Source organism: Sinomonas terricola (genome assembly GCF_034931225.1).
GTDB classification, from domain to species: domain Bacteria; phylum Actinomycetota; class Actinomycetes; order Actinomycetales; family Micrococcaceae; genus Sinomonas; species Sinomonas terricola.
In genome coordinates this window covers 57074-101870 of record NZ_JAYGGQ010000018.1, presented here as the reverse complement: position 1 = coordinate 101870, position 44797 = coordinate 57074, and the positions used below count along the sequence as shown (strand labels likewise).

The window sequence follows — 44797 nt, the reverse complement described above, 5'->3', positions numbered from 1 at the left end:
GGGGGGCGCCCCGCTGCCGGCCGCACCCCACCAACCCCCCCACCCGTCCGCCCCCCCCCCCCCCCCCCCCCGGCCCGCCCCCCCCCCCGGGGGGGGCGCCCGCGGCCGTTCTGCTGCTACTCGGAGAGGCTTTCCACCTGCTCCGAGCGGAGCAGGGCGATCGCAGCCTCGAAGTCCTCGAGCGACTCGAAGGACTGATACACGCTCGCGAACCGCAGATAGGCCACGTGGTCGAGCTTCCGGAGCGGCCCGAGGATCGCGAGGCCGACCTCGTGCGCCTTGATCTCGGCGGCACCGCTCGCGCGCACGGCCTCTTCGACTTCCTGCGCGAGGAGCGCGAGGTCATCCTCGGTCACTGGGCGGCCTTGGCACGCCTTGCGCACGCCGTTGATGACCTTCGAACGGCTGAACGGCTCGCCGACCCCCGAGCGTTTGATGACCGTGAGGCTCGTCGTCTCGATGGTCGTGAACCGTCGCCCGCATTGGGGGCACTGCCTGCGCCGGCGGATTGCGGCGCCGTCGTCCTGAATCCGGCTGTCGACGACGCGTGAGTCCGGATTGCGGCAGAAAGGGCAGTACATCCTCTGATTCTATGGGGTACGCCTGAGGTCACCAACGCTCGATCACCAGATGTAGTGGTCTCCCCCACTAGGTGAGGTGGTTGGCGGTCAGCGAAAGCGCCGGTCCACGGCGTCGCCGTGGGCGGGAAGGTCTTCTGCGTCCGCGAGGCTCCGGATGTGCCCGGCGACTTCGGCGAGGGCCCCCTCGCTGTAGTCGATCACCTGGACGGCCTTGAGGAAGGTCGTGACATTGAGCCCGGACGAGAAGACGGCTGTTCCGCTCGTGGGAAGCACGTGGTTGGAACCCGCCGAATAGTCGCCCAGGCTCACGGGGCTGTAGGCGCCCACGAAGATGGCGCCCGCGTTCTGGATGCGGGCAGCCACCGCGCCGGGGGCGGCCGTCATGATCTCGAGGTGCTCGGCAGCATAGGCGTCGCATACGGCGATGCCGGCGTCGACGTCGTCCACGAGCACCGCGCCGGACTGGCGCCCCGAGAGCGCGGCGAGCACGCGCTCTCGATGCTTCGTCCCCTCCACCTGGGCCGCGAGGTGCTCTCGCACGGCCTCGACGAGCTCGGGCGAGTCCGTCACGAGCACCGACCCCGCCCTCGTGTCGTGCTCGGCCTGGCTGATGAGGTCGGCCGCCACGAGCTCGGGCCGCGCGGTCGCATCAGCGAGGATGGCGATCTCGGTTGGCCCCGCCTCCGCGTCGATGCCGACAACGCCCTTGACCAGGCGCTTCGCCGTCGCGACGAAGATGTTCCCCGGACCGGTCACGACGTCCACCGGCTCGATCGCCGGAAGGGCCCCCATGGCGTCCTCTCGTGCCGGAATCCCGTAGGCGAAGGAGATGACAGCCTGCGCGCCGCCGATCGCGTAGACCTCGTCGATGCCGAGCAGGGCCGCCGCGGCAAGGATCGTGGGGTGCGGCAGGCCTCCGTTGTCCTTCTGGGGCGGGGACGCGAGCGCGATCGAGCCGACGCCCGCGGCCTGCGCCGGGACGACGTTCATGACGACCGACGACGGGTAGACGGCAAGCCCGCCCGGAACGTACAACCCGACGCGCCGCACGGGAACCCACCGCTGGGTGACGGTCGCCCCATCGCCGGGCCGCACGGTCACGTCGCCGGGGCGCTGCGCCTCGGCGAAGACGCGTGCCCGGCGGATCGACTCCTCGAGGGCCGTCCGGACCCCCGCATCGAGCGAAGCGAGCGCGTCGGCGATCGCCGGGGCCGGGACGCGCGGGTGGCGCTGGACGACGCCGTCGAACTTCTCGGCGAGGAGCGAGAGGGCCGCGAAGCCACCCGAGCGGACGTCGGCGATGATGCCGCGCACGGTGTCCTCGACGGCACTGCCCTGATCGGCCTCGAGACGCGGCACGATGGCCCGAAGCTCGGCGAGGCTGAAGCTGCCGCCCCTCAGGTCGATCGTGCGGAAGTCGAGGGCGGGGGCTGGCGATGTCACCAGCCCAGTCTACGGTCCCGCGAGCCCTGATGCCGCGTCGGAGACGGGGGCGGCGAGCCCAGCCCGAGGGGTGGGCTAGGGGCGGGTGGGCGGGGACCAGAGAATGCTCGCGAGGCCGAGGACGACGACGGCGACAATCGCTGGCCAGAGCGCGAGGGCGCTGAGCGCCTGGAGCCCAAACGCGGAGCCGTCGACGCTCGGATCAGACCTGAGCGAGCCCCACACCCGGGCCAGCCCCGCACCGGTGAGCCACATGAGCAGGCTTCCCGCGCCCGAGCCGACGAGCGCCGCGAGGGACCGTCCGGCGAAGCCGAAGCGGTCGTGCGCCCGGACGACGAAGACTACGACGCAGACCGCCGCGAGCGCAGCAAGCCCCGCAAAGGCGAAGTCGCGAGCAAGCCACGCGGCGTAGTCGGAGCCGTCGCCGTAAAGGCGGCCGCCCGGCGCCGCGAGCCACCAGACGAACCCCAGGACGGGTCCTGCCAGCGTGGGGGCGAGGAGCCAACGGAGCATCGTTCCGGGACGCGGCCAGACCGGGTGGGCGGCTTCGCGAGACTCAGACATCGAGGCACGCGGGCCCGAGGAGGACCTTGAGGTCTCCGAACAGGGCAGGATTCGGGTTCACCCGCAGGTGCACGCCGAGCTTCATGACCTCGATGCTCCGGGTTCCATGGAGGCGCAGCTGGACCTCGCTGTGGCCGGGGTGCGTCTTGAGCACCTCGCCGAGCCTGGTCACGACGCGTTCGGTCGCCTTGTGCGTCGGCATCGAGATGACGACGGGGCCTGTGCCCGCCTGGCTCAGATCCGGCACGGTAAGTTCCATGCAGCTCAGGGTCACCGCGCCGTCGTCTCTGCGCTGGAGGCGACCCTTGACCACGACGATGAGGTCTTCGGCGAGGATCGACGAAATCGGCCCGTAGACCTGGCCGAAGAACATGACCTCCATGGAAGCGCCGAGGTCCTCGATCTCAGCCCTCGCATACGCGTTCCCGCTCGCCTTCGCGATGCGCCGGCTGAGCGACGTGATCATGCCGGCGATCGTGACGATGGCGCCGTCCTGCGGCCCCTCGTCGGAGATGAGGTGGGAGATCGCGTGGTCGGCGTGGCCCTCGAGCACGCCTTCGAGGCCCTGGAGCGGGTGGTCGGAGACGTAGAGGCCGAGCATGTCGCGCTCGAACGCGAGGCGGTCCTTCTTCTCCCACTCCGGCAGGGCCGGGATCTCGACGGCGAGCCCCGCCGAGAGCTCGCCGTCTCCCCCGCCGTCGAACGCGCTGAAGAGGTCGAACTGGTTCGCCGCCTCGTTGCGCTTCAAGGTGATGACGGCGTCGACCGCCTCCTCGTGGATCATCGCGAGGGCCCGCCGGGGATGGCCGAGGGAGTCGAACGCCCCCGCCTTGATGAGCGATTCAATCGTGCGCTTGTTGCAGACGACGGCGGGAACCTTCTGGAGGAAGTCGCTGAAGCCGGCGAACGCCCCCTTCTCCTCGCGGGCCTCAACCATCGAGTGGACGACGTTCGCGCCGACGTTGCGGATCGCGCCCATGCCGAAGCGGATGTCGTTCCCGACCGGGGTGAAGTTGAGTGCAGACTCGTTGACGTCCGGCGGCAGAACGGTGATGCCCATGCGCCGGCACTCGTTGAGGTACATCGCGCACTTGTCCTTGTCGTCGCCCACGGACGTCAGGAGGGCCGCCATGTATTCGGCGGGATAGTGGGCCTTGAGATACGCCGTCCAGTACGAGACGACACCGTAGGCGGCCGAGTGGGCCTTGTTGAACGCGTAGTCGGAGAACGGCAGCAGGATGTCCCACAGCGTCTTGACCGCTTCGCCCGAATAGCCGCGCTCGCGCATGCCTGCGGAGAAGCCCTCGAACTGCTTGTCGAGCTCGGACTTCTTCTTCTTGCCCATGGCGCGCCGGAGGATGTCGGCCTGGCCCAGTGAGTAGCCCGCGAGCTTCTGCGCAATGGCCATGACCTGTTCCTGGTACACGATCAGGCCGAACGTTCCGCCCAGGATGTCCTCGAGCGGCTCGGCCAGCTCGGGGTGAATCGGCGTGATCTCCTGCTGGCCGTTCTTGCGCAGGGCATAGTTCGTGTGGGCGTTCGCCCCCATGGGGCCTGGACGGTAGAGGGCGAGGACGGCGGAGATGTCCTCGAAGTTGTCGGGGCGCATGAGCTTGAGCAGCGACCGCATGGGCCCGCCGTCGAGCTGGAACACGCCAAGCGTGTCACCTCTCGCGAGCAGCTCGTAGGACGCGGCGTCGTCGAGCTCGAGCCGCTCGAGGTCGAGCTCGTGCCCGCGGTTGAGCTTGATGTTGTCGAGCGCGTCCGTGATGATCGTGAGGTTCCTCAGGCCGAGGAAGTCCATCTTGATCAGGCCGAGGCCCTCGCAGGTCGGGTAGTCGAACTGCGTGATGACCTGGCCGTCCTGCTCGCGGCGCATGATCGGGATGATGTCGATGAGCGGATGCGAGGACATGATGACGCCGGCCGCGTGGACGCCCCACTGGCGCTTGAGGCCCTCGAGCCCGAGCGCCGTCTCGAAGACCCGCTGCGCGTCCGCGTCCGAGCGCAGCAGCTCGCGCATCTCCTCGGCCTCGCCATAGCGCTTCGCCTCGGGGTTGTGGATGTCCACGAGCGGCATGCCCTTGCCCATGACGTCCGGCGGCATCGCCTTTGTGAGTCGCTCGCCCACCGAGAACGGGTAGCCGAGTACTCGGGACGAGTCCTTGAGGGCCTGCTTGGCCTTGATCGTGCCGTAGGTGACGATCATCGCCACGCGGTCGTCGCCATACTTCTCCGTGACGTACTTGATGACCTCGGGGCGGCGGCGATCATCGAAGTCGACGTCGAAGTCGGGCATCGAGACGCGGTCCGGGTTGAGGAAGCGTTCGAAGATGAGGCCGTGCGCGAGCGGGTTGAGGTCGGTGATGCGCATCGCATATGCGGCCATGGACCCAGCGCCCGAGCCACGGCCCGGGCCGACGCGGATCCCGTGGTCCTTGGCCCAGTTGATGAAGTCGGCGACGACGAGGAAGTAGCCCGGGAAGCCCATCTGCGTGATGATGCCGATCTCGTACTCGGCCTGCTTGCGGACTTCGTCCGGAATCCCGCCCGGGAAGCGGTAGTGGAGGCCGCGTTCGACTTCCTTGACGAACCACGACTCCTCGTTCTCCCCCTCCGGGCAGGGGTACCGGGGCATGTAGCTCGCCTTGGTGTTGAACTCGACGTCGCAGCGCTCGGCGATGAGCAGCGTGTTGTCGCATGCCTCGGGATGCTCGCTGAAGATCGCACGCATCTCAGCCGGAGACTTGAGGTAGAACTCGTCGGCGTCGAACTTGAAGCGCTTGGGGTCGGCGAGGTTCGAGCCGGACTGGACGCAGAGGAGGGCCGCGTGGCTCGACGCATCCTCCGCGTGAGTGTAGTGGAGGTCGTTCGTCGCGACGAGCGGAAGGCCGAGGTCTTTCGCGAGCTTGATGAGATCGGCCTGGACGCCTCGTTCGATCTCAAGCCCGTGGTCCATGAGCTCGCAGTAGAAGTTGTCGTGGCCGAAGATGTCGCGGAACTCCGCCGCCGCCTCCCGCGCTTCCCGGTACAGGCCGAGGCGCAGCTTCGTCTGGACCTCGCCGGACGGGCACCCCGTCGTTGCGATGAGGCCCTTGCCGTACGTCTGGAGGAGCTCGCGGTCCATGCGCGGCTTGTACAGGTACCCTTCGAGGGACGCGAGCGAGGACATCCGGAAGAGGTTGTGCATGCCCTGGGTGTTCTCGGCCCACATGGTCATGTGGGTGTAGGCGCCGGCACCCGAGACGTCGTCTCGCCCGCCGTCGCCCCAGCGCACACGGGTCTTGTCCTGCCGCGCCGTCCCCGGGGTGAGATAGGCTTCGACCCCCACGATGGGCTTGATCCCGGCGTCGTTCGCCTTCCTCCAGAAGTCGAACGCTCCGAAGACGAAGCCGTGGTCCGTCGTCGCAAGGGCGTTCATGCCCAGTTCTGCAGCGTGGCCGAACAAGTCGCCGAGCCGTGCTGCGCCGTCGAGCATCGAGTACTCGGTGTGGTTGTGGAGGTGGACGAACGAACCTGCGGAGCTCACCGCACCAGTCTAGGCTCGAGCCCCGACAGCTCAGTGTCGGCCACTCCGGAGGGCCTCGATCGCGTATTGGAGATCAGCCGGGTACGGGCTCGTTGCCTCAACCCATTCGCCAGTACGGGGATGCGCGAAGCCGAGCCGACGCGCGTGCAGCCACTGCCGCGTAAGGCCGAGCTCTGCTGCGAGGCGGGGATCGGCTCCGTACGTGAGGTCGCCCGCACACGGGTGATGCAGCGCGGAGAAATGCACGCGGATCTGATGCGTGCGCCCGGTTTCGAGGTGGACCTCGACGAGGCTCGCGCGTCCGAAGGCCTCGAGCACCTCGTAATGAGTCACGGAGGCCCGCCCGTCCTCGACGACCGCGAAGCGCCAATCGTAGCCGGGGTGGCGGCCGATGGGGGCGTCGATGGTGCCCTCGAGCGGGTCCGGGAGGCCTTGGACGACGGCGTGGTACACCTTGTCGACGGTGCGCTCCTTGAAGGCGCGCTTGAGGACCGTGTACGCGTGCTCGGTCTTCGCGACGACCATCGCGCCCGACGTTCCGACGTCGAGGCGATGCACGATCCCCGCCCGCTCGGGCGCACCGGAGGTCGAGATGCGGAAGCCGTCCGCCGCGAGGCCTCCCACGACCGTCGGCCCGACCCACCCGGGCGAGGGATGCGCGGCGACGCCCACGGGCTTGTCCACGACGACGAAGTCATCGTCGTCGAGGAGGATGTCCAGGCCGTCCACGTGCTCCACCACCACTTCCAGGGGATCGCGCCGCTCGGGCGCGTCGATGACAATCTCGTCGCCGGCAGCGAGCCGATCCGACTTGGCGAGGGCCCGTCCGCCGCAGCTCGCATGCCCGCCCGCGAGGAGCTGTGCGGCGGCGGACCGCGAAACCCCGAGCAGGGCGGCCAGGCCGGCGTCCGCGCGCAGCCCGGCCAGCTCCTCGGGAACGATGTGCTGCTCAGACACCCGGATCCTCGCCCGCGGCCCCGTGCTCCGCCGAGCGGGACTTCCCGTGCCGGCTTCCATCGGCCCCGATGCCCAGAAGGGTCAGGAGGCAGATGAGAGCAACCCCGGTGACAACGCACGAATCCGCGACGTTGAAGATCGCGAAATTGGGCAGCTGGATGAAGTCCACCACGTGCCCCATGCCGAACGACGGCTCGCGGAACAGGCGGTCCGTCAGGTTGCCGAGCGCCCCGCCGAGCACGAGCCCCAGGGCGGCGGCCCAGCCGAGCGACCGCACCCTGCGCGCATACAGGATGATGGCCACGGAGACGACCGTCATGATGATGCTGAAAACCCACGTGACGTTCTCGCCGATGGAGAAGGCCGCACCTGAGTTGCGGATGTAATACCAGTGCAGAAGCGGGGGGAGGACGGCGATCCGCTCCCCTTCCGCCATCGCGCTCGTGACCCAGAGCTTGGTGAGCTGGTCGAACGCGTACGCGACGACGGCGAGGGCTGCGAGGAGCGCGATGGCGCGTCCCGAAACGCGGCGATGGCCGCTCGACGACCGCGCGCGCCCCTGTGACGGGGTCACCGAAGAGTTTTCCATACTGCTTTCCGTTGGCATGCCGAAGCCGGCGGCCGCTTATGCGCGGCCGCCGGCCAGAAGGCTCGGGGTCTCAGACCTCGGCGTTGTCGGGGATCTCGCTCGACACCACGGAGCCGCGGGCGTCGAGATCGCGGAGCTGGCCCTCGATGTAGGCCTTGAGGCGAGCACGGTAGTCGCGCTCGAAGCCGCGGAGCTGCTCGACCTTGCGCTCAAGGACGGAACGCTGCTGCTCGAGGGCGCCGAGCGTCTTGCGCGACTTCTCCTGCGCCTCGCTCACGAGGCTGCTTGCCTCGATCTGGGCCTCGGCGATGATCTTGTCGCGCTGGTCCACGCCGTCCTGGACGTGCTTGTCGTGCATCTGCTGGGCCATCGCGAGGAGGCCCGCGGCAGACTCGGCGGTCTGGGCGTGCACGGCGGGCGCCGCCGCAGGAGCCGGAGCGGCCGCAGCAACGACCGGCGCGGGCTCGGGCTTGGCGACCTCGACCGGCTTGGCCTCTTCCGCGGCGGGCTTCTCGGGCGCAGCGACGGGCGCTCCGCCCTTCGAGGTGAGCTCGGCGACCTTCTTGCGAAGCTCGTCGTTCTCCTGGTTCAGGCGGCGAAGCTCGATGACGATCTCGTCAAGGAAGTCATCAACCTCGTCCTGGTCGTAGCCCTCGCGGAACTTGGTCGGCTGGAAACGCTTGTTGACGACATCTTCTGGCGTCAGAGCCATCTGCTCACCTCTTTGGTCTAGTCAGTCAGGGGCTTGCGCCACCGTGACTACGGTAACTGACGTGCGCCCGGTAGCTCCACTTGGGCCGCCCGCACACGCGGGCTTCCTGAGGTGTCCCCGGAACATTTGCTAAGAACCTACGCGAGATTCCGAACGATAGCCATAGCGATATACACCGCGATCACGAGGATCAGAAAAGCGATATCGAGACTTATCGCACCGAGATGAATCGGTTTGAAGATCCTTCTCGAGAGCCGCATGGGAGGGTCCGTCACCGCGTAGACCGCACTCGCCGCGACGAGCGAAACGCCCCGTGGCCGCCACGAACGGGCAAACGACTGGACCCAGTCGAAGACCAGCCTCGCGATGAGAGCCACCAGGAACAGCTCTAGCACGAGGAAGACCACGGCCCACAGAATGCCCATTCCGGAACTCAGCTCTGGTTGAAGAAGCTCGCCTGGCTCTCGCTGACGTTCTTGTCCTCGCCGAGAACCTCAATCGTCGACGGCGTCAGCAGGAAGACCTTGTTCGTCACACGCTCAATGCTCCCGTGCAGACCGAAGACAAGTCCAGCGGAGAAGTCGACGAGGCGCTTGGCATCCGCCTCGCCCATGTCGGTGACGTTCATGATGACGGGGATGCCGTCGCGGAAGCTCTCGCCGATGACCTTGGCATCGTTGTACGAGCGTGGGTGGACGGTGGTGATCTGGCGCAGCCCGGCGTCTTCGCGCACGGCCGCGGCACGCTTGATGGGGGTCACGGGGGCCCGATACTCCTCAACCTCGGATGACGCGGGTTCGCGGGTGGAAAACGCCTGGCGGCGTTCGTCGCGCTCGGTGTGCACCGGCTTGTCCTCTTCCGTACGTGTAGCTTCCGTGCGGACGTGCTGGGGCTCGGCCTCGAACTGCTCATCGCTGTCTGCGAGGCCGAGGTAAACCATCGTCTTCCGCATAACTCCGGCCATGCTCGACTCCTGTACTCGGGCCGCGCGGTCCTCATGCACCGGGTCCCGGCCCTGAAGGTCCCGACTCTTCGACGCTACAGCACACGTGGCCGGGGACCGAGCACATCCGTGCCGATCCGAACGTGTGTCGCGCCTGCCTCGATTGCCTCCTCGAGGTCCTGGCTCATGCCCGCCGAGACCATCGTCGCCTCCGGATGTTCCCCGCGCAGGAGGGCCGAGCATTCGGCCAGCCGGGCGAACGCGCGCCGCGGCTCCCCGCCGCGCGGAGCGACGGCCATGACCCCCGCAAGCCGGAGGCCCTCGGACGATCCGATGAGGTCCGCGAGGCCGAGAACCTCCCCCGGCAGCGCGCCTCCACGGCCCGATTCGGCCTGCGGATCGAGATTGACCTGGACGAGGCACGCAAGCGGAGGGCGCCCGGCCCGCGACGGCTCGCCGGCCACGGCCTTGGCGAGCGCGGCGACGAGCGACGCGCGGTCCACCGAGTGGACAACATCGGCATAGCGGATGACGCTTTTGGCCTTGTTGGTCTGGAGCTGGCCGATGAAGTGCCACGTGAGGCCGAGGCTTGCGAGCTCGGCCGCCTTGATCGAGGCCTCCTGATCGCGGCTCTCGCCGACGTCCGTGACGTCGAGTTCGGCGAGGACCCGCACGTCGTCGGCCGGGTGGAACTTCGTCACGACGATGAGCTCAGGCTGATCGGATCGGCCGGCGGCGCGCGCCGCCTCCAGGATGCGGGCTCGGATCCGGGCAAGATTCGACGCGAGCTGCTCACGCCGGGCAGCGCTGTGGTCCGGTTGTCCGGCATTCTCAGCCATGCGCCCACACCACCCCCGCGAAGCGTCCCTCGCCGGGCGCACGCCGGTGCGAGAAGAGCCGGGGCTCCTGGAACGTGCAGGCCATCGCGTCCTTGTGGACCGGGACGCCGAGCCCGTCGAGCTGGGCCTCGACTCCTGCGGAAAGGTCGAGGGCAGGCGTTCCCCATGACGTGGTCGACGCCGTTCCAGGGACCTTCCCCTCGATCTCGTCGCGGAGCGCCGCGGGCACCTCGTAGCAGCGCCCGCAGATGCTTGGCCCGATCCACGCCTCAATGCCTTGCGCGCCCGCCTCGCGGAGGGCGTCGACGGCGGAGGCTACGATGCCGGCCGCGAGCCCCGCACGGCCCGCATGGACGGCCCCGAGCGCGGGCCGGCCGTCCGGGAACTCCCCCGCGAGGAGGATCGGCACGCAGTCGGCCACCATGACGGCGACGGGAAGCCCCCGGGAAAGGAGCGCGTCGGCCACCGGCAGGTCGCCCGAGCCTTCGGCCCATACGGATCGATCCCCGTGCTCCTGCTCCATGTAGCGGACCCTGTCGACGCCCGCCGCGACCGCGAGGGCCGCGCGGTGGCGACGGACGCCGTCGTCGTCCGTTCCCACGTGGAAGGCGAGATTCCCCGCCGAAACCTGGGTGAACGCGGCAGTGACGCCGGGACGGATGTCCCGGCGCCACCAGAAGATGTGCTCTGCCCCGGCGCTGCCGAGGCCGCTCGCATCCGCGCCGAACGTCACTTGAGGAAGTCGGGCACGTCGAGGTCGTCTCGCGAGCCGGTGAGGTCGTGCTCGACGACGGCCGGGAGCTCGACGTCGAAACCCGAGTCGGCGTGCGACCCCGCGGAAGACTGGCTCCACTGGCTCAGTCCCGCGTGCACGGGCGTAGGCTGCGCCACCGGGCGCGGCGCGGCAGGAGCCACCGGCGCCGGCTGGGCAGCGGCAGCAGCCGCAGCCTGGGCGGCGGCCTTGGCCTGAGTGTCCTCGAGCGACGGCGAGGTGGCCTTGACGTCGTCGAAGCCGGCCGCGATGACGGTCACGCGGGCCTCGTCGCCGAGCGCGTCGTCGATGACCGCACCGAAGATGATGTTCGCCTCGGGGTGAGCAACCTCCTGGACAAGGCGCGCGGCCTCGTTGATCTCGAAGAGGCCGAGGTCGCTGCCGCCCTGGATCGAGAGGAGCACGCCGTGGGCCCCATCGATCGACGCCTCGAGCAGAGGGGAGGCGATCGCGAGCTCGGCAGCCTTGACGGCGCGATCCTCGCCGCGCGCCGAGCCGATTCCCATGAGGGCCGAGCCCGCGCCCTGCATGACGGACTTGACGTCCGCGAAGTCGAGGTTGATGAGGCCCGGGGTCGTGATGAGGTCGGTGATGCCCTGGACACCCGAGAGGAGCACCTGGTCGGCCGAGCGGAACGCGTCGAGGACGGAGACGTTGCGGTCGCTGATCGAGAGCAGGCGGTCGTTGGGGATGACGATGAGCGTGTCGACCTCGTCGCGGAGCGCCTCGATGCCGTTCTCGGCCGACGTCGCGCGGCGGCGGCCCTCGAACGTGAACGGGCGCGTGACGACACCGATCGTGAGGGCGCCGAGCGAGCGCGCGATCCGGGCCACGACCGGAGCGCCGCCCGTTCCCGTGCCGCCGCCCTCGCCCGCCGTGACGAAGACCATGTCTGCCCCACGGAGCACCTCTTCGATCTCGTCCGCGTGGTCCTCCGCCGCCTGGCGTCCGACCTCGGGGTTGGCGCCCGCGCCGAGCCCGCGGGTGAGCTCCCGGCCGACGTCGAGCTTGACGTCCGCGTCGCTCATGAGCAGCGCCTGGGCGTCCGTGTTGATGGCGATGAATTCGACTCCTCGCAGACCGACTTCGATCATGCGGTTGACTGCGTTCACGCCACCGCCGCCGATGCCGACGACCTTGATGACGGCCAAGTAGTTCTGCGGTGCTGCCACGTTGAGTGTCCCTTGTTCGAAAGCCTGCTGATCTGCAAGAGGTTTGAATCCCACAACCTTAACCCTCAAGTCGAAGGTTATAGTTATGTCAACTAGCTCTTGGTGAAGACGGTATTTCCCGCACTTCCCGCGTGCAACGACCGCCTAGGCGTGTCGCGCGCATTGGCGCGACGGACGCGGATCCGCCCTAGCGGGTCACGGGATGCCGCGGAACGCTCACGTCGTAGACATTGACGGGCGTCTGCCCCTTGACGGGGTTCTCCGTGGCCTTCATGAGCGCCTCGAGCACCTTCGCCTTGAGATCGCGATCCTCGGAGTTGCCCCAGATCACGGTCTTCCCGTTTGCGAGCTTGAGCTGCACCGAGTCGACCGAATCGGCCTTGGCCGTCGCGAGCTGGGAGAGGACATCCGTGGGAAGCGCGCCGAGCACGCCGGTGACGGCGAGGAACGTCCCGTGTGGGAGGGCGCTTCCGCCCGAGTCGATGACCGGCACGGCAAATGCGCCGCGATCTGCCGTCTGCGCGATTTCGACCCCGTCCCCATCGACCACTGAGAAGCCCTTGTCCTGCTTGACGAGGGCCACGGGAACCCGCTCGACGATCGTGACGAGGAGCGTGTTCGGCGGAACGGCGCGGCTCTGCGACGACTTGACCTGGACAATGGGCCGCAGAAGCCGCGAGACGTCGTCCGGCCCGACGAGCGTGAGGGACCGGCCCTCGAGCGGCTTGAGGGCCGAGGCAACCTGGGCCGGCGCGAGCATCTTCGTTCCCTGCACGGTGACCGTGCGCACGGCGAGCACGGGCGTGAAGATGACAAGGGCCATGAGCGCCGCGACAAGCGCGACCGCCGTCGTCGCGACGAGCAGTACGCGCCGCCGGATGCGTTTCGCTCGAGGCACGGGAAACGCGAGGACGTCACCCGAGGCGTGCCGGGATACGGCCGACGGCGGGGCCTTGCGGGCGCGCCCAAGCCCGCGCCGGGCGCGCTTGGCGGAATGGTCGGCGTCAGGGGCGCCCGTCGCTCCGGGCGCCGGCTCTTCCGCGTCCTCGGGAAGCCGAGCCTCGCCGTCGTCGTGCACCGGCCGGAGGACCGTGACCTTGGACGTCGCGCCGAAGGACACCCGACGGGCCTCTCCCCCGCGAGGCTCACGCGGTTCGCGCGGTTCGGCCGAAGCAGACTCGGGCTCGGCCGGCGCACCCGTCCGGGGCACCCTGGGCTTGCGCGGGCTAGGTGCCATGCGGGAGGCCTCCCTGTGCCCGCGCAGCAAGCGCCTCGACGAGCACGGGCCCATAGGCCGTCACATCGCCCGCGCCAACAGTCAAGACGATGTCCCCGGGGGCAGCCGCAGCCACGAGATCTTCAACGGCCGCCGCAGCCGACGGCGCGTACGAACCGCCGGGAAGCGACGCCGTGACCAGCTCGCTCGTGACTCCCGGGATCGGATCCTCGCGCGCGGGGTAGATGTCGAGGACGCGCACGGTGTCCGCGAGGGAGAGCGCCGCGGCGAACTCTCCCGCGAACTCGCGCGTGCGGGAGAACAGGTGCGGCTGGAAGAGCACGTGCACTCCCCCGCTTCCGGCCACGCTGCGCGCCGCGGCGAGGGCGGCCCGCACCTCGGTCGGATGGTGCGCGTAGTCGTCGTAGACGCGGATGCCGTTGGCCTCGCCCTTGAGCTCGAAGCGCCGCGCGGCACCGCTGAACGTCGCGAGCGCCGCCGCGCTCGCTTCGGCATCCGCGCCGAGTCCGACGACGACGGCGCCGAACGCCGCCGCCGCATTGAGGGCATTGTGGACGCCCGGAACGCCGAGCGGGAGAGCGACCTCGCCGCCGTCCCAGGCAAGCGTCGTGCCGTCGGGCTTGAGCACGAGCCTCAGGTCCGCGTCCGGAGAGGTTCCGTAGAGCAGGACGCGCGGGCCGCCGTCGCCCGCTGCCCCGGCTCGCGCGCGCACGGCCACACCACGGGCGCCCGGATCGTCCGCACACGCGACCAGCAGGCCATCCGAGGGAAGGAGCGCGGCAAACGCATCGAAGGACGCGTGGACCGCCTCAGCCGTGCCGTAGTGGTCGAGGTGGTCTGCCTCGACGTTGGTGATGATCTCGACGAGCGGGCGGTAGTTGAGGAACGACGCGTCGGACTCATCGGCCTCCGCCACGAAGATGTCTGTCGAGCCCTGGGCCGCGTTGACGCCGAGCGCCGGGACGTTGGCGCCGATGGCGAAGCTCGGATCGAGGCCGGCACCGCGCAGCATCCACGTGGCCATGGACGTGGTCGTCGTCTTCCCGTGCGTGCCGGCGACCGCGAGCACGCGGCTGCCCGACATCGCGGCGGCGAGGCCTTCGGAGCGGTGGAGGATGCGGAGTCCACGGGCGCGAGCCTCGGCGAGCTCGGGGTTGTCCTGCCGGATCGCCGATCCCGCGACGACCGTCTGGGCGTCCCCGAGGTTCGCCGCGTCGTAGCCGACGGCGATGCGCGCGCCGAGCGCCGCGAGCTCCCTCATGACCGGGAGGTCCTTCGCGTCGGAGCCGCTCAGGGGCACGCCGCGCGCGACCATGACACGCGCAACGGCGGACATCCCGACGCCGCCGACCCCGACGAAATGCACGCGGCCGAGCTCGGCGAGCGGGCCGAGCCGACGAGTGGCCTGATCGTTCACGAGCTTGCTGCCTCCATCACCATCGTCGCCATCGCCTCGTCCGCGTCCCGGATCCCGAGTGCCCGGGCGCGCTGAGACATGCGGGCGAGCGCCGCGGGATCGGCCAGGAGCGGGATGATCTCGCGCTCAAGCCATCGCGGCGTGAAGTCCGCATCCCGCACGAGCTTCGCGGCACCCGCCTCGACGAGGCCGCGCGCGTTGAGCGCCTGCTCCCCGTTCCCGATGGGCAGCGGGACGAACACGGCGGGGACGCCTGCGGCCGCGACCTCGCAGACCGTGCCCGCGCCCGAGCGGCACACGAGAAGGTCCGCGGCGGCGTATGCCGTCTCCATCCCGTCCACATACTCGACCTGGCGGTAGCCCTCGGCGGCGAGGGGCGCGCCGTCGTCCGCTGCGACGGCCTTGCCGCGGCCCGTGATGTGCAGCGTCTGGACTCCGGCGGACGCGAGCGCGGCGAGGGACCCCGCGATCGTGCGGTTGATGCTCAGGGCCCCTGAGGAGCCGCCCGTGACCACGAGCGTGGGGCGGTCGACGGCGAGGCCGAGCGATCGGCGCGCCGCGTCGCGCGCGGCGTCACGGTCGAGACCCGAGACCTCGCGCCGCATGGGCATGCCGACGAGCCGGGCGTGCTTGAGCCGCGTCTCGCCGAAGGCCTTGCCGACCCGCTGGGTGAAGAGTGCGCCGACGCGGTTGGCAAGGCCAGCGCGCGTGTTCGCCTCGTGGATGACGATGGGAGTGCCGCGACGGCGTGCGGCGAGGTACAGGGGCGTGCAGACGTAGCCGCCGACCCCGACGAGGACGTCGGCCTCCGCGTCGACGAGGATGCGTTCCGCCTGCCTCACGGCGCCGGCGAGACGGCGAGGAAGTCTAACGAGGTCGAGGCTCGGCTTGCGCGGGAGGGGCACCCTGTCGATCGTCGCGAGATCGAACCCTGCTTCAGGAACCAGGCGCGTCTCCATGCCCGACGCGGTTCCGACGGCGAGGATCCTCGCGGACGGGTCGCGGCGTTCGACGGCGCGCGCGATCGCGAGGAGGGGGCTGATGTGACCGGCGGTCCCCCCGCCGGCGAGGACGACGGACGGGCCGGACGCGGCCGGTTGCCCGGCGGTCCGGGAGGGGTCCTGATCGGGCATTGCTACGTGGTGGCCTTCCGCTTCGTCGCCTTCTGCGCGTTCTTCGCCGTCCGCTTCGAGCGTGCGGCACCGGCGGGCCGCATGTCCTCGCGGGCCAGAGACAAGACTACGCCGATGCCGCACAGACAGCTCACGAGGGCTGAGCCGCCAGAGGAGATGAACGGGAGCGGGACGCCGATGACGGGGAGGAGCCCCGTGACCATCGCCATATTGAGGGCAGCCTGGCCGAGCAGCCAGGCCATGATGGTGCCCGCGAGGACGCGGGGGAAGAGCTCGCGCTGCCGCACCACGACGCGGAAGATCGCGACGGCGAGCACGGCGAAGAGGGAGAGGACGAGGAGCGTCCCGAAGAGGCCGAGTTCTTCCCCCAGGACGGAGAAGATGAAGTCGTTCTGCGCTTCGGGGATCCAGTTGTACTTCTGTCGGCTCTGGCCGAGGCCGACGCCGAGCCAGCCGCCGGAGGCGAGCCCCTGGAGGCCGTTCTGCACCTGATAGCCGAAATCGGCGCCGTCCTGTTGGCAGACCGCCGGGTTCTGGCCGAGCCACTCGTAGATGCGGCACATGCGGTTGGGGCTCGTCACGGCGAAGCCGATCGCGCCCGCCGTCATGATCGCGCCGCACACGAGGAAGATCCGCGTCGGGATGCCGCCGAAGAAGAGGCCCGCCGCGACCACGAGCAGGATGACGAGCGTCGTGCCGAGGTCGTGGCCCCAGATGACGAGCGCCGCGACCGCGAGCCCCATCGGGACCACGGGCACGAGGGCGTGGAGCCAGCTGTGCGTCAGGTTGGCCTTCTTGCTGAGCACCGTGGCCATCCAGAGGGCGAGCAGGAGCTTCGCGAACTCGGACGGCTGGAGGCTGAACCCTGCCACGTCGATCCAGTTCTTGTTGCCGAGCACCCGCTTGCCGATGATCTGGACGAGCAGCAGCAGCACGAGCGTCGCGCCGATGCCCGGCCATGCGAGGCGCTTGAGCCAGCGCACGTTGATGCGGGAGATGATGAGCATCCCGGCGACGCCCACGGCACCGAACGCGGCCTGCTTGAGGGCCGAGGTATAGGGGCTGTCGCCGAGCGAGATGCTCTCGACGCTCGACGCCGAGAGCACCATCATGATGCCGATGGCCGTGAGCGCGAGCGTCGATCCCAGGATGAGGTAATAGCCCGCACCCGCGCCGAGCGGACCGGGCCCCTCGAGGCGCCGCCACAGCGATTGCGCAGTCTTGGCCGGCCGCTCCTGCTGCGCTGTGGCCATCCTCTACTCCTTGCTGTGAGCCTGCCCCTCGACGAGCCGACGGACCGCGTCGATAAACGCCGTGCCCCGCTGGGCGTACGACGTGAACTGATCCATCGAGGCCGCAGCCGGTGCCATGAGCACCGTGTCGCCGGGAGCGGCAACCTCTGCGGCGCGTGCGACGGCGTCGTCCATGATCGATGCCCCTTCTGGCTGATCCCCTCCAGTCTCGCCCGGCTCCACGGGGATCACGGGGACATTCGGCGCGTGTCGCGCGAGCGCGGCCGCGAGCTCGCTGCTGTCGACGCCGATGAGGACGACGGCCTTCAGGCGGGACGCGTGGCGCCCCACCAGCTCGTCATAGGTCACGCCCTTCGAGAGCCCTCCCGCGATCCAGACGACGGAGTCGAAGGCCGCGAGGGACGCCGCAGCCGCGTGCGGGTTCGTCGCCTTCGAATCGTTGACCCATTCGATCCCGCCCACGGACGCAATCGGCTGGATCCGGTGATCGCCGGGCAGATAGCGGCGCAGGCCCTCGCGCACGGCGACCGGCTCGACGCCGTACGCCCGGACGAGCGCTGCCGCAGCGAGCGCATTCGCCACCGTGTGACGCGGTGCGATCTTTCCGAGGTCCTTGACCGAGGCGAGCTCGGCCGCCTGGTCGCGGCGCTCCTCGATATAGGCCCGGTCCACGAGGAGGCCCTCGACGACGCCGAGCATGCTGAGCCCGGGCAAGCCGGTCGTGAAGCCGATCGCGCGGCACCCCTCGACCACGTCGGCGTCCTCGACCATGCGCTCAGTCTCCACCTGCTCCACGTTGTACACGGCGGCCTTCTGCGTGTTCCGGTACACCTTGGCCTTGTCGGCGAGATAGCTCTCGTACGAGCCGTGCCAGTCCACGTGGTCCTCGGCGACGTTGAGCACAACGGAGGCGAGCGGAGAGAGCGACTCCGCCCAGTGGAGCTGGAAGCTCGAGAGCTCGACGACGAAGGCGTCGTACTCGACCGGTTCGCGGATCGCGTCAAGGATCGGGGTCCCGACATTCCCGACGGCGATCGCCTTCACGCCCGCGGCGCGGAGCATGGACTCGGCCATCCCGACCGTCGTCGTCTTGCCGTTCGTTCCGGTGACGGCGAGCCATTCCGCGGTCTTCTTGCCCCGGCGGGAGCGCACGCGCCATGCAAGCTCGACGTCGCCCCACACGGGGATGTGCCTGCGCGCGGCCGCCGCGAGGACGGCCTGGTCCGGCCGCCAGCCGGGCGACGTGACGATGAGGTCCGGGAGCGCGCCTTCGACGCGGGGCAGCGACTGGACGGCGTCGGGCCCGAGGAGGACGTCGACCGCACCGACGATCCGCAGCGTCTCGGCCTGCGCCTCGGTGCGCTCGCTCACCGACGCGTCGACGACGACGACGCTCGCCCCGAGCTCGATCAGCGTGTCCGCGGCGGCGAAGCCCGAGACCCCGATGCCCGTCACGACGACCCGCAGCCCAGACCAGTCCGCGTCCCACGAGGTGAGCCCCTCGAGGCGCGACTCGACCGCGCTTCCATGGCCCTTGTCCCAGCTACCCGTCACAGTCCAGCCTCCGTCACAGTCCAGCCTCCGTCACAGCCCAGCTACCCACTCCGCGTAGAACACCGCCAGCGCCACGGCCACGAAGAGCCCAGCGAGAACCCAGAATCGCACGACGACGGTCACCTCGGCCCAGCCCTTGAGCTCGAAATGGTGCTGGAGGGGCGCCATCTTGAAGAGCCGCTTGCCCTTCGTGGCCTTGAAGTAGCCCACCTGGAGGATGACCGAGAGCGTGATGAGCACGAAGAGGCCGCCCATGATCCCGAGCAGGAGCTCGGTGCGGGTCAGGATCGCGAATCCCGCAATGGCCGCCCCGATGGCGAGCGATCCCGTGTCCCCCATGAAGATCTTCGCGGGCGACGTATTCCACCACAGGAATCCGACGAGCGCCGCGCTCATGATGGCCGCGAGGAGCGCGAGGTCGAGCGGATCGCGGACCTCGTAGCACACGGTTCCCGGCACGCGCGCGGAGCCGCAGCGCTGGTTGCTCTGCCAGATGCCCATGAGCGTGTACGCCCCGAACACCATGATGGAGGCCCCCGCGGCGAGGCCGTCGAGGCCATCGGTGAGGTTGACTCCGTTGCTCGCGGCCGTGACGAGGAAGTTCGCCCACACGACGAAGAGGATTGAGCCTACGACGGTCCCCGCGAACGCGAGGTTGAGCCATGGGATGTCGCGCAGGAACGAGATCGTCATCGATGCCGGCGTGCGCTCGTTCCCGTCTGGGAACTGGAGCACGAGGAGCGCGAACGCGATGCCCACGGCACCCTGGCCGATGAGCTTCGCACGGGCGCTCAGGCCGAGGCTACGCTGCTTCGAGATCTTGATGAAGTCGTCGAGGAAGCCCACGAATCCCATGCCGACCATGAGGAAGAGCAGGAGCAGCGCCGAGGCTGTGGGCCCGCCGCTTCCGGGGTGCATGAGCCACACGATGAAGTGGGCGAGGAAGTACGCCAGGACGGTCGCGAGGACGAAGACCGTTCCGCCCATCGTCGGCGTCCCGCGCTTCGTGTGGTGGCTCGTGGGCCCGTCGTCGCGGATGAACTGCCCATAGCCACGGTGGACGAGCAGCCTGATGAACAACGGCGTGCCGACGAATGCGAGCACGAGCGCGAGCGCGGCCCCGATCAGCAGTGCGATCACATGAGCTCCGTTCCCGCGGGGTCAGTGGTCTGAGCCTGCGCGGCCCATGCTATCCGATCGCCGAGGTGCCGAAGGCCCACGCCGTTCGATGACTTGACGAGGACGAGATCGCCGGGGGCGAGCTCGCGCTCAAGTAGTGCGAAGGCCTCCTCCGCGTCCTCGACGAAGAGGCATTCGTCGCCCCACGATCCTTCGTTGACGGCCGAGACGTAGAGAGCTCGCGCTTCGCGTCCGACGACGACGAGGCGGTCGATATTGAGCCGCACCACGAGCGTGCCGACGGCCGTGTGGGCCGCGATCGACTCGTCGCCGAGCTCGAGCATCGCGCCAAGGACAGCCCATGTGCGGCGGCTGCGACCGAGGTCGGCGAGGGTCTGGAGGGCCGCGCGCATCGATTCGGGGTTCGCGTTGTAGGCGTCGTTGATGACCGTCACGCCGTCAGGGCGGTCGGTGCGCTCCATGCGCCACCGGCTTGCGGGCCCCTGCTCGGCGAGCGACGCCGCGATCGCCTGGGTGGGCACGCCCGCCGCATGGGCTGCTGCGGCGGCCGCGAGCAGGTTGGCCGTGTGGTGCGCGCCGATGAGCCTGCTCCGGACGGCGATCGGCTCCTCGCCGTCGATCCGCAGATCGAACGCGGGGCACCCGTCTGCCCCCACGTGGGCGTCGAGCGCGACGACGACGCTCCCCCGGGCCGAGGCCTCGGCCGCAGCGTCGGGATCCGACGTGAAGAACGTCTTGCGGGCAGCGGTCCGCGGTTCCATCGCGCGGACCCGTGGATCGTCGAGATTGATGACGGCGGTGCCGGCGGGCGAGAGGGCTTCGAGGAGCTCCCCCTTGGCCTGGGCGATGTTCTCGACTCCGCCGAACTCCCCGGCGTGAGCCGAGCCGACCGCGAGGACGACGCCGATATCCGGCACGACCATATCGGCGAGATAGGCGATGTGGCCGATGCCTGTCGCGCCCATCTCGATCACGAGGTACCGCGTCGACTCGTCGGCCTGGAAGACCGTGAGCGGGACGCCGACCTCGCCGTTGTAGGACCCCTGCGGCGCGACGACCGAAAGCGGCGCGGCGACACCCTCCGGGGTGGACCGGAAGATCCCCGCGAGAAGGTCCTTCGTCGTCGTCTTGCCCGCCGAGCCCGTGATCCCGACGACCGTGAAGGCCTCTCCCCTCGCCGCCCGGAACTCGCGGATGCGGCGTACGGCTTCCTTCGCGAGCGTCCCCATGGCGAGCACGGCGTCCGGCACGATGACCGCCGGGAAGGGCGCGCCGTCGTCGTCCGCGACCTCACGCTCGCATAGCGCCAGGACGGCGCCTGCAGCAAAGGCCGCGCCCACGAAGCTGTGGCCGTCGGCATGCTCGCCGGGCTTGGCGACGTAGAGCGAGCCTTGCTCGGCCTCGCGGGAATCGGTGGTCACGTGGACGGGGACGACGCCGGGATCGCCGACGAGGCGCCCCCCTGTGATGCGTGCGATGTCCGCGGCGCTGAACTCAATCATCGGTTGTGGACTCTATCTGCTCGGCCCCCACGGTGCTGAATCCGCGGGCTTCGAGGGCCGCGCGGAGCTCGACGCGATCGTCGAGCTCGAGGTCGACGCCTTTGACCTCCTGGAACACTTCATGACCGCGGCCCGCGACCAGGATGACGTCCTCAGCCGAGGCCAAGTCGACGGCCCGCCGAATCGCGGCCGCGCGGGGCGCGACCTCCTCGATGATGCGGCCGAGGCCAAGCGCTTCGTCTTCGGCCCGCGCGCCCGCGAGCACGTCCGCCCGGATCGCGGCGGGGTCTTCGTCGTGGGGGTCGTCGTCGGTGATGACGACGACGTCGGCGCCCCTCACCGCGACGGCGCCCATGATGGGCCGCTTCCCCTGATCGCGCTGGCCCGTGGCGCCGAACACGACAACGAGCCTGCCCTCGCCGGGCGGCCGCACCGCCTCGAGGGCGCGTTCGAGGGCGTCGGGGTTGTGGGCGAAGTCGACGACGGCGGCGGGCCGCGTGCCGACGAGCTGCATGCGTCCCGGCACCTCGACGCTGAAGGGATCCGCGGCATCCGCGGCCCGCTGGATCTCCTCGAGGGGAACGCCTGCCGCGTGGACAAGGAGCGCCGCGAGGGCGGCGTTGGCCACGTTGAACGCCCCGGGCAGGCCGGTGTGGAGCCGCAGCGCCTGGCCGTCCGGGCCGCGGAGCTCGAACGCGGTTCCGAGGCCGCTGCGCCGAACCGACGCGAGGGCCCAGTCGGCCCCTGGGGCCGGCTCGGCCGCGAGCGAGACGGTCGTGACGGGAATCGCGGCCTCGCGCGCGAGCCGCCGCCCCCACTCGTCGTCCACGACGACGACGCCGCGCGCGGCACGGTCGGGGGCGAAGAGCCTGGCCTTCGCCGCGAAGTACTCGTCCATCGTGAGGTGGAGGTCGAGGTGGTCCTGCGTGAGGTTCGTGAAGCCGACCGCGTCGTATCTCACGCCGTCGACCCGTCGGTATTCGACCGCGTGGGAGGAGACCTCCATCGACGCTGCGGTGAGCCCGCGCTCGCGCATGAGCGCCAAGAGGGCGTGGACGTCGGTGGACTCGGGCGTCGTGAGCCTGCTCGGGATGGCATCTCCCCCTGCGAGGATCTCGATCGTCCCGATGAGTCCCGTGCGGTGGCCGAGGCCGGCAAGGAGCGCGTTCGCGAAGTACGTCGTCGTCGTCTTGCCGTTCGTGCCTGTCACGCCGAGCAGGAGCAGGTGCGGCTCGGCCTCTCCTCCCGTCTGGCTGCGGTAGACGAATGCGGCAACGGGCCCGACGGCGGCGCGCACGTCCTCCACGACGAGGACAGGGACACTCGCGAGCGTGTCGTCGATCGCGACGAGGCGGGCGCCGGCCTCGTCGGTCAGAACAGCCGCAGCGCCCCTCTCGACGGCCTGTGCCGCGAACGAGGCGCCGTGGCGGCCCGTTCCCGGAACGGCAACATAGAGGTCACCGGACTCGACACTCCGCGAATCGAGCGAGACGCCCGTGACGGCTCCGCCGCCCACCGCCGCCTCGGGCAGGCCCAGCAGGGCAGCCACGGAAGCCAGGGGCACGGGATCGACGTGCTGGGGTCGGAAAGGCGACCGGGCCGGCGCATCCGCTTGCGCGATGGACGGCCGGTCCTGGGGACTCGGGTGCTCGCTCACAAATTACCTTCGCTGCTCTTCGTCAGGTTCCAACTCTAGCCGTTCGGCCCGGGCCGCCTCCTCCGCGAACGCGGGCCCAAGGGGCCACGGCGGGCGGGTCGCACCACCGCTCGCGCGGGCTCCGAGTCATTCAGTCGGCCGGGCTACTGGACGTATTGGGGGAACGCGGCTGGGGTGCCTGCCGACGGTTGGATGTTGTACGTGTGCAGCGTCTGGGACATCACGGAGCGGAACACGTCGGCGTTTCCGATGCCGAAAATGTCCCCCTTGGGGCGCTGGATCACCACAGCAACAATGAATCTGGGGTTGTCCATGGGCGCCATGCCGATGAGCGAGGACGTCACGCCGTCGAAGCCGGGCACACCGTCCTCGCGGGGGGCCTCCGAGGTTCCCGTCTTGGCGCCGACACGGTAGCCGTCGATCGCCGCAGGCTTCACTTCGCCCTTGGTCACGGCACTCTCAAGCATGTCCCTGACCTGCTGGGCGGTTTCCTTGCTGACCACCTGGTTCGTGGCCTGATCCGCTGCCTTGCGTGCAACGCCGTCTGCACCGACGTAGCCGTCGATGAGGCGCGGCTGAATCATCTGGCCGCTGTTCGCGATGGCCTGGTACGCGCGCACCGTCTGGAGCGTGGATTGTGTCACGCCCTGGCCGAAGAGCACGGTGTTCTGCTGCCGCGCGTCCCATTCGTCTGGCTTGTGGAGGATACCCGTGGCCTCGCCGGGCAGGCCGATGTCCGGCGCCTGGCCGATTCCGAACTTGGTGAGCCAGTCGTAGCGTTCCTGCCTGTTGAGGGCCTGCCCTGCCAGAACGGTTCCGGTGTTCATCGAATAGCCGAGAATGCCGGCGAGAGTGCGCTTCTCGGTGCCGTGCGTAAAGGCGTCGGCGAACGTCTGGCCGTCGATCGTCACGGTAGGCGGCACCGTGTATTCGCTCAAAGGGTTCGCCTTGCCCTCTTGGATGAGCGCAGACATCGTGAGGGTCTTCTCCACCGACCCAGGCTCATAAGCCGCCGTCACGGCACGCACACCGCGGTCCTTTGCGGCAGATTTGCCGGGGTCGTTGGGGTCCATCGCGTTCGAGTCCGCCATCGCGAGGATGTTGCCGTTCGTGGCATCCTCGACGATCGCAATGCCCCATTCGGCGCTGTATTTCTCGGTCTGGGTCTGAATGGCCTGCTGCGTGAAGTACTGGAGGTCTGAGTTGATCGTGAGCTTGATCGTCTGGCCGTTCTGCGCGGGCGTGAGCTCGTCCGTCGCGACGGGAATCCGAAGGCCGTCGGCGCCGATCTCGTACACACGACTCCCGTCCTTGCCGGAGAGCTGGCCGTCCTGCGTCTGCTCGATGCCGGCAAGCCCGGTCCCATCGCTGCCGACGAACCCGACGAGGTTGCCCGCGACCGCCCCCTGGGGATAGACCCGCTGGGACGAGCCCTCCGAGTAGATGCCCGGGATCTCGAGGTCGGTGACCCTCGCCTCGACGTCAGGAGTGACGTTGCGGGCCACGTAGTTGAATTTCTTGTCGCCCGTGATGGCCGACGTGACCTGGTCGACGGGCATCGCGAGCGCGCCGGCGAGTTCCGAAATCGCCTGGCCGCGGGTCACGGTCGTCTCGTTGCCGTCCTTGTCCCGCCGCTTGAACGTGTCGATTTTCGTCTTCGTCTGATCGACGGTGATGTTGTAGCGGATGACGCTCTGGGCCAGCACTTTCCCCGACGCGTCGACGATCTCGCCGCGCTCGGCGGGAAGCACCGTCGTCTGGAGCCTCTTGTCGAGCGCTGCCTGCGCGTAGCCTCCTACGCCGAGCCCCTGGACGAGGACGAGGCGCCCGCCGATCACGAGGAGGAGCGCGAGCATCGCGCCGACGCCGAGACGGAGTCTGCCCGTCGCGCCCCCGGCGCGCGAAAGGGCGGTCCGGCCTGAGCGAGCGGCCCTCCCCGAACGGTCCGCGATCCCGTGCCCTGCAGGAGTCCGCTTCGTCGATGTCGCCACTACTCGTCCCTTGCTCGATCCTGGCGTCGGCCGGCATCCCGCCTCACGGGTCTACTGGCCTGGAGTCTTCTGCTGCGGGGCCGGCACCGATCCGCCGTTGAGCTGCGGCGCAGGGGTCGCCTTGGCCGGGGCTGGGGCCGCCGGCGCGGGTGCCGGCTGACCCGCGACTGTCTTGGCCTGATCCGGCTTGAGCACGTCCGAACCTCCTTGCGCCGCCGGAGCGGCCGCCACGATCCCCGGAACCTCGGGTGCCGCGATGACTGCCCCGGCCGAAGCGCCCTTGTCCGCTGGCTTGGGCTTCCCGGTGACGAGGAGCGTCTTGAGGTCGATCTGCCCCTTGGACGTCGATGCCACCATGCCCAATTGTGCGGCCCTGGCCGCCAGATTCTGGGGAGCCTCGTAGTTCTGGACACGCTGCGCCAGATCCTGGTTCTGCTTCTCAAGCCCGAGCTGCTCGCTCCGAAGCTGGACGAGCTGGTACTGGCCCGTCGAGACGGCGATGTTGAGCACGAGGACGGTGACGAGCGCGACGCCCAGCACACCGAGGCAGAAGATCGCGAACGGCGCGCGTCGACGCGCCGGAAGAGAGCGGACGACGGAGAGCGGAGTGCGCCGGGGTGCGCCCGCAGGGGCGAGGCTCCCCGCGACGGCAGACGTGCCGGCGGGGACGGCCTTCCTCTGGGCGGCTGCGCTCATCGTGTGCTCCTGACCTTAATCCGTTCGGCTGCTCGCAGGCGGGCCGAGGCGGCCCGGGGGTTCTCTTCGATCTCCTGCGCGGTCGGGGTCTCCGTTCCGCGGGTGATGACCTTCAGCTCCGGTTTGTGCTCTTCGAGCTCGACCGGGAAGCCGGGCGGGGCCGACGAGCGCGCCCGCGACTGGAACGCGCTCTTGACGACCTTGTCCTCGAGCGAGTGGTACGACATCACGACAATGCGGCCGCCCAGCCGCAGCGAATCCACGGCCGCGGGCACCGCGCGCTCGAGCACGTCGAGCTCCTCGTTGACCTCGATCCGAAGGGCCTGGAACGTGCGCTTCGCCGGATGGCCGCCCGTCTTCGCCGCGCTGGCGGGGACGACGGCGCGAATCGCCTCGACGAGCTGGCCGGTCGTCTCGAACGGGCGGCTCGCACGCTCCTCGACGATCCGGCGGGCGATGCGGCCCGCGAACTTCTCCTCGCCCCACGTGCGAATGATGCGGACAAGGTCCTCGAGGCTGTACGTGTTGACGACGTCGGCGGCCGTCTGGCCCCGGCTGGTGTCCATGCGCATGTCGAGCGGAGCGTCATAGGAGTACGCGAAGCCCCGCTCCCGCTCGTCGAGCTGGAGCGAGGAGACCCCGAGGTCCATGAGGACGCCGTCCGCGCCGTCGAGGCCGAGCTCGTCGAGCACCTCTCGGATCTCGTCGTACACGGCGTGGACGAGCCGTGCCCGCGCCCCGAAGGGTGCCAGCCGCTCCCCCGCGAGGGCGAGCGCCTGCTCGTCGCGGTCGATGCCGACGAGCGTCACATCGGGGAAGCGCTCGAGGATGGCTTCGCTGTGCCCGCCCATGCCGAGCGTGGTGTCGACGACGACGGGGCTCCGGCCCGCCGCCCGCGCCGCCTCGACGCCGGGCGCAAGCAGGCTGACGCAGCGTTCCCTGAGGACGGGGACGTGCCGCTCCGAGGTCGGGCGGTTCTCGTCCTGCTGCGGCATGTCCCCTCCTTGGTGCCGTGTGGTCCATTGGGTGCCCCACCTGTCCCGTGGGGCGTTCCCGCCGTCGGCTGATCGTGATCCCCCTCCGCACCGTGGGTTCCAGCCTGGCACCGGGGAAGGTGAGCCAGGACGGAGCCGCGGGCGGCTGGAGATCGCGGCCAGCCGGCCATTCCGTCAGAAGAGCCCTGGAAGGGCGTCCTCGTCCGTGTCCGAGAAGGAGGCTTCCTTCTCGGCGAGGTAGTCCTCCCAGGCTTGGGCGTCCCAGATCTCCGCGCGGGTCCCTACGCCGATGACGGCGAGGTCCCTTTCGAGACCCGCGTACTTCCGCAGGTTCAGCGGGATCGTGACGCGCCCTTGCTTGTCGGGCACCTCATCAGAGGCTCCAGACAGGAAGACCCGGAGGTAATCCCGTGACTGACGCGAGGAGATAGGGGCTTCTCGCATCTGCTCGTGGATCCGCTCGAACTCTTTCTGGCTGAAGACGTAGAGGCAGCGTTCCTGGCCCCGGGTCAGAACCAGCCCGTCGGCCAGCTCGTCGCGGTATTTGGCCGGGAGGATGAGCCGCCCTTTCTCGTCCAGACGCGGCGAATGCGTACCGAGCAACATCGGCACCACCACCCGTCTGATCCGAGGAGCTGCACGTCCCTATCCGCCACTTCCCTCTTACAGCCACCACTTTACTCCACTCTCCCCCACCGTCAACGCGACACGGCAGGCTTCCTCGCGAGTTGTGCAAAGAAAAACCCCGGAATCTCGCGAGAGATCCGAGGTGGAGGATTGTGGAGGAAAAGTGGAGGAGTCGCGCTTAAACGCCGCGGGACCCGCTTGATGCGGGTCCCTCATGTCGGGGCCGGATCATCCGGCCGGGGTATCGGGGAGGAAAGTGGAGTGGAACCGGTCAGGCTCCCCCGCCCTGTTCCTTGCGCCGTTCTTCCCAGCGCGATTCCAGCTTCGAGAGGAATCCTCCCCCAGGCTTGTGGCCGGAACGCGGGGTACGCATATGGCCTGCCCTGCGCAGCGTGCCGTAGTAGACGCTTGCGCCCATGATCAGGAAGCCGACGACACCGACGAAGATGTTCGAGAACTGGACGCCGCCCAGGAGGAGGACTAGAAGTCCCACGATGACACCGAGCACGCCGAGCACGATGTGGCGCGTCGAGAAGCGGCGCAAGGCATCGGCGCCCATAGAGTCTGCGAACTTGGGGTCTTCCTCGTGCAGTTGCTTCTCGAGCTGCTCGAGCATCTTCTGTTCGTGCTCGGAGAGAGGCATCGCGACTCCTTCATGCTTGCCGCAGCGGGTGATGAACCGCTACCAGCACAACGCATCGAACCGACGTTCGGTTCCGCGAGCCCGACCGTAAGACCTCCGGCAGTTGCCGCTTCGTCTTCGCCGATCCGAGCCCGCTGTTGAGGCCCCGCCGAAACGATGCTTCTCGATATTCAAGGTGTTTTAAGGATAGGCCCCCGCCCGGTCAACCAAAAGGGGACGAAGGTCACAGCGATGGGCCTGGGGACTCGTCCGCAGACGACGGGCGACGGCGGTCCGAGCCTTCCCCGAGCAGGCTCGCGGGGCGCACGGACGAGTGCCCGAAACGGGCGGCAACGGCGTCAATCGTCTTCTCGGCGGTGCGCCAATTGTCCTCGCCGCGCTCAAGGCTCAGCTGGACGGCGCCGCCGCCCCGCGACAGCCGCTCCCCGCGCAGCCCGACGAGGCGGACGCTCTGCGGCCGCGGCCCGATGCCTTCGAGGAGGCGAACTCCCTCGCGGTAGAGGACATGGGCGGAATCCGAGGGAACCGTGAGGGCCCGTGACCGCGAGAGGGTCGAGAAGTCCGCGTACCTGAGCTTGAGGGCGACGGTCCCCGCTTCGAGGCCAGCCGATCGGAGCCGCGCCGCCACGCGGTGGGAGAGCCGCAGAAGCTCACGCTTGAGCACTTCGTCCTCGACGACGTCCGACGCGAAGGTCTCCTCCGCTCCCACGCTCTTTTCCTCGCGCTGTGGAGTGACCCGGCGCGGATCGATCCCCCAGCTGAGCGACTTGGCATGCAGGCCCGAGGCGCCCAGCATGCGCCGCAGAGTCGAATCGGGCGTGTGGGCAAGGTCTTCGACCGTGTGGATCCCAAGCCTCGCGAGGACCTCTGCCGTCTTCCCTCCGATGCCCCACAGTGCCTCGACGGGCAGCGCATGAAGATAGGGGACCGTGTCCTCGGGCCGGATGACGAGGAGCCCATCCGGCTTGCTCCTCGCCGACGCGATCTTGGCGACGAACTTCGTCGCGGCGACCCCGACGGAGGCCGTCAGGCCGAGCCGCGAGCGCACCTCTGCCTTGATGGCGGCCGCGATGTGCTCGGGCGCCCCGAGGCGGCGGACCGCGCCCGAGACGTCGAGGAACGCTTCGTCGACGCTCAGGGGCTCGACGAGGTCGGTGAACTCGCGGAAGAGGGCCATGAGCTCGCGCGAGACCTCGTAGTACAGCGCGTGCCGGGGCTCGACCACGATCGCCCGAGGGCACAGGCGCAGCGCCGACGCCATGGGCATGGCGCTCCGCACGCCATAGGCGCGGGCCTCGTAGCTCGCGGAGAGCACCACGGACCGCTCGGAGGGGAAGCCCACGATGACCATCTGCCCGCGCAGCTCTGGGCGCTCGCGCTGCTCGACGCCCACGAAGAACGCGTCCATGTCCACGTGCAGGATTCCGCGCCGCCGCAGCGAATCGAGCGGCTCCGAGTCCCCCTCGCCGACCGCCCGCCCGCCACGCTCCTCCACTCCTCCATCGTAGGCGGCGGACCGGCCGCGAAGGGCCTGCCCCACGCGGCCACTTAGACTTGACCGGGGGCTCGGCCCAGACCGCTGGGCACGCGACACACGACGGAACGGACGTACGGAGAATGCGCATGGGTCAGCAGCTGGGCAATCGTCAGGGAGGCTTCGTTGCCGTCGTCGTCTTCGCAGCCCTCGCCGTCGCGGGATGCTCGCCGGCCGCAAACGGGAACGGCTCGTCGCCCTCCCCCTCGGCCGCGCCGTCGTCCGCTTCCTCGATCGCCTCGGCGAGCGCTTCGGCCACGCCGTCGGGCTCGTCCTCTGCGACCGTCAACGCGATGGTGCCGGGCTTCCCGACCCAGCTCATCCCCATCATGCCCGGCGCGACCCCGCTCTCGACCAGCTACGACGCGAGCGCCAACCCCCAGGCCGCGTCGCTCGTGGCCTCGACATCCTCCACGTCGGATCAGATCCTCGACTTCTACTCGAAGGCGTTCACGGCCCAGGGCTTCACGGCCGTCGCGAAGACCAAGGTCGGCACGACCGATAGCCAGGACTTCGTCCGCTCGGGAGGCAAGGAGACCATCAACGTCGCCGTCGTCGTCGTGAACGGGAGGACGACGTTCACCGTGGGCGCCTCGGTGGCGCCCGGAACCATCAAGTAGCCATGACCGCCGATCGCACCCAGCCCGAAGCCGGCAGCGCCCGCCTCGACGAGGAACAGGACGCCTACCGGGACGCGCTCGCCGAAAGGCTCGCGGGCTTCCTCGATGACCAGAGCGCCGCGATGGCCCGCATCTCGGACGATGTCGCCCCGCTCATGGGGGCCATCACGGGCCTCGTGACAGGCGGAAAGCGACTGCGCGCACTCCTGTGCTACTGGGGCTGGCGCGGCGCCGGAGGGCGCCAACTCGGCGCAGAGGCGGTTCAGGCGGGCGCGGCCCTCGAGCTCTTCCAGGCCGCGGCGCTCATCCACGATGACATCATCGACCGGTCCGACATCCGCCGTGGCGGCCCAAGCGTCCACCGCCGCTTCGGGACGCTCCACCGGGAGCGGGGCTGGGCGCTCGACGAGGAGCGGTTCGGCACGGCGGCCGCGATTCTCACCGGGGACCTGTGCCTCTCATTCTCGGAAGAGGCGTTCACCGCGATCGGGCCCGCCGCGGCGGCGGGAACCTCGGCTCGTCGGATCTTCAACACGATGCGCGCCGAGGTCATGGCCGGGCAGTATCTCGACATCCTCGAGGAGGTCGCGGGCCCGAGCCGTTCCCGGAGCGAGGCGGTCAACGCAGCGGCCAACGTCATCAGGTACAAGTCGGCCAAATACTCGACCGAGCATCCGCTCGGAATCGGCGGTGCCCTCGCGGGCGCCGACGAGAGCCTTCTCGCCGCCTACTCGCGGTTCTCGCTCCCGCTCGGCGAGGCCTTCCAGCTGCGCGACGACGTGCTCGGCGTCTTCGGCGATCCGCAGACCACGGGAAAGCCGGCGGGGGACGACCTGCGCGAGGGGAAGCGCACCGTGCTTGTGGCGTTCGCACTCGAACGGGCGACGTCGGAAGGCGCGGCCCTGCTCGAACGGAGCCTTGGGCAGCAGGAGCTTGGCGACGACGACGTCGAGCGGCTCCGCGACGTCATCAGCAGCAGCGGGGCGCTCGACGCCACGGAGAACCTCATCGACGGCCTCTCGGAACGCGCCTTCGAGGCCCTCGACGCCCTTCGCCTTCCGGACGACATCCGGGGGGCTCTCCGCAGCCTCGGCCTCTCGGCCGTCCAGCGCGCCGCCTGACGCCCGCGCGCCACACCAGACTCAGACCGCCAGTCGGACGACGCTGCCCTCCAGGCGACGTCGCCTACCAGGCGAGGATTTGGGCCCTTCGGCGGATCTCGGTCTTGCGCCCCGCTCGGAGGGCGTCGATGGGACGGCCGCCGAGCGAATCGTCGGGGGTGAAGAGCCACGACACGAGTTCCTCGTCCGAGAATCCGGCATCCGCGAGAACCGCGATCGTGCCCTTGAGGCTGTCGACCACGTGATCGCCATCAAGGAACAGCGCGGGAACGGAACGGATGGCCCGCTCGCCGACGCGCAGCGCAATGAGCGCGCGCTCATCCAAGAGCCCGTGGACCTTCGTGATCTTGCAGCCCAGCCGCTCGGCAACATCCGGCAGGGGAAGCCACTCTGACACCAGCTCGTCTATCTCACTCACGCGACAAGCGTGCCACGGACTCTGCCGCCGCTCATAGTCGGGGCTCGCACAAGGTGGCGAGGGGGATCCGCGCACCCGCGCCTTGTGCTTGTGAGGGATCCATGAGAGATTCACTCCAGTCACATATGTATCGCAAGTGTTATGCGATCACCTGAATAACATCAGCCACACGCGTCACACGGAGGACTTCTTATGTCGACCAACCGCCCGGCTCAACCCGCGGCAAAGGCCAAGCTGCCCGCCGTCGCTGTCACGACGGCCACGCTTCCGGCGGTCGTCCTCTCGTCGCTCGCGCTTGCCCAGCCTGCCGCTGCGGCCCCTGCACCCGAACATGTCCAGGAGGCCTTCACGGCGGCCCGTTCGGCTCGTCAGGCCGAGATCGTGCCCGCTTCTGAAATCGCCGCCATGGTTCCCTCGCGGCTCGCCCCCAGCTTGGTGCCCGCAGCGCCGCCGGCCCCTGCCGACTACACCGTGGTGAATGGCGACACAGTCATCGGCATCGCATCGAGGTATGGCCTCGACTGGCAGCAGGTCCTCAAGCTCAACGGCCTCGAGGCGTCGTCCCTCATCTTCCCGGGCCAGAAGCTCCGGCTCACGGGCGACCCAGTGCCCTCCATCTCGCCCGCGTCCGCCGCCCCCGCAGACTCGGCCCCGGCACCGAGCGGCGGGAGCTATCAGATCAAGCCGGGCGACACGCTCTACGGCATCGCGTCCAAGCTGCACGTGCCGCTTGGCGACCTCCTTGCGGCCAACGGACTGAGCCTTACTTCGGTCATCTACGCCGGGCGTTCGCTCAAGCTCCCGGCGCCGGCCATCGCTCCGGCCTCCTCCGTGACGCCAAGCTCCGCGGCACCCGCGAAGCCCCTCGTCGGGAGCAGCTTCCTCGGCTTCACGTACCCGGACGCCGTCGTGGCCTCGGCCAACGAGAACAAGCGGATCCTCAATGCCTCGCCCGTGCCCGATCGCGAACAGGCCAAGCAGATCGTGGCCGACACGGCGCGACGCATGGGCGTCGATCCCGCCCTCGCCCTCGCCCTCGCGTACCACGAGTCGGGATTCAGCCAGCGCGCGGTCTCCCCCGCCAACGCGATTGGCCTCATGCAGATCGTCCCGTCCTCCGCGCAGTGGGCCTCGGACCTCGTGGGGCGCAAGCTCAATCCGCTCGACCCGCGCGACAACGCGACGGCCGGCATCGCGATCCTCCGTGCCCTGCTCGCCTCGAGTCCGAGCCAGGACCTTGCCATCGCGGGCTACTACCAGGGCCAGTCGTCCGTGGCGAAGCGCGGGATGTTCGACGACACGAAGGACTACGTCGCGGCCATCAACGCGAACATGAATCTGTTTCGCTGACCGGGCACGTCCGCGCCCTCGGGGCCTCTCTCGGTAGGATCGTAGGGTGAACGGACAGCATACGGACGGCCTTGTCGGGAGCGCCGTCGGCGGGCGCTACGAGGTCCTTTCGCTGCTCGGCACGGGAGGCATGGCAACCGTCTATCTCGCGATGGACACGACGCTCCGCCGCCGCGTCGCGCTCAAGGTCCTGCATCCCCACCTCAGCCGCGACCGGAGCTTCGCCGAGCGGTTCGAGCGCGAGGCCATCGCGGCGGCCCAGCTCTCCCATCCCCACGTCGTCTCGATGCTCGACCGCGGCGAAGACGGCGGCTTGCTGTACCTCGTCATGGAACATGTACCTGGCCATACGCTCCGCGACCTCCTCGACGAGCAGGGCCCTCTCGCCCCCAAGCAGGCGCTTGCGCTCATCGACGCCGTCGTGGACGGGCTCGCCGCCGCCCACGCTGCCGGGATCATCCACCGCGACGTCAAGCCCGCCAACGTCCTGCTCGCCGACGACGGGCGTGTCAAGGTCGGCGACTTCGGCCTCGCCAGGAGCCTCTCGGCGACGTCGATCACCGACAGCCTCTTCGGCACGGCCGAGTACATCTCGCCCGAGATGCTCATGGGGCGCCCCGTCGATGCGCGGAGCGATCTCTACGCGACGGGCATCATGCTCTTCGAGATGCTCACGGGCCGGCTTCCCTTCATGGGCGAGGACCGCAGCCATGTGGCGTTCCAGCACGTCAACGACGACGTGCCGCCGCCGTCCGCCATCGCCCCCGGGCTCGCGCCCGAACTCGACGAGCTCGTGGGCTGGATGACCCGCAAGGACCCCGACGGCCGCCCGCCGACCGCCCTCGCCCTCCTGGGGGAGGTGCGCGACATCCGCCGATCGCTCACCGATGCCCAGCTCGACTACCGCGCGCCCGGCACCGCGGACAGGGCCGCCGTCGACCGCGATGCCCGCACGGGTGCGCTCGATCACCACGAGTCGCTCACGGAGCGCCTCTCGGGCGATCGCACCGAGGCGCTGTCGCGGGGAACCGAGGTCATCACCGCCGTCGCGTCCGGACAGACCGCAGTCATGCCGCGGCCCGCTCCTTCCGAGGCTCCGGCGCCACTGAGCGCGCGCGAACAGCGACGGCAGGCAAGAGAGGCCGATCGGGCGGCCAAGGCCGCCGCCGCGCGGCCGACTCACCAGCTCGGGCGGGGAAACCCGAGGCGACGCGGGGCGATCTGGATCGTCGTCGTCGTCGTCCTCGCCCTCCTCGCCGCGGCGATCGGGTGGTTCTTCGGCTTCGGCCCCGGGGCCCTCGCGACGGTCCCGCCCGTCAAGAACCTCACGGTGGCGCAGGCCCAGGCCCTCATTCAGGGGGCCGGCCTCGGCTTCACGACGCACGACGTGTTCGACGACAGCGTTTCGTCCGGCCTCATCGTCGCGAGCGAGCCCGGCGCAGGCGCCCAGGTGCGCAAGTTCGAGGGCGTGCAGCTCATGGTCTCGAAGGGGCCCGAGCTGTTCCCGCTCGCAGATCTCACCTCGAAGACCCTCGACGCCGCGAAGGCCTCGCTCGCGGACGCCAAGCTGCGCCTCGGCACGGTCTCCGACTCGTACAGCGACACCGTCCCCGCCGGCTCGGTCATGGCGCAGGATCCGACGGCCGGCACGCCCGTCAAGCACGGAACCCCGGTCGCGCTCACAGTGTCGAAGGGGCCGCAGCCCATCCCGGTGCCCAAGGTCGTCGGGATGAAGCAGGCCGACGCCGTCGCAGCGCTCACCGCGGCCGGCTTCAAGCCTGCCGTCGCGGACGCCCCGGTCTTCGACCGCAACGTCCCGGCGGGATCGGTCTCGGCCCAGTCGCCCGCGGCCGGCCAGAACCTCGTCAAGGGCGATACCGTCACGATCACGCTCTCCAAGGGGCCGCGCATGGTGCACGTTCCCAACTTCGTGGGACAGCAGGTGAGCACCGCGCAGGACGCGCTCCAGAAGCTCGGCTTCACGGTCAAGATCCAGAACGTGCTAGGCGGCTTCTTCGGCACCGTCCGTGCTCAGGACCCCGTGGACCAGGACGTCCCCGAGGGGTCCACCATCACGCTCACCGTCGTATGACGCGAACGCCCGCCGCCCTCCCCTGGGGGACGACGGCGGGCGCGGCGGCGGACTGCAGCTCAGCGGCGGGTCAGCGCCTCCGAGACGAGGAACGCCATCTCGAGCGACTGCATGTGGTTGAGGCGCGGATCGCATACCGACTCATAGCGGTCCTCGAAGGCCGCCTCGTCGATCGGGTCGGAGCCGCCCAGGCATTCGGCGACGTCGTCGCCGGTCATCTCCATGTGCAGGCCGCCCGGGACGGTCCCGAGACCGTGGTGGACCTCGAAGAAGCCGCGGACCTCATCCACGACGTCGTCGAAGCGCCGCGTCTTGTAGCCGTTGCGCGACGTCACCGTGTTGCCGTGCATCGGATCCGTGACCCACAGGACTTGCGCGCCGGACGCGGTGACCTTCTCGACGACGGGAGGGAGCTTCTCGCGGATGTTCTTGGCGCCCATCCGCGTGATGAACGTGAGGCGGCCGGGTTCGCGATCGGGGTCGAGCCGATCGATGAGGCGCAGCGCGTCGTCGCCCGAAACCCCGGGGCCGAGCTTGACACCGATCGGGTTGCGGACACGGGAGAGGAAGTCGACGTGCGCGTGGTCGAGCTCGCGCGTGCGCTCGCCGATCCAGAGGAAGTGCGCCGACGTATCGTACGGGAGCCCCGTGCGCGAGTCGATGCGCGTGAGCGCCCGCTCGTAGTCGAGCAGAAGGGCCTCGTGGCTCGCGAAGAACTCGACACGCTTGAGCGCCTCGAAGTCTGCGCCGCACGAATCCATGAACGTGATCGCGCGATCGATCTCGCGGGCGAGCGACTCGTAGCGCGCGTGCGCCGGGTTCTTCGTGAAGCCCTGATTCCACGCGTGGACGAGGCGCAGATCGGCGAACCCGCCCTGCGTGAAGGCGCGGATGAGGTTGAGGGTCGCCGCCGACGTGTTGTACGCCTGCAGCATGCGGCGCGGATCGTGCGCGCGGGATTCGGGCGTGAACTCGTAGCCGTTGACGATGTCGCCTCGATAGGCCGGGAGGGTGACGCCCTCGCGCGTCTCGGTGTCCGACGAGCGCGGCTTCGCGAACTGCCCCGCCATACGGCCCATCTTGATGACGGGCATCGCGGCGCCGTACGTGAGCACGACGGCCATCTGGAGGATCGTCCGCACGCGAGCGCTGATGCGGTCCGCGGTCGCGGCCTCGAACGTCTCGGCGCAATCCCCGCCCTGGAGCAGGAACGCCCGGCCCTGCGCCGCGTCGGCGAGGCGGTGGCGGAGCAGGTCCACTTCCCCCGCGAACACGAGCGGCGGGAGGACGGAAAGCTCCGCGACGGAGTCGGCGAACGCCTTCGGATCGGCCCACGAGGGCTGCTGCGACACCGGAAGGCCGCGCCAGTCGTCGAGCCCCGGATAGTCGGCCGCACCGCTCTGCGAGGTGCTCGTGAAAGGGGCCGGCGGGGGCGTGGAGAGTTGAGTCACGGAACAAGGCTAGCTTAGGCCCGAGCGCACGTGCCGCGGCCGCCGGCAGAGCGGACGACGGCGGTCACGCGCCCGCCGCAGTCGCCTCGCCGCCCGCGCCGCCTCCGGGACGTCCCTTCGACTCCCCACCGTGCTCGGCGGCGCGCTCCGCAGCGAGGCGGGCCTTGACCGTCGCGGCGTACATGTCCACGTATTCCTGGCCCGAGAGGCGCTGGAGCTCTTGCATGATTCGGTCCGTCACGACGCGCTGCACGGCGCGGTCTGCGGCGCCCTCGTAATACTCCGAGAAATCGATCGGGCGGCCGAAGATCACGCCCACACGGCGGATCGTCGGAAACCGCTGGCCGATCGGCTGAACCTTGTCGGTGCCGATCATCGCGACCGGAACCACCGGCACTCGTGTCTCGAGCGCAAGGCGCGCCACGCCGACCTTGCCCCGGTACAGGCGTGCGTCCGGCGAGCGCGTGCCCTCGGGGTAGATCCCGAGGAGCCCTCCGTTGCGGAGTACGTCGGCGCCCGCGACGAGCGACTGAGCCGAGGCCTCGCCGCCCGACCTGTCCATGGGCAGCTGGTTCGTGAGGCGGAAGAACATCGCCGTGAGCCACCCCTTGATGCCGACCCCCGTGAAGTACTCCTGTTTCGCCAGGAACACGACGGGCCGCTTGACCATGAGCGGCATGAAGATCGAATCGGAGAAAGAGAGGTGGTTCGAGGCGAGGATGGCCGCGCCGGTGTCCGGCACGTTGTCACGCCCCTTGACCCAGGGCCTGAACAGGAGCTTGACGATCGGTCCGATGAAAATCAGTTTGAGAGCCCTGTAGATCAACGCTTGCCTTCCGTCGACGTGCGTCCAGGAGCATGCTGCTGCCTTCACTCTAGTGACGCCGGGGCCCCGCGGGTGGGAATCGGCGTGCACTGTTCGCTCGGGAATGCCACGATAAGTGAATGGTCGTGCATGCCGAGACGCCGGGACCGCGCTGGGGCGTCGCCATGTGCCATGGCTTCTCCGGCACCCCCTCCTCCGTCGCACCGTGGGCCGAAGGGCTCGCGGCACGGGGCTTCGACGTCGAGGTGCCGCTCCTCCCGGGCCACGGGACGGACTGGGAGGATCTGGAGAGCCGGCGGTGGCGCGAGTGGGCCGACTGCTTCGAGGCGGCGTGCGAGCGTGTTGCCGCGCGGACCGATTTCCTCTTCGTCGCGGGGCTTTCGATGGGCGGCGCGATCGCGCTCCGGGCCGCCTCGCGCCTCCCGGTTGCGGGAGTCGCCGTCGTCAATCCGGGCCTCGGCTTCTACGACTGGCGCGTGCGCTACATCCGCGCCATCCGCCTCGTACAGCGCACGACCGACCCGATCGACGAGCCGGACGCGCCCGCACCGGTCGGCGACGAAGGCGACTACACACGCACTCCTCTGGCCGCGGTCCACGAGCTCAAGCTCCTCTTCGCCGCCGCCGAGCGATCACTCCCGAGGGTCAAGGCGCCGCTCATCGCGTTCAAGTCTGACGTCGACCCGGTGGTCCCGCCGTCGTCGATCCGCCGGATCCTCGCGCGCGCGGGAAGCCACGAAATCGACTTTGTGCCGCTCCACGCGAGCGCGCACGTCGCGACGCGCGACGTCGAGGCCCCGCTGATCGTCGAGCGCACGGCAGAATTCTTCGAGAGATGCGCCGCCCAATCCACGGAGCGTGCTGTCGGGGCATAATGCATGACATGAAGAGCGTCACGGCGCCGGTCGGCGTCGCCCTGAGCCACGGTTTCACGGGCAGCCTCCCGAGCGTGGTCCCATGGGCCGAAGCCCTGCGCCACGAAGGCTTCCGGGTCGTGACACCGCTCCTCCCGGGGCACGGCACCACATGGGAGGATCTCGCGACGCGCACGTGGCACGAGTGGTACGACGCCTACGAGGCGGCATACCTCGAGCTTGCGCGGGAGTGCTCGACCGTCGTCGCGGCGGGACTCTCGATGGGCGGCGCGCTCGCCCTCCGACTTGCGGCGCTTCACCCGGTGGCCGGCGTCTCGGTCGTCAACCCCGGGCTCGTCATCGACGACCCCCGCTCCCACGTTTCCGCAATCATCCGCTACGCCATGCGCTCTGTGCCCGCGCTCGGCAACGACATCAAGCGGCCTGGCCAGGACGAGCACGCCTACAACCGGGTTCCCGTCGCCGCGGCCCACGAACTGAAGCTCCTCTTCCGCGACACCGTGGCGCTGCTCCCGCGGGCGACGGCCCCTCTGCAGGTGTTCCGCTCGACCGTCGACCACACGGTGACGAGCGAGCGGAGCGTCGCGGCGATCGCGCGCCACTACGGCGGCGGGGACATCCGCCTCATCCGGCTGCGCGACAGCTACCACGTGGCGACGCTCGACAACGACGCCGAGACGATCTTCTCGCGCTCGGCCGCCTTCTTCCACGAAGTCACGGGAACCGATTCGGACAGCGAGCCCGTCACCGCCCCCGTCCGCACGGAGGAGCCCGCATGAACAGCAGGCCGGACCCCGATCGCGCCGACCACGAGGCCGACGACGACGTCTGGCGGGATCTCGTTGCGAGGCTCCGTGCGGGCGATCCGCACGGCGGACCGGGCTGGGACGACGAGGAGTTCGGCCCCGCCCCGCTCGAGCCCTCGGCCGCCGAGCGCGCCGCCGCGACTCCTCCCGCCGAGAGGGCCGACGCCGCCGACCGCCCGCGCGCCTTCGGGGAGTTCGACCCGCTCGGGCTGAGCACGCCGCAGCAGGGCCCGCGGGACTATGAGGAGGCCGAGGGCGACGGCGAGTTCGTTCCCGAGGAGCCCGAGCCCGTTCTCGCGGGTGCCGACCCGGCGTCGGTCATCGCGTGGGTGGGGGCACTGGGCGCGCCCGTCGCGCTGCTCCTCTCGGCGCTCTTCTGGCGCGGCATTCCCGGCTACGCGATCGCCGGCCTCGTCGCCGCGTTCATCGCCTCGGTGGGCTTCCTCATCATGCGGCTCCCGCGGGACAAGGACGAGGACGACGACGGAGCGCGGCTCTAGCGCCCTGCCCGTCCGCGCTCGTCGCACCCACCGCTCTCATCGCCCCCACCCGGCCACCCGATTCACGCGCGAGAGATCTGCCGCGCCGATGAGTCCCGCGCGGGGCCCGAGCGCGGCCCGCTCGATACGCGCCGCGGGACGGAACCCGCGGCCCGTGAGGTTGCGCGCGAACGCACGCCGCGCGGGATCGAGCAGGAGCTCGCCCGCGTCGCAGAGCCCTCCGCCCACCACAAAGGTTCCCGGGTCGAGCGCCGCCGCGAGGTTCGCGAGCCCGAGGCCAAGCCACTCCCCCACGTCCTCGAGAAGCTCTCGCGAGGTCGGGTCGCCGTCGCGCGCGAGCTCGGTGACCACCGCACCCGTGATCGCTTCGATATCCCCCTCGACGGCCTTGATGAGCTCCTGGGCGACGGGAGAATTGGCCCTCGCGAGCTCGCGTGCCTCCCGCCCCAGCGCGTTGCCCGACGCGTACTGCTCCCAGCAGCCGCGGTTGCCGCACTCGCACCGGTGGCCGCCCGGCATGATGATCTGGTGCCCGAACTCGCCCGCGACGCCGTAGCGTCCCCGCTCGAGGCGGCCTCCCAGGACCATCGCGCCGCCGATGCCCGTGCCGAGCGTGATGCACACGAGGCGCGGCTCCCCACGCCCTGCGCCGAACCGCCATTCGGCCCACGCGGCCGCGTCGGCGTCGTTCGTGAGGAGCACCCGCCGGCGCAGGAGGCGCTCGAGGTTGTCGCGGAGCGGCTCGTTGCGCCACGCGAGATGCGGGCTGAAGAGCACAGTTCCGCCCTCGAGGTCCATCCAGCCCGCAGCCCCGATGCCGACAGAGGAGATGCGGTAGTCGGAGCTCAGCTCGTCGACGAGTTCGACGATGACCCGCTCGACCTCGCGCGGCTGGGATCCGGGCGTGGCCCGGCGGGCCTCGCGGAGGATATGCCCCTCTGCATCGACGACGCCGGCAGCGACCTTCGTGCCGCCGATGTCGATCCCGATCGCGAGCCCGCGGCGGCGGAGCCGAGGTCCAGCAGGGCGGCGGGGCGGGAAGTGGCGTCGAGGCGTGGGCACCGCCCCAGTCTAGGCAGCGCCGGTGGCGAAGCCGCCGCCGTTCGCGTAAAGTTACTCGCCAGTAGCTTTCGCAACGTGGCGCAGGCCACAGCACCGCGCGCTTGGCTATGGTTGAGGTACGCACCCTCGAAGGCACCGCCGAACGAGGGCACAGCAAAGGAGTCATCGTGCGCGAGAAGATCGTCCCGCCCCTCGTCCCCCACGCCGTCGCACAGAACATCACCGACTTCGTCGTCGAGCAGGCCGAGAAGCCGTCAAACCCCGCCCTCTTCGCGCGCCGCGACGCCGCGGGCGCGTGGCAGGACATCCGCGCGAAGGAGTTCCGCGCCGACGTCGAGCGGATCGCCAAGGGCCTCATCGCGAGCGGCATCGGCGCGGGCGACCGGATCGGGATCATGGCACGCACGTGCTACGAGTGGGCGCTCGTCGACTTCGCGATCTGGTTCGCGGGCGGTGTCTCCGTACCGATCTACGAGACCTCCTCGCCCTCCCAGATCGCGTGGAACCTCGGCAACTCGGGTGCGATTGCGGCGTTCGGCGAGACCGCCCAGCACGAAGACGCGATCCGCGTCGCGGTCGATTCCGAAGGCCTCGGCGTCACGAACGTGTGGCAGATGACGCCCGCGGGCCTCGACGTCCTGCGCACCGCCGGCACCGCCGTGGGCGACGACGAGCTCGAGGCCCGCCGCTCGGCCGCCACCCTCGACTCCCTCGCCACGATCATCTACACCTCGGGCACCCTCGGCCGGCCCAAGGGATGCGAGCTCACGCACGGCAACTTCGTGGGGCTCTCCGAGAACGCGATCGCCGCAGTGAGCGAGGTCTTCGCCACGGGTGCGAAGACGATCATGTTCCTCCCCCTCGCGCACGTGTTCGCGCGATTCATCTCCGTGCTCGCCGTCGCCGCGGGCGTCCAGGTGGGCCACACCCCGGACATCAAGAACCTCCTGCCGGATCTCCAGAGCTTCCAGCCGACGTTCATTCTCGCCGTGCCGCGCGTGTTCGAGAAGGTCTACAACTCGGCCTCGACCAAGGCCGAGAACGAGGGCAAGGGCAAGATCTTCCACGCGGCCGCAGAGACGGCCATCGCCTGGTCGGCGGCCCATGACGACGGCGGGCGGCCCGGCGCGGCGCTCCGACTCCGGCACCTGCTCTTCGACGCCCTCGTGTACCGCAAGCTCCGCGCAGCCATGGGAGGGCACATCCGCTACGCCGTCTCGGGCGGCGGGCCCCTCGGGAAGCGCCTCGGCCACTTCTTCCACGGGATCGGCCTCCTCGTGCTCGAAGGCTATGGGCTCACAGAGACCACGGCGCCGATCAGCGTCAACACGCCGTCGCTCGTCAAGATCGGAACCGTCGGCGCACCGCTGCCCGGCAACGCCGTGCGCATCGCGGACGACGGCGAGATCCTCGCCAAGGGCGTGTGCGTCATGCGCGGCTACTACAACCTCCCCGAGCTCCAGGCGGAGACCTTCACGGACGGCTGGTTCCACACGGGCGACATCGGCGAACTCGACGCGGACGGCTTCATCGCCATCACGGGCCGCAAGAAGGAGATCATCGTCACGGCCGGAGGCAAGAACGTGGCGCCCGCGCAGCTCGAGGATCAGATCCGCGCGGACGCCCTCGTCTCCCAGGTTGTCGTCGTCGGCGAAGGGCGGCCGTTCATCGCGGCGCTCGTGACGCTCGACGAGGAGGCGCTTCCGGGCTGGCTCGACCGGCACGGCCAACCGCCGATGAGCCTCGCCGAGGCCGCGGCCAACGGACTCGTCCTCGAGCACGTCCAATCGGTGGTCGACCGCGCCAACAGCTCGGTGTCCAAGGCCGAGGCCATCAAGGCCTTCCGCGTCGTCCCCACGGACTTCACGGAGGAGTCCGGGCACCTCACGCCGTCCCTCAAGGTCAAGCGCGCGAAGGTCATGGCCGATTTCGGCAGCGTCGTCGAAGAGATCTACGCGGCGCCGAAGCCTTCAGTCGTCTGACCGGAGTCAGCCGACGAGCTCGTCGACCACGAGGGCGGCGAGCTCGTCGGCCGCCTGGCGCGTCGCGGGGCGCAGCTTGCGGAACTCGATCTGAGAGCCCTCGGCGAGATGGCGATCGTGCGGTATGCGGAGCACGTGCGCCACGCGGGTGCGGAAGTGCTCCTCGATCTCGTCGACATCCACCCGCGTCCCGTCCCCCGCGGCCATGTTGATGACGACGATCGCCTTCCTCACGAGATCGTCCCGGCCATGCGCCTCGAGCCACGAGAGCGTCTCAGAGGCGAGCCTCGCCTCGTCGACGCTTCCGCCGGAGACGAGGACGACCGCGTCGGCCTTGTCGAGCGTTCCCCTCATGACGGAGTGGACCATGCCCGTGCCTGAGTCCGTGAGCACAATCGAGTAGTAGCGGCCCAGGACCTCCGTCACGGCGCGGTAGTCGCCGTCGTCGAACGCGTCCGCCACCATGGGGTCCGCATCGGAGGCGAGGACATCGAGCCGCGAACCCTCGCGGGCCGTGTACGCGGAGAGCTGCGCGAAGGAATCGACGTTGAAGCGCTCCTTGACGAGGTTGCGCGCCGTGAAGTTCGCGCGGCCCGGGTTCCGGTCCGACAGCGTGCCGCGGTCGGGATTCGCGTCGAGCGCAATGACACGGTCCTCGCGCAGGCCTGCGAGGGCCATGCCGAGAAGCGTCGTGACGGTCGTCTTGCCGACTCCGCCCTTGCGCGACAGGACCGGCACGAAGCGCGTCCGATCGCCGAGACGCGTGGCGATGCGGTGTTCGAGGGCCCTCTGGATCCGCACCGCGTCGGAGTCGCCCACGTTGACGTAGCCGAACGTGAGCTTGTAGAGCCACAGCCGCCACCCGCCGACGGGAGGCGCGGCGGTCTTCTCGATGAGGCGGTCGGAGGTGAGGGACGACGCCGGCTCAGGCCCGGCAGGACGGACGCGCCGCTCGCTCACGGCCTCGTCGCGGTGTTCGTCTGCGGCGAGGTGCTCGGCCGCATCATCAGGGTCCGCCGGGGCACCCCCGACGTCGAAGGCGGGCCGATCGCCGACGGTCGCCTGGCCGTCTGCGGGAACCTCGGCGGCTGTGAGGGGCGCCCGGAGCACGTAGCCCGTCGGCGGGCGGACCGGCTCCGGCGGCACGATGGGAGCGAGGACGGGCTGCGGCATCGTGAGGGCAGCCAGCGAGCCGGCGGACGAGCGATCCTGCGCGTCGCTCACGGTGACCACCTCGACCGGAGCGCTGGGCTCGTCGGCCGGAACGTCGCCGTCGTGCGTGGGCTCGCCGTCGTGCACCGGCTCTCCATCGTCGTTCGAAGGGTCGGCAGAGTCAGCGTCCGCAACGTCGACGGCGGGCTCTCCCCCGGAGTCCTGCGGCTCCTCCTCGTGCTCCGAGGGGGCGACGCGTGCCTCATCCTCTGCGTCGGCCACGGCCTCGACGCCGGCGCCGGACTCGGCGTCGTGCTGCTGGATCTTGTCCTCGGTCATAGCTCCCGCTCTGGCTCGTCACTCACGCGGACGTGAAGGTCAAACGCGACCGGGGCGGCGGCGCTTGTGCTCCGCCGCCCCGGCCTGCGATCGCTGCCAGTGTAGCCGCTTCCCGTCAGGGGGTGCCCTTCTCGCGCGTCAGGACGCCGACACGACGAGCAGGAGATCCCCGCCCTGGACCTGCTGGACGCCGCTCATGACGATCCGGGAAACGGTACCCGCGGTCGGCGTCGTGATGGACGCCTCCATCTTCATGGCCTCGATCGTCGCGATCGTGTCCCCGGCCTTGACGACGTCGCCCTCCTTGGCCGTCACCGTTACAGCGCCGGCGAACGGAGCGGCGACGTGGCCGGGATTGGAGGGATCCGCCTTCTCAGCCAGCTTGACGTTGCTCTCGACGGACCGGTCGCGCACCGAGACGGGCCGCGACTGGCCGTTGAGGAGCGCGAGGACCGTGCGCATGCCCTTCTCGTCCGGCTCGGAGACGGCTTCGAGCTGGGCGATGAGGCGGACGCCCTTCTCGAGCTCGATGACGTGCTCCTTGCCGCGCTGGAATCCGTAGAGGTAGTCCCGCGTGTCGAGGACGGCGAGATTCCCGTACGTCTCGCGGCTCGCGAGGTAGTCCTTGGTCGGGCCGGGGAACAGGAGCCGGTTGAGCGTCGCGCGGCGCGTCGCCGAATCGCCGCGCAGCGCCTCCGAGTCCTCGGGGCTCAGGGTCTCCTC

The 44797-nt window shown here is 69.7% G+C and carries 40 protein-coding genes (1 of these 40 only partly in view); 8 read left to right on the top strand and 32 right to left on the bottom strand.

The window, feature by feature from the left end; translation table 11 throughout:
• Positions 1 to 116: 116 nt before the first annotated feature.
• The 26 genes from nrdR to dinB form a co-directional block, all read right to left on the bottom strand.
• The gene (gene nrdR / locus SPF06_RS19450; protein WP_323280805.1) at positions 117 to 581 is read right to left on the bottom strand and encodes a transcriptional regulator NrdR; all 465 of its coding nucleotides are present in this window, start codon (positions 579 to 581) and stop codon (positions 117 to 119) included.
• A gap of 87 nt (positions 582 to 668) precedes the next feature.
• On the bottom strand, positions 669 to 2027 hold the full coding sequence (gene hisD / locus SPF06_RS19445) for a histidinol dehydrogenase (RefSeq protein ID WP_428985808.1): 1359 nt from the start codon (positions 2025 to 2027) through the stop codon (positions 669 to 671).
• Positions 2028 to 2099: 72 nt separating this feature from the next.
• Positions 2100 to 2588 carry a hypothetical protein gene (locus tag SPF06_RS19440; protein WP_323280803.1) on the bottom strand — a complete coding sequence of 163 codons (489 nt, stop codon included), beginning with the start codon at positions 2586 to 2588 and terminating at the stop codon, positions 2100 to 2102.
• On the bottom strand, positions 2581 to 6117 hold the full coding sequence (dnaE, locus tag SPF06_RS19435) for a DNA polymerase III subunit alpha (protein ID WP_323280802.1): 3537 nt from the start codon (positions 6115 to 6117) through the stop codon (positions 2581 to 2583). Before dnaE ends, SPF06_RS19440 begins: the two co-directional genes overlap by 8 nt.
• Positions 6118 to 6147: 30 nt before the next feature.
• On the bottom strand, positions 6148 to 7074 hold the full coding sequence (locus tag SPF06_RS19430; protein ID WP_323280801.1) for an RluA family pseudouridine synthase: 927 nt from the start codon (positions 7072 to 7074) through the stop codon (positions 6148 to 6150).
• Positions 7067 to 7663 (bottom strand): signal peptidase II, encoded by a 597-nt coding sequence (gene lspA, locus SPF06_RS19425; protein WP_428985805.1) that lies wholly within the window; start codon positions 7661 to 7663, stop codon positions 7067 to 7069. Before lspA ends, SPF06_RS19430 begins: the two co-directional genes overlap by 8 nt.
• A 70-nt stretch (positions 7664 to 7733) precedes the next feature.
• Positions 7734 to 8375: a DivIVA domain-containing protein gene (locus SPF06_RS19420; RefSeq protein ID WP_323280800.1), complete on the bottom strand. Its 642-nt coding sequence runs from the start codon at positions 8373 to 8375 to the stop codon at positions 7734 to 7736.
• A 137-nt stretch (positions 8376 to 8512) separates the two neighbouring features.
• A complete protein-coding gene (locus SPF06_RS19415) occupies positions 8513 to 8800 on the bottom strand; it encodes a YggT family protein (RefSeq protein WP_323280799.1) in 288 nt (95 codons plus the stop codon).
• Positions 8801 to 8808: 8 nt separating this feature from the next.
• On the bottom strand, positions 8809 to 9339 hold the full coding sequence (locus tag SPF06_RS19410; protein WP_323280798.1) for a cell division protein SepF: 531 nt from the start codon (positions 9337 to 9339) through the stop codon (positions 8809 to 8811).
• Positions 9340 to 9413: 74 nt separating this feature from the next.
• Positions 9414 to 10157 (bottom strand): YggS family pyridoxal phosphate-dependent enzyme, encoded by a 744-nt coding sequence (locus tag SPF06_RS19405; protein WP_323280797.1) that lies wholly within the window; start codon positions 10155 to 10157, stop codon positions 9414 to 9416.
• Positions 10150 to 10890, bottom strand: coding sequence for a purine nucleoside phosphorylase YfiH/LACC1 family protein (locus SPF06_RS19400; RefSeq protein WP_323280796.1), 741 nt, complete (start codon positions 10888 to 10890; stop codon positions 10150 to 10152). Before SPF06_RS19400 ends, SPF06_RS19405 begins: the two co-directional genes overlap by 8 nt.
• On the bottom strand, positions 10887 to 12101 hold the full coding sequence (gene ftsZ / locus SPF06_RS19395) for a cell division protein FtsZ (RefSeq protein WP_323280795.1): 1215 nt from the start codon (positions 12099 to 12101) through the stop codon (positions 10887 to 10889). The genes SPF06_RS19400 and ftsZ overlap by 4 nt, the downstream gene beginning before the upstream one ends.
• A gap of 187 nt (positions 12102 to 12288) precedes the next feature.
• Positions 12289 to 13338 carry a cell division protein FtsQ/DivIB gene (locus SPF06_RS19390; protein WP_323280794.1) on the bottom strand — a complete coding sequence of 350 codons (1050 nt, stop codon included), beginning with the start codon at positions 13336 to 13338 and terminating at the stop codon, positions 12289 to 12291.
• Positions 13328 to 14755 carry a UDP-N-acetylmuramate--L-alanine ligase gene (gene murC, locus SPF06_RS19385; RefSeq protein WP_323280793.1) on the bottom strand — a complete coding sequence of 476 codons (1428 nt, stop codon included), beginning with the start codon at positions 14753 to 14755 and terminating at the stop codon, positions 13328 to 13330. The genes SPF06_RS19390 and murC overlap by 11 nt, the downstream gene beginning before the upstream one ends.
• Positions 14752 to 15888 carry an undecaprenyldiphospho-muramoylpentapeptide beta-N-acetylglucosaminyltransferase gene (murG, locus tag SPF06_RS19380; RefSeq protein ID WP_323280792.1) on the bottom strand — a complete coding sequence of 379 codons (1137 nt, stop codon included), beginning with the start codon at positions 15886 to 15888 and terminating at the stop codon, positions 14752 to 14754. Before murG ends, murC begins: the two co-directional genes overlap by 4 nt.
• Before the next feature lie 2 nt (positions 15889 to 15890).
• On the bottom strand, positions 15891 to 17141 hold the full coding sequence (gene ftsW, locus SPF06_RS19375) for a putative lipid II flippase FtsW (RefSeq protein WP_323280791.1): 1251 nt from the start codon (positions 17139 to 17141) through the stop codon (positions 15891 to 15893).
• Positions 17142 to 17144: 3 nt separating this feature from the next.
• Positions 17145 to 18695 carry a UDP-N-acetylmuramoyl-L-alanine--D-glutamate ligase gene (murD, locus tag SPF06_RS19370; protein ID WP_323280790.1) on the bottom strand — a complete coding sequence of 517 codons (1551 nt, stop codon included), beginning with the start codon at positions 18693 to 18695 and terminating at the stop codon, positions 17145 to 17147.
• 30 nt (positions 18696 to 18725) lie between these two features.
• Positions 18726 to 19835 (bottom strand): phospho-N-acetylmuramoyl-pentapeptide-transferase, encoded by a 1110-nt coding sequence (mraY, locus tag SPF06_RS19365; RefSeq protein WP_323280789.1) that lies wholly within the window; start codon positions 19833 to 19835, stop codon positions 18726 to 18728.
• Positions 19832 to 21337: a UDP-N-acetylmuramoyl-tripeptide--D-alanyl-D-alanine ligase gene (locus SPF06_RS19360; protein WP_323280788.1), complete on the bottom strand. Its 1506-nt coding sequence runs from the start codon at positions 21335 to 21337 to the stop codon at positions 19832 to 19834. The genes mraY and SPF06_RS19360 overlap by 4 nt, the downstream gene beginning before the upstream one ends.
• On the bottom strand, positions 21330 to 22994 hold the full coding sequence (locus tag SPF06_RS19355) for a UDP-N-acetylmuramoyl-L-alanyl-D-glutamate--2,6-diaminopimelate ligase (RefSeq protein WP_428985804.1): 1665 nt from the start codon (positions 22992 to 22994) through the stop codon (positions 21330 to 21332). The genes SPF06_RS19360 and SPF06_RS19355 overlap by 8 nt, the downstream gene beginning before the upstream one ends.
• 143 nt (positions 22995 to 23137) lie before the next feature.
• A complete protein-coding gene (locus SPF06_RS19350; RefSeq protein ID WP_323280787.1) occupies positions 23138 to 24985 on the bottom strand; it encodes a peptidoglycan D,D-transpeptidase FtsI family protein in 1848 nt (615 codons plus the stop codon).
• 51 nt (positions 24986 to 25036) lie between these two features.
• A complete protein-coding gene (ftsL, locus tag SPF06_RS19345; protein WP_323280786.1) occupies positions 25037 to 25681 on the bottom strand; it encodes a cell division protein FtsL in 645 nt (214 codons plus the stop codon).
• Positions 25678 to 26676 (bottom strand): 16S rRNA (cytosine(1402)-N(4))-methyltransferase RsmH, encoded by a 999-nt coding sequence (rsmH, locus tag SPF06_RS19340; protein ID WP_323280785.1) that lies wholly within the window; start codon positions 26674 to 26676, stop codon positions 25678 to 25680. Before rsmH ends, ftsL begins: the two co-directional genes overlap by 4 nt.
• A 174-nt stretch (positions 26677 to 26850) precedes the next feature.
• Positions 26851 to 27282 (bottom strand): division/cell wall cluster transcriptional repressor MraZ, encoded by a 432-nt coding sequence (gene mraZ / locus SPF06_RS19335; protein ID WP_323280784.1) that lies wholly within the window; start codon positions 27280 to 27282, stop codon positions 26851 to 26853.
• A 292-nt stretch (positions 27283 to 27574) separates the two neighbouring features.
• Entirely contained in the window at positions 27575 to 27946 is a 372-nt protein-coding gene (locus SPF06_RS19330; protein WP_323280783.1) for a DUF3040 domain-containing protein, read from the bottom strand.
• A 223-nt stretch (positions 27947 to 28169) separates the two neighbouring features.
• Complete coding sequence (gene dinB, locus SPF06_RS19325; protein ID WP_323280782.1) at positions 28170 to 29441, bottom strand: DNA polymerase IV; 1272 nt, start codon at positions 29439 to 29441, stop codon at positions 28170 to 28172.
• 128 nt (positions 29442 to 29569) lie between these two features.
• Between dinB and SPF06_RS19320 the strand changes: the two genes are divergently transcribed.
• Positions 29570 to 30100, top strand: a complete 531-nt coding sequence (locus SPF06_RS19320; RefSeq protein ID WP_323280781.1) for a hypothetical protein — start codon at positions 29570 to 29572, stop codon at positions 30098 to 30100.
• Positions 30101 to 30102: 2 nt separating this feature from the next.
• Entirely contained in the window at positions 30103 to 31221 is a 1119-nt protein-coding gene (locus SPF06_RS19315; RefSeq protein ID WP_323280780.1) for a polyprenyl synthetase family protein, read from the top strand.
• Positions 31222 to 31285: 64 nt separating this feature from the next.
• On the opposite strand, the gene SPF06_RS19310 is transcribed toward SPF06_RS19315, so the two are convergent.
• Positions 31286 to 31618 (bottom strand): Rv2175c family DNA-binding protein, encoded by a 333-nt coding sequence (locus SPF06_RS19310; protein WP_428985807.1) that lies wholly within the window; start codon positions 31616 to 31618, stop codon positions 31286 to 31288.
• Positions 31619 to 31831: 213 nt separating this feature from the next.
• Here SPF06_RS19310 and SPF06_RS19305 point away from each other — a divergent pair, with 213 nt between their 5' ends.
• Entirely contained in the window at positions 31832 to 32989 is a 1158-nt protein-coding gene (locus SPF06_RS19305; RefSeq protein ID WP_323280778.1) for a lytic transglycosylase, read from the top strand.
• A gap of 46 nt (positions 32990 to 33035) precedes the next feature.
• Positions 33036 to 35081 (top strand): Stk1 family PASTA domain-containing Ser/Thr kinase, encoded by a 2046-nt coding sequence (gene pknB / locus SPF06_RS19300; RefSeq protein ID WP_323280777.1) that lies wholly within the window; start codon positions 33036 to 33038, stop codon positions 35079 to 35081.
• Between the two features lie 59 nt (positions 35082 to 35140).
• Here the strand turns inward: pknB and SPF06_RS19295 are convergent, their stop codons facing one another.
• Both SPF06_RS19295 and SPF06_RS19290 read right to left on the bottom strand, forming a co-directional pair.
• A complete protein-coding gene (locus SPF06_RS19295) occupies positions 35141 to 36532 on the bottom strand; it encodes a class II 3-deoxy-7-phosphoheptulonate synthase (protein WP_323280776.1) in 1392 nt (463 codons plus the stop codon).
• A gap of 64 nt (positions 36533 to 36596) precedes the next feature.
• Positions 36597 to 37358, bottom strand: a complete 762-nt coding sequence (locus SPF06_RS19290) for a lysophospholipid acyltransferase family protein (RefSeq protein WP_323280775.1) — start codon at positions 37356 to 37358, stop codon at positions 36597 to 36599.
• 119 nt (positions 37359 to 37477) lie between these two features.
• Here SPF06_RS19290 and SPF06_RS19285 point away from each other — a divergent pair, with 119 nt between their 5' ends.
• From SPF06_RS19285 to SPF06_RS19275, 3 genes are read left to right on the top strand one after another with little or no spacing between them, the layout of a single operon-like run.
• Positions 37478 to 38233: an alpha/beta hydrolase gene (locus SPF06_RS19285; protein WP_323280774.1), complete on the top strand. Its 756-nt coding sequence runs from the start codon at positions 37478 to 37480 to the stop codon at positions 38231 to 38233.
• A gap of 8 nt (positions 38234 to 38241) precedes the next feature.
• A complete protein-coding gene (locus SPF06_RS19280) occupies positions 38242 to 39012 on the top strand; it encodes an alpha/beta hydrolase (protein ID WP_323280773.1) in 771 nt (256 codons plus the stop codon).
• Positions 39009 to 39539 carry a hypothetical protein gene (locus SPF06_RS19275; protein ID WP_323280772.1) on the top strand — a complete coding sequence of 177 codons (531 nt, stop codon included), beginning with the start codon at positions 39009 to 39011 and terminating at the stop codon, positions 39537 to 39539. Before SPF06_RS19280 ends, SPF06_RS19275 begins: the two co-directional genes overlap by 4 nt.
• A gap of 36 nt (positions 39540 to 39575) precedes the next feature.
• Here the strand turns inward: SPF06_RS19275 and SPF06_RS19270 are convergent, their stop codons facing one another.
• On the bottom strand, positions 39576 to 40601 hold the full coding sequence (locus SPF06_RS19270) for an ROK family glucokinase (RefSeq protein WP_323280771.1): 1026 nt from the start codon (positions 40599 to 40601) through the stop codon (positions 39576 to 39578).
• A gap of 167 nt (positions 40602 to 40768) precedes the next feature.
• On the opposite strand from SPF06_RS19270, the gene SPF06_RS19265 reads away from it, so the two are divergent.
• Positions 40769 to 42583 carry an AMP-dependent synthetase/ligase gene (locus SPF06_RS19265; RefSeq protein WP_323280770.1) on the top strand — a complete coding sequence of 605 codons (1815 nt, stop codon included), beginning with the start codon at positions 40769 to 40771 and terminating at the stop codon, positions 42581 to 42583.
• A 6-nt stretch (positions 42584 to 42589) separates the two neighbouring features.
• Here SPF06_RS19265 and SPF06_RS19260 read toward each other — a convergent pair whose 3' ends face one another.
• Together SPF06_RS19260 and SPF06_RS19255 are read right to left on the bottom strand one after the other, a co-directional pair.
• Positions 42590 to 44074: a MinD/ParA family ATP-binding protein gene (locus tag SPF06_RS19260; RefSeq protein ID WP_323280769.1), complete on the bottom strand. Its 1485-nt coding sequence runs from the start codon at positions 44072 to 44074 to the stop codon at positions 42590 to 42592.
• 138 nt (positions 44075 to 44212) lie between these two features.
• Positions 44213 to 44797, bottom strand: the final stretch of a protein-coding gene (locus SPF06_RS19255) for a pyruvate carboxylase (RefSeq protein ID WP_323280768.1). 2817 nt of this gene lie beyond the right edge of the window; only the last 585 of its 3402 coding nucleotides appear in the window; the start codon falls outside the window, past its right edge; its stop codon occupies positions 44213 to 44215.

Excerpts from the sequence above, each read along its gene's own strand:
- ftsL (WP_323280786.1), bottom strand. The coding sequence starts at position 25,681 with ATGAGCGCAGCCGCCCAGAGGAAGGCCGTCCCCGCCGGCACGTCTGCC.
- SPF06_RS19405 (WP_323280797.1), bottom strand. The coding sequence starts at position 10,157 with ATGGCTGAGAATGCCGGACAACCGGACCACAGCGCTGCCCGGCGTGAG.
- ftsW (WP_323280791.1), bottom strand. The coding sequence starts at position 17,141 with ATGGCCACAGCGCAGCAGGAGCGGCCGGCCAAGACTGCGCAATCGCTG.
- murG (WP_323280792.1), bottom strand. The coding sequence starts at position 15,888 with ATGCCCGATCAGGACCCCTCCCGGACCGCCGGGCAACCGGCCGCGTCC.
- SPF06_RS19360 (WP_323280788.1), bottom strand. The coding sequence starts at position 21,337 with ATGATTGAGTTCAGCGCCGCGGACATCGCACGCATCACAGGGGGGCGC.
- SPF06_RS19415 (WP_323280799.1), bottom strand. The coding sequence starts at position 8,800 with ATGGGCATTCTGTGGGCCGTGGTCTTCCTCGTGCTAGAGCTGTTCCTG.
- SPF06_RS19315 (WP_323280780.1), top strand. The coding sequence starts at position 30,103 with ATGACCGCCGATCGCACCCAGCCCGAAGCCGGCAGCGCCCGCCTCGAC.
- rsmH (WP_323280785.1), bottom strand. The coding sequence starts at position 26,676 with ATGCCGCAGCAGGACGAGAACCGCCCGACCTCGGAGCGGCACGTCCCC.
- SPF06_RS19330 (WP_323280783.1), bottom strand. The coding sequence starts at position 27,946 with ATGCCTCTCTCCGAGCACGAACAGAAGATGCTCGAGCAGCTCGAGAAG.
- SPF06_RS19275 (WP_323280772.1), top strand. The coding sequence starts at position 39,009 with ATGAACAGCAGGCCGGACCCCGATCGCGCCGACCACGAGGCCGACGAC.
- SPF06_RS19305 (WP_323280778.1), top strand. The coding sequence starts at position 31,832 with ATGTCGACCAACCGCCCGGCTCAACCCGCGGCAAAGGCCAAGCTGCCC.
- SPF06_RS19285 (WP_323280774.1), top strand. The coding sequence starts at position 37,478 with ATGGTCGTGCATGCCGAGACGCCGGGACCGCGCTGGGGCGTCGCCATG.
- SPF06_RS19320 (WP_323280781.1), top strand. The coding sequence starts at position 29,570 with ATGGGTCAGCAGCTGGGCAATCGTCAGGGAGGCTTCGTTGCCGTCGTC.
- SPF06_RS19260 (WP_323280769.1), bottom strand. The coding sequence starts at position 44,074 with ATGACCGAGGACAAGATCCAGCAGCACGACGCCGAGTCCGGCGCCGGC.
- lspA (WP_428985805.1), bottom strand. The coding sequence starts at position 7,663 with ATGGAAAACTCTTCGGTGACCCCGTCACAGGGGCGCGCGCGGTCGTCG.
- SPF06_RS19390 (WP_323280794.1), bottom strand. The coding sequence starts at position 13,338 with ATGGCACCTAGCCCGCGCAAGCCCAGGGTGCCCCGGACGGGTGCGCCG.
- SPF06_RS19440 (WP_323280803.1), bottom strand. The coding sequence starts at position 2,588 with ATGTCTGAGTCTCGCGAAGCCGCCCACCCGGTCTGGCCGCGTCCCGGA.
- nrdR (WP_323280805.1), bottom strand. The coding sequence starts at position 581 with ATGTACTGCCCTTTCTGCCGCAATCCGGACTCACGCGTCGTCGACAGC.
- SPF06_RS19420 (WP_323280800.1), bottom strand. The coding sequence starts at position 8,375 with ATGGCTCTGACGCCAGAAGATGTCGTCAACAAGCGTTTCCAGCCGACC.
- SPF06_RS19410 (WP_323280798.1), bottom strand. The coding sequence starts at position 9,339 with ATGGCCGGAGTTATGCGGAAGACGATGGTTTACCTCGGCCTCGCAGAC.
- SPF06_RS19280 (WP_323280773.1), top strand. The coding sequence starts at position 38,242 with ATGAAGAGCGTCACGGCGCCGGTCGGCGTCGCCCTGAGCCACGGTTTC.
- mraZ (WP_323280784.1), bottom strand. The coding sequence starts at position 27,282 with ATGTTGCTCGGTACGCATTCGCCGCGTCTGGACGAGAAAGGGCGGCTC.